54 protein-coding genes and 5 pseudogenes are annotated in these 53,893 nt (G+C 42.4%); 29 read left to right on the top strand and 30 right to left on the bottom strand.

From position 1 onward, the window contains the following. Positions 1 to 90: 90 nt before the first annotated feature. Positions 91 to 2,940, bottom strand: a pseudogene (locus OCV99_RS11600) (SrtB-anchored collagen-binding adhesin); the annotation flags it as partial. A gap of 288 nt (positions 2,941 to 3,228) precedes the next feature. Between OCV99_RS11600 and OCV99_RS11595 the strand changes: the two are divergent. The 11 genes and pseudogenes from OCV99_RS11595 to OCV99_RS11545 all read left to right on the top strand — a co-directional run. Next, positions 3,229 to 3,600: pseudogene (locus tag OCV99_RS11595) on the top strand (peroxiredoxin); the annotation flags it as partial. Then, positions 3,600 to 4,349: a peroxide stress protein YaaA gene (yaaA, locus tag OCV99_RS11590; protein WP_055650115.1), complete on the top strand. Its 750-nt coding sequence runs from the start codon at positions 3,600 to 3,602 to the stop codon at positions 4,347 to 4,349. The pseudogene OCV99_RS11595 and the gene yaaA, both read left to right, overlap by 1 nt. 90 nt (positions 4,350 to 4,439) lie before the next feature. Next, complete coding sequence (locus tag OCV99_RS11585) at positions 4,440 to 4,847, top strand: Fur family transcriptional regulator (protein ID WP_055151682.1); 408 nt, start codon at positions 4,440 to 4,442, stop codon at positions 4,845 to 4,847. Next, positions 4,840 to 5,460: pseudogene (locus tag OCV99_RS18250) on the top strand (flavin reductase family protein); the annotation flags it as partial. The gene OCV99_RS11585 and the pseudogene OCV99_RS18250, both read left to right, overlap by 8 nt. 18 nt (positions 5,461 to 5,478) lie before the next feature. Then, the gene (gene rbr, locus OCV99_RS18245; protein WP_242866130.1) at positions 5,479 to 6,021 is read left to right on the top strand and encodes a rubrerythrin; all 543 of its coding nucleotides are present in this window, start codon (positions 5,479 to 5,481) and stop codon (positions 6,019 to 6,021) included. Positions 6,022 to 6,067: 46 nt separating this feature from the next. Further along, entirely contained in the window at positions 6,068 to 6,442 is a 375-nt protein-coding gene (locus OCV99_RS11570; RefSeq protein ID WP_055222151.1) for a desulfoferrodoxin family protein, read from the top strand. Between the two features lie 91 nt (positions 6,443 to 6,533). Beyond that, positions 6,534 to 6,692: a rubredoxin gene (locus tag OCV99_RS11565; RefSeq protein WP_005339874.1), complete on the top strand. Its 159-nt coding sequence runs from the start codon at positions 6,534 to 6,536 to the stop codon at positions 6,690 to 6,692. Between the two features lie 153 nt (positions 6,693 to 6,845). After that, positions 6,846 to 7,592, top strand: a complete 747-nt coding sequence (locus OCV99_RS11560) for an SDR family NAD(P)-dependent oxidoreductase (protein WP_005421611.1) — start codon at positions 6,846 to 6,848, stop codon at positions 7,590 to 7,592. Positions 7,593 to 7,684: 92 nt separating this feature from the next. Next, positions 7,685 to 7,990 (top strand): thioredoxin, encoded by a 306-nt coding sequence (gene trxA, locus OCV99_RS11555; protein ID WP_005421612.1) that lies wholly within the window; start codon positions 7,685 to 7,687, stop codon positions 7,988 to 7,990. A 12-nt stretch (positions 7,991 to 8,002) separates the two neighbouring features. Then, positions 8,003 to 8,323 carry a rhodanese-like domain-containing protein gene (locus tag OCV99_RS11550; RefSeq protein ID WP_015524982.1) on the top strand — a complete coding sequence of 107 codons (321 nt, stop codon included), beginning with the start codon at positions 8,003 to 8,005 and terminating at the stop codon, positions 8,321 to 8,323. Position 8,324: 1 nt separating this feature from the next. Next, positions 8,325 to 10,016: an FAD-dependent oxidoreductase gene (locus tag OCV99_RS11545; protein ID WP_055222121.1), complete on the top strand. Its 1,692-nt coding sequence runs from the start codon at positions 8,325 to 8,327 to the stop codon at positions 10,014 to 10,016. Positions 10,017 to 10,127: 111 nt separating this feature from the next. Here OCV99_RS11545 and OCV99_RS11540 read toward each other — a convergent pair whose 3' ends face one another. Then, positions 10,128 to 10,787: a Crp/Fnr family transcriptional regulator gene (locus tag OCV99_RS11540; RefSeq protein ID WP_242856479.1), complete on the bottom strand. Its 660-nt coding sequence runs from the start codon at positions 10,785 to 10,787 to the stop codon at positions 10,128 to 10,130. 205 nt (positions 10,788 to 10,992) lie between these two features. Here OCV99_RS11540 and OCV99_RS18385 point away from each other — a divergent pair. Further along, positions 10,993 to 11,139 (top strand): annotated as a pseudogene (locus OCV99_RS18385) (IS1380 family transposase); the annotation flags it as partial. A 2-nt stretch (positions 11,140 to 11,141) separates the two neighbouring features. Here OCV99_RS18385 and OCV99_RS11535 read toward each other — a convergent pair. After that, complete coding sequence (locus OCV99_RS11535; RefSeq protein ID WP_055222125.1) at positions 11,142 to 12,026, bottom strand: LysR family transcriptional regulator; 885 nt, start codon at positions 12,024 to 12,026, stop codon at positions 11,142 to 11,144. Positions 12,027 to 12,158: 132 nt separating this feature from the next. On the opposite strand from OCV99_RS11535, the gene OCV99_RS11530 reads away from it, so the two are divergent. Further along, positions 12,159 to 12,317, top strand: coding sequence for a rubredoxin (locus tag OCV99_RS11530; RefSeq protein WP_005339874.1), 159 nt, complete (start codon positions 12,159 to 12,161; stop codon positions 12,315 to 12,317). Between the two features lie 193 nt (positions 12,318 to 12,510). On the opposite strand, the gene OCV99_RS11525 is transcribed toward OCV99_RS11530, so the two are convergent. Further along, positions 12,511 to 13,434 carry a helix-turn-helix domain-containing protein gene (locus OCV99_RS11525; RefSeq protein WP_055222127.1) on the bottom strand — a complete coding sequence of 308 codons (924 nt, stop codon included), beginning with the start codon at positions 13,432 to 13,434 and terminating at the stop codon, positions 12,511 to 12,513. A 158-nt stretch (positions 13,435 to 13,592) separates the two neighbouring features. Between OCV99_RS11525 and OCV99_RS11520 the strand changes: the two genes are divergently transcribed. The 14 genes and pseudogenes from OCV99_RS11520 to OCV99_RS11455 form a co-directional block, all read left to right on the top strand. Continuing rightward, positions 13,593 to 15,335: an ABC transporter ATP-binding protein gene (locus tag OCV99_RS11520; RefSeq protein WP_055222153.1), complete on the top strand. Its 1,743-nt coding sequence runs from the start codon at positions 13,593 to 13,595 to the stop codon at positions 15,333 to 15,335. Beyond that, positions 15,335 to 17,056 carry an ABC transporter ATP-binding protein gene (locus OCV99_RS11515; RefSeq protein ID WP_055222129.1) on the top strand — a complete coding sequence of 574 codons (1,722 nt, stop codon included), beginning with the start codon at positions 15,335 to 15,337 and terminating at the stop codon, positions 17,054 to 17,056. Before OCV99_RS11520 ends, OCV99_RS11515 begins: the two co-directional genes overlap by 1 nt. A gap of 97 nt (positions 17,057 to 17,153) precedes the next feature. Then, positions 17,154 to 18,095, top strand: a complete 942-nt coding sequence (locus OCV99_RS11510) for an ABC transporter permease (protein WP_055222131.1) — start codon at positions 17,154 to 17,156, stop codon at positions 18,093 to 18,095. After that, entirely contained in the window at positions 18,085 to 18,909 is an 825-nt protein-coding gene (locus OCV99_RS11505) for an ABC transporter permease (RefSeq protein ID WP_055222133.1), read from the top strand. The genes OCV99_RS11510 and OCV99_RS11505 overlap by 11 nt, the downstream gene beginning before the upstream one ends. Beyond that, a complete protein-coding gene (locus tag OCV99_RS11500) occupies positions 18,906 to 19,709 on the top strand; it encodes an ABC transporter ATP-binding protein (protein ID WP_055222134.1) in 804 nt (267 codons plus the stop codon). The genes OCV99_RS11505 and OCV99_RS11500 overlap by 4 nt, the downstream gene beginning before the upstream one ends. Next, a complete protein-coding gene (locus OCV99_RS11495; RefSeq protein ID WP_055222136.1) occupies positions 19,706 to 20,485 on the top strand; it encodes an ABC transporter ATP-binding protein in 780 nt (259 codons plus the stop codon). Before OCV99_RS11500 ends, OCV99_RS11495 begins: the two co-directional genes overlap by 4 nt. 56 nt (positions 20,486 to 20,541) lie before the next feature. Beyond that, on the top strand, positions 20,542 to 22,188 hold the full coding sequence (locus OCV99_RS11490) for an ABC transporter substrate-binding protein (RefSeq protein WP_055222139.1): 1,647 nt from the start codon (positions 20,542 to 20,544) through the stop codon (positions 22,186 to 22,188). Positions 22,189 to 22,604: 416 nt separating this feature from the next. Then, on the top strand, positions 22,605 to 23,078 hold the full coding sequence (locus OCV99_RS11485) for a sigma factor-like helix-turn-helix DNA-binding protein (RefSeq protein WP_172682255.1): 474 nt from the start codon (positions 22,605 to 22,607) through the stop codon (positions 23,076 to 23,078). A gap of 578 nt (positions 23,079 to 23,656) precedes the next feature. Beyond that, a complete protein-coding gene (locus OCV99_RS11480; RefSeq protein WP_055222143.1) occupies positions 23,657 to 24,037 on the top strand; it encodes a type II toxin-antitoxin system PemK/MazF family toxin in 381 nt (126 codons plus the stop codon). Further along, positions 24,018 to 24,266 carry a DUF6870 family protein gene (locus OCV99_RS11475; protein ID WP_005344286.1) on the top strand — a complete coding sequence of 83 codons (249 nt, stop codon included), beginning with the start codon at positions 24,018 to 24,020 and terminating at the stop codon, positions 24,264 to 24,266. The genes OCV99_RS11480 and OCV99_RS11475 overlap by 20 nt, the downstream gene beginning before the upstream one ends. 139 nt (positions 24,267 to 24,405) lie before the next feature. Beyond that, positions 24,406 to 26,103, top strand: coding sequence for a recombinase family protein (locus OCV99_RS11470; protein ID WP_055222145.1), 1,698 nt, complete (start codon positions 24,406 to 24,408; stop codon positions 26,101 to 26,103). Next, positions 26,104 to 27,804, top strand: coding sequence for a recombinase family protein (locus OCV99_RS11465; protein WP_055222147.1), 1,701 nt, complete (start codon positions 26,104 to 26,106; stop codon positions 27,802 to 27,804). After that, the gene (locus OCV99_RS11460) at positions 27,795 to 29,369 is read left to right on the top strand and encodes a recombinase family protein (RefSeq protein WP_055222149.1); all 1,575 of its coding nucleotides are present in this window, start codon (positions 27,795 to 27,797) and stop codon (positions 29,367 to 29,369) included. Before OCV99_RS11465 ends, OCV99_RS11460 begins: the two co-directional genes overlap by 10 nt. An 88-nt stretch (positions 29,370 to 29,457) precedes the next feature. After that, positions 29,458 to 29,838 (top strand): annotated as a pseudogene (locus OCV99_RS11455) (site-specific integrase); the annotation flags it as partial. A 33-nt stretch (positions 29,839 to 29,871) separates the two neighbouring features. Here the strand turns inward: OCV99_RS11455 and OCV99_RS11450 are convergent. The 17 genes from OCV99_RS11450 to OCV99_RS11370 all read right to left on the bottom strand — a co-directional run bounded on the left by OCV99_RS11450 (position 29,872) and on the right by OCV99_RS11370 (position 44,959). Continuing rightward, a complete protein-coding gene (locus OCV99_RS11450) occupies positions 29,872 to 31,410 on the bottom strand; it encodes a recombinase family protein (protein WP_055221045.1) in 1,539 nt (512 codons plus the stop codon). Beyond that, positions 31,395 to 33,044: a recombinase family protein gene (locus OCV99_RS11445; protein ID WP_055221047.1), complete on the bottom strand. Its 1,650-nt coding sequence runs from the start codon at positions 33,042 to 33,044 to the stop codon at positions 31,395 to 31,397. Before OCV99_RS11445 ends, OCV99_RS11450 begins: the two co-directional genes overlap by 16 nt. Next, positions 33,045 to 34,673 (bottom strand): recombinase family protein, encoded by a 1,629-nt coding sequence (locus OCV99_RS11440; protein ID WP_033143713.1) that lies wholly within the window; start codon positions 34,671 to 34,673, stop codon positions 33,045 to 33,047. Between the two features lie 135 nt (positions 34,674 to 34,808). Next, positions 34,809 to 35,024 (bottom strand): DUF6870 family protein, encoded by a 216-nt coding sequence (locus OCV99_RS11435; protein WP_033143712.1) that lies wholly within the window; start codon positions 35,022 to 35,024, stop codon positions 34,809 to 34,811. A 600-nt stretch (positions 35,025 to 35,624) separates the two neighbouring features. After that, positions 35,625 to 36,047, bottom strand: a complete 423-nt coding sequence (locus OCV99_RS11430) for a hypothetical protein (protein ID WP_015542925.1) — start codon at positions 36,045 to 36,047, stop codon at positions 35,625 to 35,627. A gap of 504 nt (positions 36,048 to 36,551) precedes the next feature. Further along, positions 36,552 to 36,944: a winged helix-turn-helix domain-containing protein gene (locus OCV99_RS11425; RefSeq protein ID WP_055221049.1), complete on the bottom strand. Its 393-nt coding sequence runs from the start codon at positions 36,942 to 36,944 to the stop codon at positions 36,552 to 36,554. A gap of 99 nt (positions 36,945 to 37,043) precedes the next feature. After that, positions 37,044 to 37,817: an ABC transporter permease gene (locus OCV99_RS11420; RefSeq protein WP_055221051.1), complete on the bottom strand. Its 774-nt coding sequence runs from the start codon at positions 37,815 to 37,817 to the stop codon at positions 37,044 to 37,046. 5 nt (positions 37,818 to 37,822) lie between these two features. Further along, on the bottom strand, positions 37,823 to 38,632 hold the full coding sequence (locus OCV99_RS11415) for an ABC transporter permease (protein WP_055221053.1): 810 nt from the start codon (positions 38,630 to 38,632) through the stop codon (positions 37,823 to 37,825). After that, positions 38,625 to 39,551: an ABC transporter ATP-binding protein gene (locus OCV99_RS11410; protein ID WP_002594743.1), complete on the bottom strand. Its 927-nt coding sequence runs from the start codon at positions 39,549 to 39,551 to the stop codon at positions 38,625 to 38,627. The genes OCV99_RS11415 and OCV99_RS11410 overlap by 8 nt, the downstream gene beginning before the upstream one ends. 134 nt (positions 39,552 to 39,685) lie before the next feature. Beyond that, positions 39,686 to 40,603 (bottom strand): sensor histidine kinase, encoded by a 918-nt coding sequence (locus OCV99_RS11405; protein WP_055221055.1) that lies wholly within the window; start codon positions 40,601 to 40,603, stop codon positions 39,686 to 39,688. A 5-nt stretch (positions 40,604 to 40,608) separates the two neighbouring features. Then, the gene (locus OCV99_RS11400) at positions 40,609 to 41,301 is read right to left on the bottom strand and encodes a response regulator transcription factor (protein ID WP_055221057.1); all 693 of its coding nucleotides are present in this window, start codon (positions 41,299 to 41,301) and stop codon (positions 40,609 to 40,611) included. Next, a complete protein-coding gene (locus tag OCV99_RS11395; protein WP_055221059.1) occupies positions 41,294 to 41,482 on the bottom strand; it encodes a helix-turn-helix domain-containing protein in 189 nt (62 codons plus the stop codon). Before OCV99_RS11395 ends, OCV99_RS11400 begins: the two co-directional genes overlap by 8 nt. A 115-nt stretch (positions 41,483 to 41,597) precedes the next feature. Next, a complete protein-coding gene (locus tag OCV99_RS11390) occupies positions 41,598 to 41,990 on the bottom strand; it encodes a winged helix-turn-helix domain-containing protein (RefSeq protein WP_055221060.1) in 393 nt (130 codons plus the stop codon). Between the two features lie 244 nt (positions 41,991 to 42,234). Then, on the bottom strand, positions 42,235 to 42,516 hold the full coding sequence (locus tag OCV99_RS11385; protein WP_055221062.1) for a hypothetical protein: 282 nt from the start codon (positions 42,514 to 42,516) through the stop codon (positions 42,235 to 42,237). 10 nt (positions 42,517 to 42,526) lie between these two features. Further along, on the bottom strand, positions 42,527 to 43,270 hold the full coding sequence (locus OCV99_RS11380; RefSeq protein WP_055221064.1) for an ABC transporter permease: 744 nt from the start codon (positions 43,268 to 43,270) through the stop codon (positions 42,527 to 42,529). A 13-nt stretch (positions 43,271 to 43,283) separates the two neighbouring features. Next, the gene (locus OCV99_RS11375; RefSeq protein WP_055221066.1) at positions 43,284 to 44,057 is read right to left on the bottom strand and encodes an ABC transporter permease; all 774 of its coding nucleotides are present in this window, start codon (positions 44,055 to 44,057) and stop codon (positions 43,284 to 43,286) included. Beyond that, positions 44,057 to 44,959: an ATP-binding cassette domain-containing protein gene (locus tag OCV99_RS11370; protein ID WP_055221068.1), complete on the bottom strand. Its 903-nt coding sequence runs from the start codon at positions 44,957 to 44,959 to the stop codon at positions 44,057 to 44,059. The genes OCV99_RS11375 and OCV99_RS11370 overlap by 1 nt, the downstream gene beginning before the upstream one ends. 149 nt (positions 44,960 to 45,108) lie before the next feature. On the opposite strand from OCV99_RS11370, the gene OCV99_RS11365 reads away from it, so the two are divergent. Beyond that, positions 45,109 to 45,816 carry a response regulator transcription factor gene (locus OCV99_RS11365; RefSeq protein WP_055221070.1) on the top strand — a complete coding sequence of 236 codons (708 nt, stop codon included), beginning with the start codon at positions 45,109 to 45,111 and terminating at the stop codon, positions 45,814 to 45,816. A gap of 97 nt (positions 45,817 to 45,913) precedes the next feature. Continuing rightward, on the top strand, positions 45,914 to 47,179 hold the full coding sequence (locus tag OCV99_RS11360) for a sensor histidine kinase (RefSeq protein WP_262575486.1): 1,266 nt from the start codon (positions 45,914 to 45,916) through the stop codon (positions 47,177 to 47,179). A 352-nt stretch (positions 47,180 to 47,531) separates the two neighbouring features. On the opposite strand, the gene OCV99_RS11355 is transcribed toward OCV99_RS11360, so the two are convergent. The 9 genes from OCV99_RS11355 to OCV99_RS11315 all read right to left on the bottom strand — a co-directional run. Continuing rightward, the gene (locus OCV99_RS11355) at positions 47,532 to 48,941 is read right to left on the bottom strand and encodes a relaxase/mobilization nuclease domain-containing protein (protein ID WP_055221073.1); all 1,410 of its coding nucleotides are present in this window, start codon (positions 48,939 to 48,941) and stop codon (positions 47,532 to 47,534) included. 32 nt (positions 48,942 to 48,973) lie between these two features. Continuing rightward, positions 48,974 to 49,741 carry a DUF3849 domain-containing protein gene (locus tag OCV99_RS11350; protein WP_082424713.1) on the bottom strand — a complete coding sequence of 256 codons (768 nt, stop codon included), beginning with the start codon at positions 49,739 to 49,741 and terminating at the stop codon, positions 48,974 to 48,976. Positions 49,742 to 49,830: 89 nt separating this feature from the next. After that, positions 49,831 to 50,121, bottom strand: a complete 291-nt coding sequence (locus OCV99_RS11345) for a CD1845 family protein (protein ID WP_055221075.1) — start codon at positions 50,119 to 50,121, stop codon at positions 49,831 to 49,833. Positions 50,122 to 50,264: 143 nt separating this feature from the next. After that, the gene (locus OCV99_RS11340; RefSeq protein WP_055221077.1) at positions 50,265 to 50,609 is read right to left on the bottom strand and encodes a plasmid mobilization protein; all 345 of its coding nucleotides are present in this window, start codon (positions 50,607 to 50,609) and stop codon (positions 50,265 to 50,267) included. Next, positions 50,606 to 51,307, bottom strand: coding sequence for a hypothetical protein (locus OCV99_RS11335; RefSeq protein ID WP_055221079.1), 702 nt, complete (start codon positions 51,305 to 51,307; stop codon positions 50,606 to 50,608). Before OCV99_RS11335 ends, OCV99_RS11340 begins: the two co-directional genes overlap by 4 nt. Then, positions 51,307 to 52,245, bottom strand: coding sequence for a DUF4316 domain-containing protein (locus OCV99_RS11330; protein WP_055221081.1), 939 nt, complete (start codon positions 52,243 to 52,245; stop codon positions 51,307 to 51,309). Before OCV99_RS11330 ends, OCV99_RS11335 begins: the two co-directional genes overlap by 1 nt. Positions 52,246 to 52,256: 11 nt before the next feature. Beyond that, a complete protein-coding gene (locus OCV99_RS11325) occupies positions 52,257 to 52,856 on the bottom strand; it encodes a hypothetical protein (RefSeq protein WP_438938740.1) in 600 nt (199 codons plus the stop codon). 50 nt (positions 52,857 to 52,906) lie between these two features. Further along, positions 52,907 to 53,431 carry a hypothetical protein gene (locus OCV99_RS11320; RefSeq protein ID WP_055221085.1) on the bottom strand — a complete coding sequence of 175 codons (525 nt, stop codon included), beginning with the start codon at positions 53,429 to 53,431 and terminating at the stop codon, positions 52,907 to 52,909. A gap of 139 nt (positions 53,432 to 53,570) precedes the next feature. After that, positions 53,571 to 53,893, bottom strand: a 323-nt coding sequence (locus tag OCV99_RS11315) for a cysteine-rich VLP domain-containing protein (RefSeq protein WP_262575484.1), incomplete at its 5' end; no start/stop codon positions are given.

The raw sequence follows: 53,893 nt of genomic DNA, 5'->3' as shown, positions 1-53,893 counted from the left end.
CTGTTTTCTGCCATTTTGTTCACTCCTTATTCTCTAGATTATATCTCAAATCCTTGAGAATGGGGTGTCAACTTTTTTTATACCACATCAAATCGTCTGTCCCTTATCCTCAATATCCTTATGCTCGGTAACTTTCTTCGGCTCGTCTGGATTGCTTAAATCGTACAATTCTTCAAAAGTTACAAGCTGTTTTCCGTTAAAAGAAGTAGCGTCAAAAGTAAAGGCAACTTCTACTTTCATGTTTTCGCTGTCAGCGGTAAAAGTGTAATCACTTTCCACACGCTTTCCATTGATAAGAAGTTCTGCATTTTCTTTTTTCAACATCTGCCAGCCCTTTAACTGATATTTTGTGCCGACTTCTAAGCCCTCTAAAGTAACCGTATCAATGATTGTAACGTCTTTTCCAGCTTCAAGCTCTTTGTTGCCGTCCTTATCGGTAGCAGTCGTATGAATTTTGATGATACGCTCTGTGATAAGTACCGTCTGCCCGTCGTCCTCAATGTCTTTGTGTTCCGCAACTTTTACGGGTTCGTCTGGATTGCTGAAATTATACAATTCTTCAAAGGTAACAAGGTTCTTGCCACCTAAAGCAGACGCATTGAATGTATAGGAAATTTCCACTTTCATTTCCTCATCATCAGCGATAAAGGTATAGTTGTTTTCTACACGTTTCCCGTCAATGATAAGCTCGGTGTTTTCTTCCTTTAACATCTGCCAGCCTTTGAGCTGATATTTTGTGCCTTTTGTAAGTCCGTCCAATTTGACTGTATCAACGATTGTTACCTCTTTTCCTGCAAGGATAGTCTTTTCGCCGTCCTTGCTGGTCGCTGTGGTATGGATAGAGATTTCTTTTTCGTATTCATCAGTCAGCGTCCCTAAATCAACCACAAGGTTATTTCTTGATACCACGATTTCAAAAGGTGGGATAAGTTCAAAGCCTTTGTTACTGTCACAACGCATTTCTTCAATGATATAGGTATCATAAGGTAATGCACCCTTGCTGTCGTCTGGTTCAGAAATCCCAAACCACACACCGTCCTCGCTGGTCTTGCCTGCGTTTGTATTGTGCTTATGAGAAGCCCAGTCAGCAGAAGTGGAGAATTGCCCGTTATCATCAGTTACCACGACATGATTTTCGCCCGTCGTCTTGCTTGTGATCCTAAAAGGAACATCAGCAAGACGCTTGTGTGTGCCTGCACCGATTTTCACGCCCTCAATATCCCCACGCTTAATCTGATTGTAGATAGAATGGGCTTTGTCGGTTAAGTCCACAATTTTTCCATTTTCTGTGATTGTAAAATCAATCGGTTTTGCACCGTCAGTCAAATATCCGTTTGGAGCTTCACTTTCAACGATACGAAACTTTCCATAAGGTAAAAGGTCGGCAGAAGTAGAAGCGACACCCTCAATATCGGTACGAATTGTCTTTACCACTTCATTTTTTTTGTATAGCTTGCCCTCAACCAATACTGCATTATCTTTTAAGGAAATGATGTCAAAGGCAGTATCTTTCAAAGTGGCACTTCCTTGTGGCTTTGTATCGCCCGTTTCTAAATCTCGTTTCTGAATTTTGACACCGCCACGGATAACCTTGTCAGAAACGGAAAACTGGTTACTTCCAGATAATACGGCAAGGTCGCCGTCCTCGGTAATCTGTGTTACATATAAGCCCTTAATCTGTTCGGACTTATCGCCAGCCTGCATATATGCACCGTCAAGTAAGTAGCCATTTGGAGCTTTCGTTTCTTCAACGGTTAGTGTTCCAAGTGGAAAAACGGCTTTACCGTCTTGCATATAGAAGCTGTCGCCAGACACCTTGTATGCGTCCGCTAATTTTGTGATGTAGTGGGTTGTCCCATCGCTGTCTGTTTCAGCGATTGTCTTTGTAACCCATGTACGAGTAGCTTCGGCAGGGAGATTGTCTTTAGTATAGAAGCCTGCATAATACTTCCATGTAAATTCCGCACCTGCTAGAGAAGCGTTTCCTTGCGGATTGTCTTTCTGTGTTTCCATGTCAATCTTGAAAAGCTCAATCAAAGTGTCCGTTACTTTTGGCGTATCAGATACGTTCAATGTCGCTGTCTTTCCAGCTTCAATCTTTAAGGAATATACAGTTTTATCTACTTTATATCCTGCTGGTGCGGATAATTCCTTGATATAGACTGTGCCTGCTTTTACCTCTACAACATCTGTATTTCCGTTTTCATCAGTCGTAAGGGTGGCAAGCTGTTTCGTGCAGTCCTTATCAGAAAAGACACCGTAGATTGCACCAGCGACAGAGTAATTCCCGTTACTGTCTGTAATGCTGGTATTACTGGAAGTCTTTTGTAGTTTCGCATTTCCGACATTCAGTTTCGCCCAGAATTGTCCTAATTCCTGCCCCTCGCCAGAGTAGATATAACCGCCACATTCATAGCGTCCTTTATTCTCTTTGACAAAGGCTTTTGCACCAGAGAAAACTTCGTCCTGTGTTGCCTTTGGAATTTCATCATAAGAAGCTCGCACGTTATCACATTGCCAGCCAAGATGTACGCTCAATCTCTGCCAGACAACACATTGTTCCAACAGATAGACTTGCTTGTAATTCAGTTCCTTGTGAGCTTCGCCATACTGTTTGACATACTCTAAGGATAACGCCACATCTGAAATCTGGTCGGCACTCATGCGTGAGCTTGCGTCAGCTCTGGTCTTGTAACCATTTTTGAAATCTGTATTGATGTCAATACAATAGGCAGTTTCGCCCTCAACTTTCATCATGCCCTCATTGAATGTAGAACCGATAGAACCGTCATTCATTACTTTTTCAATGATACCGACACGCTCTGCACTTTCCGTCCAGTATTGCTTACTTTCTGCATGAACGGGTGTACTCGGTAAAGCAGTAACGACAGTTGCAAGAGCTAAGAAGCCCGTACACAATCGCTTTAATATCTTTTTCATAAGTCTAATGCTCCTTTCGTTTTGAGTAATAAAATAGCCGTCCAATAAGAACGGCTGGAAATAGAAAAGGAACGTCATGTTAGGCGTTCCATAGTCTATGAAATATTAAATTTTTCTTGTTTCAATACTGATGTGCTGTACCATATCTTTGCATATCTAAGAAAACTAGCGTATCAAGGCTCATTCGTTAGTAGTAAATAAGTAGTAAATTGATGTGTTTGTTTCCTTGAAAATGCTGATAGATACTGTGTTTTAGCGGATAATCAGATTTTTATTGTGTTTTTACGTGAAAAAATAATTTTATATTTTTATCCAAAGGATAATACACCAGGATGTACGAAGCAGGCATGTGGCTTTTCTGAGCGTTATCCACAGTTTACTGAGAAGGGAGCTGTTATTCTCGGAGTAAGCAAGGACTCTGTAGCGTCTCACAAGAGATTTGAAGAAAAATACGGACTGGCATTTACGCTATTAGCAGATCCGGAGCGTAAAGTTATTGAAGCATATGATGTCTGGAAAGAAAAGAAAAATTATGGAAAAGTATCTATGGGTGTAGTAAGAACTACATATCTTATTGATGAGCAGGGAATCATTATAAAGGCAAATGATAAAGTCAAGGCGGCAGATGATCCTGAAAATATGCTTAAGGAATTGGCATAATGAAGATTATTTTATCACCTGCAAAAAAGATGATTGTAGATACCGATAACTTAGCACCGGTTGAACTGCCTGTCTATATTGATAAGACAGCAGAAGTATTAAACTGGATGAAAAGCAAATCAAAAGAAGAATTGAAAGCTATATGGAAATGTAATGACAAGATTGCAGAGCAGAACTTTAACAGATTGGAAAATATGGATCTTTATAACAGGCTTACTCCGGCTGTTTTAGCATATGAAGGGATTGCATTTCAATATATGGCACCATCTGTGTTTGAAATCCAGCAGTTTGAGTATTTGCAAAATCATTTAAGAATCTTGTCTGCGTTTTATGGCATTTTAAAACCAATGGATGGTGTGACTCCTTATCGTCTTGAAATGCAGACAAAGGTTGGAATTGGAGATGCAAAAAATCTGTATGAGTACTGGGGAGAATTGTTATACCGCTCAGTAATCGATGACAGTAGGATTATCATTAATCTTGCATCAAAAGAATACTCAAAATGTATAGAAAAGTATCTGACACCACAGGACAGATATATTACGATTGTATTTTGTGAGTTATCCGGAGATAAATTTGTAACAAAAGGTACCTATGCCAAGATGGCTCGTGGTGAAATGGTCAGATTCATAGCGGAAAATAATATTGAAAATCCGGTGGAAATTCAGAAATTTGACAGACTCGGATATTCGTTTAGGCCGGATTTATCTTCAGATTCAGAATATGTATTTGAACGCAAAATAAAATAATAATAATGAGAACTATTACTATTTTTATTGACAACAGGATAATAGTGGTATATAATCCTTATTAAGAACTAATCCTAATAAGGAGGACGAATGACAAGTAGAAGAAATACCATTCAAAAAGATCTTGTAAGAAATACCGTATACGAAATGAGAAGACACGTTACGGCAAATGAAGTGTATGAATTTATAAAAGAAGCATATCCAACAATTGGGAAAGGAACTGTATATAGAAATCTTGATATATTGGTAGAGGAAGGTGCATTAAGAAAGGTTGAAGTTCCGGATGGACCGAACCGATTTGATTTTATATTGAAAAATCATTACCATGTAAGATGTATAAAGTGCGGTGAAATTTTTGATGTGGATATGGATCAAATACCGGATTTGCTGGAAAGAATTCATAACACTCATGGAATTGAATTTGTGGATTATGATATTTCATTTAAAGGCATTTGCCCGAAATGCAGGGAGAAGGTAAAGGAGGAACAGCATGGATAGGAAAGCAATGTATAAGTTGAGTTATGGACTGTTTATATTGACCGCTAAAGAAGCAGAAAAAGATAACGGATGTATCATTAATACAGCTATTCAGGCAGCTTCGGAACCAAACCAGTTAAGTATCTGTGTAAATAAGGCAAATTATACGCATGATATGATTCAAAGAACCGGAAAATTTACTGTATCAGTCTTAAGTCAGAAGGCACAATTTGAATTGTTCAAACATTTTGGCTTCCAATCAGGAAGAGATACTAATAAGTTTGAAGCCTTTGAGCAGTGTGCCAGGGGCACAAATGGTATTTATTATATTACAGAAGGTACAAATGCATACATTTCTGTGACAGTTACTAAAACAGAGGACTTGGGTTCACATACGATGTTTATCGGTGAGATAACCGATATGGAAGTTTTAAGCAATGTTCCTTCAGTAACATATGATTATTATCAGAATAATATTAAGCCTAAGCCACAGGAGGTTGGAAAAACAGAGGACAGTCAGACAATATGGCGTTGCAGAATTTGCGGATATGAATATGTAGGCGAGGAATTACCAGATGACTTTATATGTCCTTTGTGCAAGCACCCGGCATCAGATTTTGAAAAAGTAGTAAAGAAAACGGAGGTAAAAGAGATGGCAGCAAACAAATATGCAGGAACACAGACAGAGAAGAATTTACAGGAGGCATTTGCAGGGGAATCACAGGCAAGAAATAAGTATACATATTTTGCTTCTGTAGCGAAAAAGGAAGGTTACGAGCAGATGTCAGCATTGTTTTTAAAGACTGCAGATAATGAGAAAGAACATGCAAAGATGTGGTTCAAGGAATTAGCAGGAATTGGTGATACAAAGGCAAACCTGGTGGCAGCGGCAGAAGGCGAAAATTATGAGTGGACAGATATGTATGATGGCTTTGCTAAAACGGCTGAGGAAGAAGGATTCCCTGAGCTTGCAGCAAAATTCAGGGCAGTAGGTGAGATTGAGAAGCACCATGAGGAAAGATATCGTGCACTTCTTAAGAATATTGAAACTTCACAGGTATTTGAAAAGAGCGAAGTTAAGGTATGGGAATGCCGTAACTGTGGACATATTGTGGTAGGAACTAAGGCGCCTGAAGTATGTCCGGTATGTAATCATCCACAGAGCTATTTTGAAGTACATGAAGAGAATTATTAAGGAGACAATTGAATTATAAATTTTACACATGGAAGGAGAAAAAGGCATGGAAGTAAGGTATTATATTTGTAAGCATTGTGGAAACATTGTTGAAAAGGTAAAGGATAAGGGTGTACCTGTAATTTGTTGCGGAGAACCTATGCAGGAATTAAAAGCCGGAGTGACAGATGCTGCTGTCGAGAAGCATGTACCTGTATATACGATAGAAGGCAGTCATGTTCATGTCGTGGTCGGAGAGACAAAACATCCAATGCTTGAAGAGCATTTCATTGAGTGGATTACATTAAATACAAACCAGGGAATATACAGAAAACAGTTAAATCCAGGGCAGGAGCCGGTAGCAGATCTTTGTCTTTGCGATGGTGAACAGGTAGAAGAGGTATATGCATATTGTAACCTGCATGGATTATGGAAATGCTAAAAGCATTTATACATATTAAGGTTACAGAACAACACAAATACAACAGTAATATATGCTGTGTATTAATATATTTATAAGGAGGAACAAACTAATGAAATATGTATGTGACGTTTGCGGATGGGAATATGATGAAGAGGAAGGTTATCCTGAAGGTGGTATTGCACCAGGAACAAAGTGGGAGGACGTTCCAGAAGATTTTGAATGCCCATTATGTAATGTTGGAAAAGATCAGTTTTCAGAAGTTGAATAAAATTCTGATTATTTAAATACGGATAGATAAACAAAAACCCTGGTGCGTGTGAGCAACAGGGTTTTTTATTGCGATAGTTTGTGATGATATCACAGAAAATGGTTTACCTTTTGCTTATAATGTAACTACAAACAAAGTAAGGAGGTAGTCTAAATGAGATTAAAAGATAAAGTTGCAATCATTACTGGTGGAAGCCGTGGTATAGGATTTGCTACAGCTGATAAATTCTTGAAGGAAGGTGCTTCAGTTGTGTTGGCAGCAAGTTCACAGGAATCGGCAGATGTTGCTGTAGATAAATTAAAAGAAAAATATCCCAATGCAATAGTTGCTGGAATTAGTCCAAATCTAGCAAGCATGGAGTCTGTCAGAAAGGCTTTTAAAGAGGCAACTGAAAAATATGGATGTGTCGACATACTGGTAAATAATGCAGGGATTTCAGAAAACACCTCATTTATGGATTATACAGAGGAGACTTTTGATAAAGTCATGGATCTAAATGTAAAAGGAGTATTTAATACTACTCGTGTAGCAGCAGAATGTATGGTGGCAAGAGGCAAGGGGGTCATTCTCTCAACTTCTTCCATGGTGAGTATTTCGGGACAGCCAAGTGGGTTTGCTTATCCGGCATCGAAGTTTGCAGTAAACGGATTGACTGTATCATTAGCAAGAGAACTAGGACCTAAAGGTATTCGTGTTAATGCTGTTGCACCTGGAATTACAGAAACTGATATGATGAAGGCCGTGCCAAAGGAAGTTATCGAACCTATGATTGAAAGAATTCCATTGCGTCGTCTTGGACAGCCAGAAGATATTGCCAATGCGTTTGTGTTTCTTGCTTCAGATGAGGCGAGTTACATTACAGGTGTTATATTAAGTGTAGATGGTATGGCAAGAAGTTAAGTTAATGAGGTATGGTGATGTAATCACGGAAAATAAATGAAATTAAGACTATAATAAATCTACAAAAAGAAAAAGATAAGGAGGACTGTAAAATGTCTGCTATTAATATCAATAAAAATAATTTTCAGAACGAAGTACTGAATTCCGATAAACCCGTTCTTTTAGATTTTTGGGCATCTTGGTGTGCGCCTTGCCGTATGGTAGTACCTATTGTAGAGGAGATTGCAAGTGAGCGTAGAGATATTAAAGTTGGAAAGATTAATGTAGATGAAGAGCCTGAACTGGCAAATAAGTTCAGTATTATGAGCATTCCAACTTTAGTGGTTATGAAGAATGGGAAGATTGTACAGCAGGTTTCAGGTGCGAGACCTAAGAATGCGATTTTAGAAATGCTTTAGGGGGGTGTGCTAATGGGATTTTTCGATCTCTTTAAACAGTCGAATATTAATCAAGGCATAGAAGAATATAAAAGGACTGATGATGCAGTTCTGCTGGATGTACGTACACCGCAGGAATATCAGGAAGGACATATACCAGAAAGTAAAAATGTGCCGTTGCAGCAACTTGACAATATTGCTTCTGTAGCGAAGAATAAGGATATTCCACTGTTTGTATACTGTTATTCCGGTTCACGAAGCCGCCAGGCAACTGGGATACTGCAACGAATGGGATATTCTAAAGTAAATAATATCGGTGGCATTGTAGCTTACTCAGGAAAGGTGGAAAAATAAGATGAAGGTAATAATTGTAGGAGGTGTAGCCGGAGGAGCTACAGCTGCAGCAAGAATACGCAGACTGAATGAACATGCTGAAATTACTGTGTTTGAAAGATCCGGATACATATCCTATGCAAATTGTGGACTTCCATATTATATTGGAGACGTGATCACAGACCCGGAAGAACTTACACTACAGACACCAGAGAGTTTTTTTAAACGCTTCCGTATTAACATGAAAATTCATCATGAAGTTATCTCCATACATCCGGAACGTAAAACGGTTTCAGTGAAAAATTTAGAGAATGGTGAGATATTTGAAGAAAACTATGATAAGCTGATCCTCTCTCCAGGTGCAAAGCCAACACAGCCGAGACTTCCCGGAGTAGGTATTGATAAACTTTTTACACTTCGTACTGTAGAAGACACTTTTCGGATAAAGGAATATATAAATAAGAATCATCCAAAATCGGCTGTATTGGCAGGGGGCGGTTTTATTGGTCTGGAACTGGCTGAAAATTTGAGGGGGCTTGGCATGGATGTTACGATTGTCCAGAGGCCTAAGCAGCTGATGAACCCTTTTGACCTGGATATGGCATCCATGATCCATAATGAAATGAGAAAGCATGGGATAAAACTGGTACTGGGCTATACAGTAGAAGGATTTAAAGAAAAAGACAACGGAGTGGAGGTCCTGTTGAAAGATAATCCATCCCTTCAGGCTGATATGGTAGTTCTGGCAATCGGAGTCACACCAGACACAGTATTAGCAAAAGAAGCCGGCCTGGAACTTGGCATCAAGGAAAGTATTGTAGTGAATGACAGAATGGAAACCTCTGTACCGGATATTTATGCTGCAGGTGATGCAGTTCAGGTAAAACATTATGTTACGGGTAATGATGCGCTGATTTCTTTGGCAGGACCAGCCAATAAACAGGGCAGAATCATCGCTGATAATATTTGTGGCGGTGATAGTCGTTACCTGGGCAGTCAGGGAAGCTCCGTTATCAAAGTATTTGATATGACAGCAGCTACTACAGGTATCAATGAAACCAATGCCAAAAAGTCAGGATTAGAGGTAGATACAGTAATTCTTTCTCCTATGAGTCATGCCGGTTACTATCCTGGTGGAAAAGTGATGACCATGAAGGTGGTTTTTGAAAAAGAGACCTATCGTTTGCTTGGCGCTCAGATTATTGGATATGAAGGAGTTGATAAACGTATTGATGTGCTGGCAACAGCAATTCATGCAGGGCTGAAGGCAACCCAGCTGAAGGATTTGGATCTCGCATATGCACCGCCTTATTCCTCTGCCAAAGATCCTGTAAATATGGCAGGATTCATGATAGACAATATAGCAAAAGGTACCTTAAAACAATGGCATCTGGAAGATATGGATAAGATTTCTAGAGATAAAAGTGTTGTGTTGCTGGATGTGAGAACTGTAGGTGAATTTAACAGGGGGCATATGGATGGATTCAAAAACATTCCTGTAGATGAACTAAGGGAACGTATCAATGAAATTGAGAAGGGAAAGCCTGTTTACCTGATATGCCAGAGTGGGCTACGCAGTTATATTGCAAGCCGTATTTTGGAAGGAAATGGATATGAAACATACAACTTTTCAGGTGGATTCCGCTTTTATGATGCAGTGGCTAATGACCATGCACTGATTGAAAGATCATATGCATGTGGTATGGATTATTAGAAATAAATAAAATATTTTTATAGTTTGATTGTAGTATAAAAAGATCCCCCATTTATTAGAATGACTTTCATAATTCTGATAAATGGAGGATTCTTTAGAGAAAAAAACGTTTTATGATCTTTGTAGTGTTTCCAGTCTTTTCGAATCAAGGATTGTTATTTTGCCGCGAGAGAGTCTGACGAGTCCTTCGCCTTGAAAGTATCGAAGCATTCGAGTGATAACTTCCCTGTGGGAACCAAGATGGTTTGCGATAGTTTCGTGAGTGATTTTCAGTTCATTTGTTCCTTCAATGGATGTTTCTTCTAAAAGAAATGAAGCAACACGCTTATCCAAACTCTTCCACATAATCTGTTCAATCAGCCACATGACATCAGAAAAACGGGTAGCCATTAACTCATTGGTATAGTTTGCGACAGGAGCGGATTCTTTCATGATGCCCTTATAGATTTCAGCAGGGATGATCCAAAGGTCAGTATCTTTTTCTGCTTCAATGGTTACTTCAAATTGAATGGATCGTATGATACATGAGGCGGATAAAAGACACATATCCATATCGAACAGACGGTAAAGTGTAATCTCTCGTCCTTCATTTGAAAGTATGTAGGTCCGAAGCTGCCCGGATTTAACCAGTAATAACCCAGTACAGTCCAGGTTTCCATTGTGAATGATCGTTCCTTTTTTTACATTCTGTGTGATTAAATTGTCTGAAATTAGTTTTTTCTGTGCTATGTTTAAGTCATTCCATAGTGGAAAATAATTTTCGAAGTTCATAACAGTTATCTCCTTTACGAACATAGTATATAAACCTGAATTATTCATCCAATAATTGTTGACGGTGCTTCACGCCGTATAGTTACTATGTTTTTGGTACTTTTTGCTTTCATCTAACAAGTGAAGAAAAATCACATAGAAAAAGGACTTCAAATTTGTTAAAATTAAGGTGTCTAATCAAAATAAAAACAAAGGAGAAATCCTTATGTATAGTTTAAACGACACCGCGTTAGAAAGCAACAAGTACTTGAAAATAAATTTTGATGGAGGCAATTTATCCTTCGATGCAGGACTTCTCCTGTTTAAGGAATTCCTGTTCAAGATTGGAGCTGTGAAACTCATCAATCGCATTGTTTATTGGAGTTCTTTAATCTTTATCATAAACTGTTCAGCCGGCTTTGAGAAAACCTGATATTTTTTCCAGATGATTGATAGTTCAGCTTCAACGACTGGCGCCAGAGGGCGAAAACACAGATTGCTGTTTTCGCCCATATTGATTATTTTATCAAGCCCAATCGCATACCCCAGTCCCTCATCTACGAGAAGTGAAGCGTTAAACAATAAATTATAGGTAGCTACGATATTTAGCTGGTCTATGTTACAATTTAGCCAGGAACTAAATTCTCCACTCTGGTTTTTCTGATGGGAGATAATGAGGGGCTTATTCCGCAAATCTTCCGGAGTAATGGTATTCTGATGGGCAAGCTCTGAATCTTTGCGCATTAACACTCCCCAGGTATCTTTGACAGGAATTTTGATGGCATTATATTTGTCAAAATCCACATGCCCAAATACTAATCCGAAATCTATCAGCCCTTTGTCTAATTGTTCTAAAATAAATTCTACATTTCCGCTGGAAATGTGATAATGAATGCCGGGATATCTGCTTTGAATTTCTTTGGCAGCCTTTGCGAGAAGTCTGACGGCATCTGTTTCACCGGCTCCGATATATACATCTCCTGCAATCACGTGATCAGAGAGCGTGATTTCCTTTTCTGTTTTATCAACAAGATTCAAAATTTCTTCTGCACGTTTTTTGAGAATCATGTCCTCTTCTGTTAAGGTGACTTTTCGTGAGCCTTTCGTACCACGAATTAAAAGCTGCTTCCCAAGTTCTTTTTCCATGTTACGAATCTGTGTAGAAAGTATCGGCTGAGATAAGTGCAGAGATTTCGCTGCACGAATGATACTTTGTTCTCTTGCAACTGCAAGAAAATAGTTTAGAACCCGTATTTCCATGTGATGTCCTCCCTTTTGCCAATGTTTTTGAATGAATTTGAAATAAGAATAACAAATGGATTCGTGTTCAGGAACACAAATATAACAGCAATATAGGCTGTGTATTAATATATTTACAAGGAGGAACAACGAATGAAATACGTATGTGATGTTTGCGGATGGGAATATGATGAAGAGGAAGGTTATCCTGAAGGTGGTATTGCACCAGGAACAAAGTGGGAGGATGTTCCGGAAGATTTTGAATGCCCATTATGTAATGTTGGAAAAGATCAGTTTTCAGAAGTTGAATAGAAGCTTAATCATGTGTTAAATATGGATGGATAAATCAAAACCCTGGTGCGTGAGCAACAGGGGTTTTTTATTGGGATATTTTGTGATGATTGGTGGTGCCGATAATCAAGACAAATGCCTATGTGCGCAAGCAGTGTATATAGGCGCTTGTGGTTTGCAGAGTGTTAAGAAAATCGAAATTAGTATAACACTTTTATCCTCTGTATTTTGATGGGGTAAATCCATAATACCTTTTGAATATTTCAATCAATCTACTGGGGTTGGAGTATCCAACAATTTTTGAAATTTCCGCAATGGTGAGGTCAGTTTGAATAAGCATGTGCTCGGCTACAGAGATCCTTTTCCGCTGAATGTATTCAGTAATGGACATATTATAAACTGACTTAAATAGCTTTTTCATCTTGCTTTCACTCATACATGCAATGGTGGAAAGCGTTTGTAACGTAATATTAAAACTGTAATGTTCGTCCATGTAATGCGTTAGTTCATCTAATGCCTGCAAATCTGTTTTGCTAATGGATTGGCCATTCTCTTCATTTAGTCTGTTTTCTTTCAAATAAGAAGCAAGAAAAGAGATGATTTCATATATTTTTGCTTCTACTGTAATTCTGGACGCTTTCATGGAAAGCAGATACTCATATAGGCTTTGCATAGCACGATTGACATTTGGTAAATAGAATTTTCCTTTTTCTTTGAAAAAATCAGAAAAGTTCACCTCAAGATCACCGGAAATTTCCTGGAGATACTGATCAATAAATTCCTGGTCAAACTGCACAGTAATACATCTTAATGGAATCTGAGGATGATAAATAGCTTTGTACTTTTCAGATGGTTCATAGCAGCGTAATGTATTCGGAGAAACAATTTGATACGGATAGAATTCATCTCCTGCGCCACTAATATAGAGAGCAAGTACATATCCAGACCCAATATGTTCTCCGACCATGGTTTCCTGGTTAAATCGAATATCTGTCACTGTGATGATGAAATCGTAGTGAACCTCATTCGTCCATTGAAATCCGGTTCCATATTTTGGGTTGATCTTATAATATGTTCCGTACTCTATTGGATTCTTTATTGATTCAATAAAGAAATCATCTCGTTTAACTTCTATCATTGGCTCCTCCAAAAGATACCTCGGTTAGATTTATTAGTACCTTGATTAGACTTTATATCTGTTTTGTTCTTTACAGTTAGCTAGAACTAATTATAATGAAAGATGTGATGCATGTCAAACCGTTTTTTAAGCAAAAAGGAGATGTAGATTTGAAGTCAATGCGCAGTTTATATAAAAAACTATTTCAATATGTCCCAGATAAAAAAAATTGGGCATATTCTTCTATGGCGCTATCTGCCGCTGCCGTCTGCTCCTATATGGGAGCATATTGGTTTCTTTGGCAAGCCATTGTGTCTATTCTGGTTATTCCTACATATGAGAAGGCCATGTATGATGCAATTATTGTAGTCGTACTTATGATTTTACGAGGCGTTCTCAACATTGCATCGGCAACGTGTTCCCACTATTTAGGCTTCCGTCTTGAAACAAACTTAAGAAAAAATGGGCTTCATAAATTGTTGGATGCATCTTCTTCCTTTTTTGACCATAACAGCTCTGGAGAGATTCGAAAAATTATTGATGATAACGCTGCAGAAACACACAAAACAGTGGCCCATTTGATTCCAGACAATATCACTGCTGTTATGACACCAGTGTTAATGTTTGTGTTGATGTTTGCAATTGACTACCGCCTTGGTATTCTCTTGACCCTTACAACTGTGATTGGTGTTCTTCAGTATCGTAAAATGTCCGATGGTACTGAATTTCTGTCTGGCTATTCAGCGGCACTTCAAAAGATGAGTGCAGCAACAGTAGAATATGTCAGAGGAATGCAGATCATAAAAATCTTCGGTGTAACTGTACAGTATTACAAAACTCTGATTGACTCGATCAAGGAGTACAAACAGTACGTTTATCAGTATAGCCTCAGTTGTAAGAATCCCTATGTTGGATTCCAGGTTCTGTTCAACGTGTTTTATGCTTTTGCCGTACCAGCCGCAGTTATACTCATCAGCTATGGAGAACCTGCCATGCTGATCCTGGCAAAGATTGTTTTTTTTGCTGTATTCTCCGGAGCTGTATTTACTTCTTTCACATCGATTATGTTTACGGGGCAGGATAACTTTGGCGCACAAAATACGCTGAATCAGCTTGATGAGCTGACTGCTTCAATGGATCAGGCAAAGATTCCGCATGGAAGCGAAGAGAACTTCCCAAATTTCGATATCGAATTTCGTCATGTTGACTTTAAATATGATGACACCTTCGTGCTGAAGAATTTTAACCTGACACTGCATCAGAATAGAACTTATGCGCTTATCGGGTCTTCCGGCGGAGGCAAATCTACCATTGCAAAGCTGATTTCAGGATTTTATCCTGTTGATGGCGGCGAGATTCTGATTGGTGGAAAGAACATTCAGAGTTATTCTGAAAAAGCTCTCATTCAAAACATAGCATTTGTCTTCCAGCACAGTCAATTACTGAAGACCTCAATTTACGAAAATGTCCGAATCGGAAATCCTCAGGCAACACGGCAGCAGATTATGGATGCACTTAACGCAGCGAACTGCACATCTATCCTTGACAAATTTCCCCAAAGGGAGATGACTGTCATAGGGGCAAAGGGCGTATACCTTTCCGGTGGTGAGGTGCAGAGGATTGCTATTGCAAGGGCTATTTTAAAGAATGCGAATATCGTCATTATGGATGAGGCTTCTGCAGCTGCAGATCCGGAAAATGAATACGAGTTGCAGCAGGCTTTCCAAAAACTGATGAGGGGCAAAACAGTTATCATGATTGCACACAGGCTGTCCTCTATTCAGAATGTAGACCAGATCCTGTTTGTCCAGAATGGAAAAGTTGTGGAACAAGGAACCCACAATGAGCTGATGGCCTACAATGGGCGTTATAAGGATTTTCAGGATGTATACTACAAGGCAAATCAGTGGAGGTTGGCGTGATGAAGACATATCTAAAAAAATTTTTCCAGCTTAGTGATTCGGGTGTGAAAGGCCTTGCAAAATCAATCTGGTCATTCTTTCTCTATTATGTTTCTTTTGTACCGCCGATGATCTGTGTTTTTGTGTTTGCAGACAGGCTGCTGAATGGAAACACCGGGAAACCGGTGGCATATCTCCTGTTTATGATGGTAGCGACCCTGCTGATGTACTTAGTTATTAACTATAACTATAAAACGACCTATGATGAAACCTACCAAGAATCTGCGAATTTAAGAATTGATCTGGCGGAACAGCTTTCCAAGCTGCCCCTATCCTATTTTTCAAAGCACAATTTGTCTGACCTTGCTCAGACAATCATGGCAGATGTGGCTTCGATTGAGCATGCTTTTGCGAACGCAGTGGCTAATTTCATTGGGTTTTCAATTTACTTTTTGGTTATCAGCGCAGCACTTCTAATCATGAATTGGAAATTAGGGCTCTGTGTATTGCTTCCCGTTCTTGCTTCTGCTTCGGTTCTTTTCCTGACAAAGAAACTGCAGGTCAGAGATGTAAATAAACATTATGATAAATTGAGAGATATTTCCGAAAGCTTTCAAAATGCAATTGAACTAAATCAGGAAATTAAAAGCTATGGCTTGAAAGAAAAGGTAGAAGCTCAAATGGACCAGCAGTTGGATGAGTCAGAAAATCTTCAGTGGAAAGCTCAGATCACCCAGACGATTCCTGTTACAATCGGCCAGACTTTATCTATTCTTCCTATTGGAATCACGGCGACTGTTGGCCTTTCGATGCTTGCCTCCGGTCAGGTAAGTGTCCTGATTCTTCTGGGCTATATTATTATGGCAGCAAAACTCAGCGGGGCCATGGGTGGTGTTTTGCTCTATCTGACTGAAATCTTTTATTTGGATGCAAGGATCGCACGGATTGGTGAAATCAAGAATCATGAACTTCAGGGTGGAGAAAAAGAAGTCCTTTCAGATTTCAATGTAGAAATAAAGGACGTTTGTTTTTCCTACCAGAAAGACACCCAGGTGATTCGCCATGCATCCTTTACAGCGGAGCAAGGACAGGTAACCGCATTGGTCGGTCCCAGTGGTTGCGGAAAAACAACAATGCTTAAGCTCATCAGCAGACTATATGATGCAGATTCCGGTACCGTTCAAATTGGAGGAACTGACATACGAGAAATTCACACTGACAGCTTGTTCAAGTATGTTTCCATTGTTTTTCAGGAAGTCATTCTATTCAATACTTCTATTATGGAAAATATTCGCCTCGGACGGCTGGATGCTTCTGACGAAGAAGTGATACGAGCTTCAAAACTGGCCGGATGTAATGAGTTTGTCAACCGTCTGCCAGACACTTACCAGACAATAATCGGGGAAAATGGAGCCAAACTCTCCGGAGGAGAACGTCAGCGGCTGTCTATTGCCAGGGCAATCCTGAAGGATGCCCCGATTATCATTTTGGATGAGATTGCCGCATCGTTAGATGTGGAAACAGAAGTCCAGATACAGACTGGATTAAATCATTTGATTCAAGGCAAGACCGTGATTGTTATTTCACACAGACTAAAGTCTATTGAAAATGCAGATAAGATCGTCGTTATGAAAGCAGGTACGGTAGAAGCCTGCGGAAAGCATGCTCATCTGCTGAAACAGTCGCCCACATATAGAAAGATGATTGAAAAGTCCAATCTGGCAGAGAAATTTAACTACTAAGCAGGTTACCTTTCAGATGCAGGCCGCACTGAAGGGTAACTTAAAGACATTTGGTTAACTATGTATAACTGATTGCCAGCGTGAGGAGGTGCATTATTTGAAGAAATATATTGGAAAAAGGATCATTAGCTTCCTCATTGTGCTGGTAGGAGTCAGCGTCCTGAGTTTTTTGTTGATTGCTTGGTCCGGAAAAGATCCTGCAGAAATTATTGCACACCGAGGCGTATCCAATCCTACGCCGGAACAGATTGAGATGATTCGGGTGGAAATGGGATTGGATCAACCTCTCCCTGTGCGATATATTCAGTGGCTTTCCGGAATGTTTACAGGAGAACTTGGGACTTCTTTGACCACTCATCAACCGATTGTAAAGGATCTGCACAAGTATCTGGCTACGACCACATCTCTTGTAGGGATGGCCATTCTATGGATTATCGTACTCACCGTTCCTATCAGTTTGCTCTGCGCCAGAAAGCGGAACCGCCTTTTCGATCAGGTTACCAGAGGCATTACTATCTGCGGTATTTGTGTGCCAACTTTCTGGCTGGGATTCCTTCTTCTCCTGTTCTTTGCGGTTCATCTGAAATGGTTCAGTGTATTACCAAGTCCAGGTTGGAAAGGCTTTTTGCTACCTTCATTTGCTCTGGCAGTTCCTAGTTCGTGTTCGCTCATCCGAATTATGCGTTCCTCTCTTCTGGCTGAATTATCTTCTGATTATGTTCGGTTTGCAAAAGCCCGTGGATTATCTGCCAACAGGATTCTGGTATGCCACATTCTACGAAATGCCCTACCGCCTGTTGTTACAATTTTCTTTCAGCAATTCGGCTTTCTAATTGCCGGAGGGGCTGTAGTCGAAAGTGTTTTTTCAATCAAGGGAATCGGAACTTATCTGGTGGACAGTGTGGTTGCAGCAGATACGATTTCAGTTTCTACCTGTATAGTCGTCATTGCAGCAATTTTTGTTGTCGCAAATTTCATGGCAGACATAATCAACCGTCTGCTTTGTCCATGGATGGGGAGGGAAGAAAATGATACATAAGCTACTCAAAAGGCCGCAGGCAATCATCGGTCTGTGCCTGATTGCTATTGTGATTGTGATTGCGATTGCAGCACCTGCTTTTTCGCCTCACGACCCTGAATTGGTGAATTTATCGCAAAAGTATGCACAGCCTGACGCAGAATACCCTCTTGGAACAGATCAACTGGGCAGGTGTACCTTATCAAGGCTGCTGTATGGAGCCAGATACTCCATCGGGATCAGTTTACCTGTGCTGTTGATTTTGTCTGTGATTGGTCTGATTGTCGGTACTTTTAGTGCCTGCGCTGGAGAAAAAGCAGACCATTTCATTACTATACTCTGTGATGTGTTTATTGCTTTTCCTTCTCTTATCATCGCCATTGCCGTCATAGGTGTTCTGGGAAATGGACTCCAGAATATTGCTGTTTCTGTTGTGATAGCGACCTGGGCTTGGTTTGTTCGTGTTGTCAGATCTTATTCCGTTCAAGAAATGGGAAAAGATTATATCTTGGCAGCTCGGATTTCTGGGTGCAATACAGGAAAGCTGGTCTTCAGACATCTGATCCCTAACATTCTGCCACAGTTTCTTGTGTATGTTTCCACTGGTGTCGCTTCTTCCATCATTATGGTTTCCAGCTTTGCTTTTCTCGGACTTGGCCTTCCCTCCGGCACACCGGAATGGGGTGCCATGTTAAATGATGCCAGGACAGCGCTTTACTCTCATCCGGAATTGCTGATCTATCCAGGCTTGTGCATCTTCGTAACGGCAGCAGGCTTCAATTTGTTTGGAGAAGCACTCCGTGATATTCTGACGCCAGAGGAGGACAACATATGATGTCATCACTTATAATCGATTATTTAAGCATTAAACTTCGGTCAGGCACCGATAACTTTGTTTCTGAAATATCCTTTGCAATAAAAGAAGGAGAGTCTTTAATCTTGTTAGGTCAATCAGGCAGCGGCAAAACAATGACCTGTAGTGCGGTGCTAAACTTATTGGACCCTAAAAAATTTGAGGTGTCGGGTTCCGTTTTCTTCGGCGAAACGGATCTTTTGAATTCATCAGAAAAGCAGAGACGAGGAATATACGGAAACCAGATTGTTTATATCCCGCAAAATCCAATGACTGCATTAGACCCTTCTATGCGTATTGGTAGACAGATGGATGAAACTCTGCGGCTTCATTCGGACAAATCCCGCCAGCAGCGTTACAACTATATTCTGCAGTTTCTGCATGATGTAGGGTTAGATGACCCTGACAGGGTATACAGAGCATACCCCCATATGCTTTCCGGGGGAATGTTGCAGCGTGTCATTATCGCAATGGCTATGATGCTTGATGCAAAATTTGTGCTTGCCGATGAGCCGACGACTGCTTTGGATGTGATTCACAGAAATGGAATCATAGATTTATTTTCGCAGATGAAAGCAAATGGAGTTGGGATTCTTATGGTAACTCATGATTTCGCAACAGCTCTTCAATTAGGTGGAAGCATGTTGGTGATGAAAGAGGGAAAAATTATAGAATCCGGTGAAGTTCAATCTGTCTTCGACCACACCACAGAACCTTATACAAGGTCACTGATTGAAGCTTACTCCCTTTCCTGCGTTTTCACGAAAGGGGCGGAATCATGATTAAAGTCAACAACCTATCAAAAGAATTTCACGAACAAGGCACAAGAAACGAGCTTCTGGCCGTTGATCATGTAGATTTTACTATTCAGGATGGTTCATTTTGCGCTTTGGTAGGAGAAAGCGGATCTGGGAAAAGCACTTTGGCTCAGCTTATGTGCGGTCTGCTGGCCCCATCTTCTGGAGAGGTACTGTTTGAGGGAAAAAACATTGCCCTCTGCCGGGGCAAACAAAAGCAGGTACTGCGATCTAAAATACAGCTGATTCTTCAGGATGGCAAGGGAGCAATGGACCCTCGCTTTACGGTATACCAAATCATTGCAGAGCCAATTCGCAATTTCAGAAAACTCACCAAAAAGAAAGAAGAACGAGAAATCAATGATCTTCTTACCATGATGGAGCTTCCCGAAGAGATCAAGCTGCGAAAAGCTCATGAGCTGTCCGGCGGACAACAAAAACGTGTATGTATTGCAAGAGCGTTGGCTGCTCAACCGGATGTATTGATTTTTGATGAAGCAGTCAGTGGGCTGGATGTCCTGGTTCGTAAACATATTCTTGATTTGCTGAAGCGACTCCATCAGGAGCGAAAAATGACTTGCTTTTTCATTACCCATGACCTGGATATTGCGCTATATCTTGCAGACCGTGTGATGGTGATGCGTTGCGGTAAGATTATCGAAGATCGTACATTTCACGGTTCAACAGACTGCTTTACACATCCGTATACAAAGCTTCTGCTGCATTCTATTGCTCCATATCTGGGCCAAACCATTCAATAAATATGTATACCCTGCTGAAAAGCATGATATAAAAACAAATAAAGGAGATTTTGCACATGAAACTGAAAAAACTTTTAGCTTTCGGACTCGCACTTGTGATGTGCCTTGCTATGGCAGCTTGCGGCACAAACCCTGACGAGAATCCGGAGCAATCCACCACAAAGACCGATGCAGAGCCGGTATCAATCACTGTCACCGAGAATTGGGACTTTTCCGTAGGCTTCTATCCTGTTATCACGCCTATGGTATCCAGCACTTATGGTGCCGGATTCTGGAGTCGTAATTTTTACAACACTCTGGTAAGCTATGATGATAACGGGAAGATCCAGGGCGAGTTGGCTGAAACCTGGGAAATCAGTGATGACGGCAAGACTTACACCTTCCATCTGCGTGATGGTGTCAAATTTTCTGACGGTACTCCTCTGACTTCCGAGGCAGTAAAGATGACCCTTGAAGCAGTAGTAACCCATCTGGGTCCCCAGAATGGTGCCTTCGGTAAGCTTACTACTTTGTTTGACAAGCTGGAAACCCCGGATGAAAAAACCTTTGTAATGACTTTGAAGACCCCTTATTACGCTGCTCTTGACAATCTGACCATGGCGCTGCCTCTTGGTATTGTGAATCCCGCAGCCTTTGAAGGTGGCGTAGAAAAGGCTTACGAGAATTGCGTGAGTGCAACTATGGGTACTGGTCCCTATATGTTTGACCGGGTTGAGGGGGACACTTATACCTTTATCCGCAATCCCTACTACTGGGACGAAGCTCCTGAAGTGGATGAGTTCAAGGTTAAAGTGATTCCTGATAATGCTGCAAAAATTCTTGCTCTGCGCAACGGTGAAATCGATGCAATTCTCGGCTCCAGCAGACTTAGCGCAGAAGGATACACGGAGATTTCCCAGGATACCGCTTTCGGTCATGCCATGGATGACAGCACCAACCAAACCCGTTATCTGGGTATGAACCTGAATAAGGCTCCCTTTAATGATCCTCTTGTAAGGGAAGCAGTATCCTACGCTGTTAATCAGCAGGAGTTGGAAACCTCTGTTTTCGATGGCCTGGAGACCGCTGCCGAAACCCTCTTTACGAATGAAAAGCCCAACTGCGGTGTGGAGGTTAAGACCTATCCTACTGACATGGAAAAGGCAAAGCAGCTCATGAAGGAAGCCGGCTATGAGGATACCAATGATGATGGTATCCTGGAGAAGGACGGAACTTCTCTCGCCATTCATTTCAACTATTCTCAGAGCCTTGCAAGTGTTGACAATGCAGTTCTTTCTATTGCAGCTTCTCTTAAAGAACTCGGCTTCGATGTTACTATTGATGCAGTAGACATGAACACCTGGTATGGAGCCTTGATGGCTGGCGAATATGATCTGACCTTCTACAATACTGCTGGCGGTTCCTTTGACCCTGCAACGGATATGAGTAATATGGCTCCTGGCGCTATGGGTGATCCGATCCTCTGCCAGTTCTCTGCTTTCTTTGAGAATCCTGAAATTTTCGCAGAATTGGACTCCACTTCTGATTCTCAGCGTGTGCAGGAAATCTATGGAATGATTCTGAATGGTATTGCAGATCAGAATCTTCTGGTGCCTGTAATCGGCACTCACGATCTGGCTCTGTGGAATACTGATAAGATAACTGGTTATGACTTCTACACAGATGCCAGCTATGTAGACATTGCATCTGTTCATGTGAAATAATGTCCAGCGGTGTGGCTGAGGCGGCTGCAAAAGAAAGACTTCATTCTTCCGGAGAATACTATCTAAAAGCCATATTTATTCTTGAAGCTGAATACTGAACTTTTTACACTGAAATATGTACGATTCTAATAATGACATGAACTTATGGGAACGTATTGCGGATACTTTGTGAACTTTATCCTGATACAATGATTATGCTGATGAAAGAAGGCATAGATAACTGAATACAAGAAAGAGACGAAAGCCTCAGTAGTTAAGAAAAAACTACTGGGGCTTTTTTTCGTGCCTGAATTTCTCAGCCAATAACTGCGGGTATGTCCCGGCAGGATAAAGGCGGAGCAGGCATGATTATAAACAGAGGTCCGCCTTCTGGATTTGAAACGAGCAACAAGATTTCAAATTCAGGAGGAACGGACATGTATATTGAACATCCATATTTTTATGAAGGAAAGTATTACGCAAATATTGATGGAGAAATGATCGAGGTTACAAAAGAAGTTGCGTATGCGATGAACAATTTTTACAGAAGCAGTAAGGCAAAAAAAGTTGAGATTAAGAACGAACTGGGTGAGGTCGTGGATAAGATGCTGCGGGAGGTACCTTACAGCAGTCAGTCCATTGATGGAGAAGGCTTCATGATTGAGGATTTTCCAGATCTGAACTGTGATGTGGAGCACTGTGTACTGACAAAAATGGAACAGCAGGATATTCACAAAGTGATCAATCAGCTGAACTCAGAGGAACGCATGATTATTTATGGCATTTTTTTTGAAAACAAGACACAGACACAGATGGCGGAGATTATGGGGATTTCCAGACAGATGCTGTCATACAAGCTGAAATCCACTCTTAATAAGATGCGTGAAATGTATATGAATAAATTTTTTTAAAAATTTTTCAAAATCTTTTGCATCTGCCAAAGTCATTTGACTTTAGTAATTAGAGGAAGTTAAAGGACTTCCTAAAATGAACCATGATAACTGAATATTCAATAATAACTGATGTGACATTTCATACAGTGAGCACGAGGAAGATGCCGCTATAGGATTATAAGACAAAACAAAGATTTTAGTTCAGTCCGTAATGCTGCGAAAAAGCACTGACCGAAGCCAGCTGGCAGGCTGGTGATGCGATGACATGTATGAGATGCGATACACTTGCAGACCCTGAGAAGTCTGTAACTGGTAAACCTATGAACTGCTGGAGCCTAGAAACGAGAGTTTCCGGGTTGTGGTCCGGAGCGTGCATCCGGGCAGGTTATTATTCCCTTCCTGCATATGCGGGAGTAATGATTCGGGGTATCGAGGATAAATAGAATCGAGCGAGCACTGTTTAATAATCAAATTGGCTATAGAGGTTATGCGGCAGAGCTTTCCTTATAGGAAAGAAACTCTGCCGTATTCCTGTGGAGCCAATATAGCGCTATGGATGCTTTACAAATAAAAATAATAGATTGGAGAGAGGACAAATGACAATCCGCAGAGGAGATATTTTATGGGCAGATCTCGGTATGTTTCCTACAACATCTGTTCAGAGTGGTGTAAGACCGGTGATCGTAGTGAGCAATAATAAAGCCAATACATACAGTTCAGTCATAACGGTAGTTCCGCTGACATCAAGAATATATAAGAAACGGTATTTGCCAACACATGTATTTATCAGTAAATATGATATGACGGGAATCCGAAAAGGAAGTTTGGCACTGGCTGAACAGGTTATGAGCATTTCTACGAAATGTATTATTGAGAAATGCGGAAGAGTGAACAAGTGGAGCCTGGATCGGGTACTGAAAGCAGTACGGATTCAGATGGGAATGGAAGGAGAAGGGCATGACTGCGGAAGAATATAGAAACTATCTGGAAACGGATTTTGATGATGTGGATCTGAAGGAATTGAAGGATATCCGAAAAATAAGGATTGACCGGAATCAGACGAAGGAAAAAAGAATAGCTCAATATCTCAGACAGGTGGGAAATCCCTATCTTGTCTGTATAGGAAATGTAAAAGTGAAAATAAGGTTTGCAAACAATGGAGTATCTTTTGAAGATGCATTTGAGGAACTTTTGCTTTCTGTATAAAAAGTGATGGTAAAATCTGAAGAGTTATGTTAATATGGAGACGAGGAATTCAGGACTCCTCATTCATATCAGGACAAAATAGACTCACCCTCTGGGTTTTACCAATGTTGATGGAAAGGTAAAACTAAGGAGGATGAAGATGAATCAAATTAACAATTCAAAGAAAATCTATCATGCAGCCATTTATGTTCGTTTATCGAAAGAAGATGGCGATGTTGCTACTGCTGGAAAGCGTGAAAGCAACAGTATCTCAAATCAGAAAGATCTGATAAAAAATTTCCTAAAAGATAAAAAGGATATAGTTGTTGTATCAGAACGGGTGGATGACGGTTACAGCGGTTCTAATTTTGAACGTCCTGCATTTCAGATGATGCTGGAAGATATCAAAAAAGGAATTGTGGATTGTGTCGTTGTAAAAGACCTTTCCCGTTTTGGACGTGAGTATATTGATGCCGGAAAATATATCGAAAGATTATTTCCGGCACTTGGCGTGCGGTTTATTGCGGTCAATGATTATTATGACAGCCTGGAAGGGAAAAGTCAGGCAGACGAAATCGTAATTCCCTTCAAGAATCTCATTAACGATGCATATTGCCGTGACATTTCTATCAAAATAAGAAGCCACCTGGAAGTAAAGAGAAAAAATGGGGAATATATTGGAGCGTTTACACCGTATGGATACCAGAAAGATTCAGATAATAAAAACAAACTGGTGATAGATGTATATGCGGCAGGTATCGTCAAAGAAATTTACCGCATGAAATTATCAGGTATGAGTCAGACAGCAATTGCCAATGCATTGAACAAACAGGGTGTTCTTTCACCAATGGAATACAAGCACAGTCTTGGAATAAGGATTCAGGATAATTTTAAAACACACGAACAGGCAGAATGGAGCGCCATGTCGGTAAAAAGAATCCTTGAAAATGAAGTATACACTGGAACTCTGGTGCAGGGAAAAAGAACAACACCAAACCATAAAGTAAAAAAATTGATGAAAAAGCCGGAGACAGATTGGGTTAGAATTGAAAAAAACCATGAGGCTATCGTATCAGAACGAGAATTTGCACTGGTGCAGAGATTATTAGGGATAGATACAAGGACTTCTCCGAACGAGGAAAAGGTATATCCATTATCTGGACTTGTGGTTTGTGGAGACTGTGGGGCAATGATGATCAAACGGGATGTTCCGGCAGGAGGAAAGGTATACGCTTACTATATCTGTTCCAGACATGCGGCTACGAAAGCGTGTGCAGCACACAGAATACCAATGGGTAAACTAGAAGAAACAGTATTGGAACTGGTAAAAATCCATATTGAAAATATCCTTGATATGAAAAAAATCATGGATTTTATCCATGAAGTACCATTTCAAGAATTGGATATAAAAGAACTGGAAATTAGAAAAGAAGCAAAAGAAAAAGAAGCCGTGCGATGCCGGGAGTTAAGAGATTATCTATATGAGGATTTCCGTGAAGGAATCATTTCAAAAGAAGATTATAAAGAGCTTCATGACGGGTACACAGAAAAACGGAAAAAAGCCGAGGAAGCAGTCCGAAGTATTGATCAACAGATCAGTGAAGTCCTGGAATCAAAAAGTGATAAATATCATTGGCTGGATTATTTTGCCGAGCATCAGAATATACAGGAACTTACAAGAACTGTTGCTGTTGAACTGATTGACCAGATATTAGTATATGACAAAAAACATATTGAAGTCAGATTTAATTTTGATGATTGTTATCAATCTCTGTTACGGCAGATACAGTCGGTGGGCTGCGATGTCAGCACAGGTATGGACGGAAGAATAGAAATTCAAAAGAGGGAGGTCGTATAAATGGCTCGAAAATCAAGAAAAGTAGATTATGTGAATGTTGGAAATAAAGAAAATTTGGTTACAGAAGCTGAAAACCAGTGTGAAAAAGTTTCACATGCAGCCCTTTATGCAAGGCTTTCCTATGAGAGTGAAAAGAACAGAGAAAGAAATACGATAGAAACGCAGATGGTTCTGCTTCATAATTTCGTAAAAGAACAGAAAGATATCGTGGTTGCAAAGGAATATTATGATATATCTAAAACCGGAACTAATTTTGAGAGAGATGGTTTTAATGAGATGATGCAGGACATCAAAGAGGGAAATATTGACTGTGTTATTGTTAAAGATCTTTCTAGACTTGGAAGAAATTATGTAGAGGCAGGAAGCTATATTGAAAGAGTGTTCCCATTCTTTAATGTGCGTTTTATTTCGGTGAATGATCATTATGATTCGTTCAGAGATGACATAAGCCTGCTGATCAGCATGTCAAACGTGTATAATGAGTTTTATTCCAGAGATTTGGCAAAGAAAATAAGAAGTTCATACCGGACGAGCTGGGCAAATGGCGAATTTCCTTCCGGTCAGATGGCTTATGGTTATGAAAAAGACAAGGATAATCCTCATCAGCTGATTCCAGATCCGGTAGCAGCACCAGTGGTGAAAAAGATATTTCAGTATTTTATTGATGGAATGACTTATGCAGAGATTGCCCGGAAATTAAATGCGGATGGGTATCTCTGCCCGAAAGCCTACAAGCTGGATAAAGCAGGAAAAGCAAATGAAAAGTCAGTGACATGGACATGGAGTGGAGGAACAGTCCATAAAATCCTTGAGAATCAATATTATGCCGGTGATAGTGTGCATAATCAGTTTACCAATGATTCCTGGGCAGCACAGAGACAGAAAATGAATCAGAAAGAAGAATGGATCATTATCAAAAATACCCATGAGGCACTTGTGAGCAGAAAGGATTTTGATGAGGTACAGGAAAAGATTGGTCATATCGTAAAACGGGTTAATGAAGCTCGTAAATCAAATGGCAATAATGTAAGAGACTTCAACTTTTTCAAGCAGAAAATTGTATGTGCAGACTGTGGAAAAACCATGTATTTATATGGGAAAACAAAAGGCAATCATCGTAGGTTTTACTGTGGAAATAATAAGCTCCACGGGAAGTGTACGCCACATTCTATCACTGATTTGGAAGTGAATGATTATGTACTGCGTGTGATACGTGCACATATCAATGTATATGTTGAAAATGTAGATTTGATTCGGCGGTTGAATCAAAGACAGGAAAGCATTAAAAAATATGATGTGTTTAACAGGGAAATCAAGAAATGCCGGAAAGAACTGGAAAAAGTGGCAGTACACCGGGAAAGATTGTTTGAGGATTATGTGTGCCGTATTATTGATGCAGAGCAGTATGAAACATTTTCAAAGCAGGATGCGGAAACAGAAAAAGAGATCCAGAATAACATGGAGATTTTATTAAAGCATCAGGTTGGATATGAAAAAAATTTTCAAACAGAGGAAGAATGGGAAACATTGATCAATAAATACCGCAATACGAGAACGCTGACAAAGGAAATGGTCAATGCTTTTGTAGAAAAAATCGAAATACATGAAAGCGGTTCTATTACGGTACGTTTGGTGTATGATGATATGTTGGAAGAATTAAGAAAATATGCAAAAGAACGGGAGGCTGAGTTATGCCAGTAACAGAATGTATCGCTGTTTATATCAGACTTTCGTCGGAGGATAATGATGTAGATGGCAGTATAAAAGCCGAAAGTAACAGTGTCAGCGCACAGAGAATGCTGATAAACGAATTTATCAAAAAACAGGACGAATTTACTAACTGTCCAGTAGTTGAATATGTAGACGATGGGTACAGTGGTACAAACTTTAACCGTCCTGGCTTTCAGAGGATGATGGAAGATGCAAAAGCAGGACGTATAAAAAGTATTGTTATAAAGGACTTTTCAAGATTTGGAAGAGATTATCTGGAAGTGGGGAATTATCTGGAAAAAATCCTGCCAGTCCTTGGTATTCGAATTATCTCAATTAACGATGGCTTTGACAGTATCAATTCCTCTGGCTTTACTGGAGGAATGAGTGTAGCGTTAAAAAATATGCTGAATGCAATGTACAGCAGAGATTTGTCCAGAAAAGTTCGTTCTGCTATGAAAACACATGCTAAAAACGGTGAATATATGCCGGCTTTTCCCAAATATGGATATATTAAAGATCCAGAAGATAAGCATCATCTGGTTATAGACCCAGAAGCGGCTGAAATAGTAAAACTGATATTCACAATGGCGGCAGATGGGAAAACAAAAGGACAGATAGCAAAATATCTGAACGAAACCCATGTGCTTACATGCCGGGAGTATATGTGCAGAAAAGGTATGAAAATGCACAGAGAAAACGAAAAAGAAAAGAAACTCTGGTCAGTTACAACAATCTCAGATATGCTCAAAAATGAAGTGTATCTTGGAAAAATTATTTGGAATAAAAAGAGAGTGGCAAGAACAGGAAGCAATAAATTGGTTTCCAATGATAAAGAGGAGTGGATTGTTGTAGAAAATGCACATGAACCAATTATATCCGATGAATTATTCCGGAAAGCAAATGAGAAAGCGTTTACTAACCAGAAAAGAGTTCTTACAAAAAGAGGAGTAGCCTGCCCTATTTTCTTTTGTCCGACCTGTGGAAGAAGACTTGGTTTTACCAGCAGAGAGACTGGGTATCGCTGTATGCAGGCACATATCAGCGGTCTTAGTGGGTGTGCGGAAAGTAAAATGGACAGGAAAGAAGCGGAAGAAACAGTACTGGATGCAGCCAAAAATATGGCACAATTTATTTCGGAAATTCTTGAGAAAAAGAAAAGTGAATGGCATAAAACAATTTTGAAAGAAGAAAATATCGCAACACTGGAAAGTGAAAAAAAGCGACTCTCGTCAAGAAAGATGAAACTGTATTCTGATTATCGTTCAGAAGTGTTGGACAAGGAAGGGTATATGAAAGAACTGGAAAAAACGACTTCCCGTATTTCAGAAATCACTTTGCAGATAACAGAATTGGAGAATGAGATTGCTATAGCGAAGAAAAAATGTGATGAAGCAACAGAAAAAGAAATGGAAGTAAATGAGATTGCAGCATTGCAGGATTTTGACAAAATACAGCTGTCAAAGATTATTGAGAAAGTCTTTATTTATGAACCAGGACGTATGGAGATAAACTGGAAGGTGGATGACATTTTCTACAAAGAAGAAAAAGCATAAACTGAATAAGATTGTTCGCATGGAGCATCACTGGATGAAAACAGTGGTGCTTTTTGCGAATTAAAAGCAAATTTTTTTTAGACTTATATTGACAAAAGCAGAACTTTTGGCTATAACTCCTGCGGACTTCAATTTCCAGAAGAGAACGCTGCGGATTAACAAATCTTATCAGCGTTTAAAAGGAGAAGATGTGATCAGCACGCCAAAGACAAAGAACAGTATCCGTACTGTGACGATGCCGAAGTTTCTATGTGACGAAATGCAGGATTGTCTGAAGTTATATTACAGCCTGCAGCCGGATGACCGTATTTTCCCGGTAACAAAGTATTATCTGAACCATGAAATGGAAAGAGGATGTAAAGCAAGCGGTGTGAAAAAAATCCGTGTGCATGATCTTCGGCACCCGTATGTCAAGCCCACGACAAAAAAAATTATAACTTTTTTTGAAGTTTTTCGGGCAGCTTCATAGCTGCCCATAGCTGTTTCAAATGGGTGTTCACGGTTATACCTTTTCGGATTCCTTAGTTTCTAAGAAATCCTGTGTTGCATATTCAATCTCAATCCGATCTCCTGGAAAGACGTAAACTTTGTTGATAAGCCGGTCAATCAGAGCTTTTGTCAGCATGTTGGCGTTTCCGACTTCCTGCACAATTTCCTGTTGTTTCAGCTTAATCTCATAATCACTTTTTATCTGCTTTGTCTGTGCAGTGATGACAGCATGAACATTTTTGGCTTGTACCAGTTCCGTATCATAAACCGCTTTTCGTGTTCGATAGGTTTCCAAATCAATCTCTCCGAGTGCATACTGCTCATAAAGATGCCGCTTGCTGTCTTGAATAGAACGGAGTTTTTCTTCATGTTCGGCCTGCTGGACTGTCTGCAAATCCAATTTATCCTTATTGCTGTCAATTCCCAATGCCGGACACATTTGAGCCCGAATTATTTCAAATACAACCTGCTCCAGATCTGCCATCTTTATGCGCACACCATGACAAGGAAGCGTTTCAGCCACCTCGGAATGACGGCAATAAAACCACGCACCATTTCGTAGAGACATTGCATGATCGCAGCATCCACAGAATACCTTACCGCGGAGCAGATAATCACGCGGCTTTTTATTTGACAGAGAGAAACGCTTAATTGAAGCATTGGCTTTCTCAAATAGATCCACACTTATAATAGCCGGATGATGGTTCGGTATTTTGAACCACTCACTTTCATCCTTTAACTGTGTATGTCGGCTGCCAATCTCTTTTACCTTTCTCTTGCCAATTACATAGGTACCGATATATCTTTGATCTTCTAAAATACGCAGGACCGTTGATGTACTCCAAACGCCGTTTGTTCGGGAAACATTGTAATAGTCCTTGCCTTTAAGTTTGCGATATTCCCCAGGGGTGGGGATATTCATAGCATACAATCTTCTTGTGATCTCGGCTGCGGTGTTGCCTTCAGACGCCCATTGAAATATCATCTGCACATTCGGGGCAACATCCTCGTCCGGTTCCATACGTCCGTCTGCACTCTTGCGATAGCCGTAAGGACAGATGACACTCTGATATTCTCCACGACGCATCTTTGCGTATTTTGCACTTTTGGTTTTCATGGACATATCCCGGCTATAACACTCGCTAATAAGATACTTGAAAGCAATATCAATCCCTCCGGTATCACCTTTGAAATTAGCCGTGTCAAAATCATCACTGACGGAAATAAAACGGGTGTGGTAAAGAGGAAATACCCGCTCAATAAAATAGCCGGTTTCAATGCTGTTACGTCCAAATCGGGAAAGGTCTTTTACAATAATACAGTTGATCTTTCCAGCCTGAACCATTGTTAAAAGTTCCTGCACCGCCGGACGCTCAAAGTTTGTCCCTGTATGACCATTGTCAATAAATTCCAAAATCTCACTGTTATCCCATTCCGGCAGAGACATAGCTTTTTCACGAAGAATCAGTTTTTGATTTGGTATACTCAAACTTTCGGTTTTGAAATCTTCCACAGAAAGACGGATATAAAGGGCAATCACATAGTTGCGCACGGTTCCACCGCCTTTCCCTGAAATTCATTTTTGAAACGGAAGGTTACATGAATATTCCGCTCGTGGTCGATCTCAATTCGTTCAATGAGCCGTTCAATCAGTTCTGCAGTCAGTACATGATCCTGTGCCAGTGTTTTTGCATCCTTTTCCATTGCACGGTATCTGGCAAGCTGGTTGTCCAGGGAGTCCATAGATTTTTCAAATACTTCAATCTCACCAGACAGAGCATTGATAGCATGTTCATAATCCGCTTTCAATTCAAAGTATTCGTCATTTGTCAAAATACCCTGTACAAAATTTTCATATAGGCCACGGATCAGCCGGCGTGTTTTTTCAATTTCCTGTCGTTTGGCCGACATCTGAATTTTCAGCTTATCTTTTTCCTGTTTTTGTCTTGCCTCCAACTGAAAGAGTGGCAGCGACATTCCCAGCGCAACTGTCAGCTCTTTTTCAAGAATAGCCGTAACAGTAGAAATCAGTTCTTTCTCCTGTATCATCGCACCTTTGCAGCTATCTTTTTCTACCCGGCTGTTTGTAAGGCAGTGGAACCAGTAAGTGTCGGGTCCTTTCCGGCGCTCGGCGCGTTGCCTGTGAAGGCTTCTGCCACAATCAGTACAGAACACTTTACCTTTGAAAATGTTTGGTGTGTAGGGACGTTTTGGAGTTGCTTTGCTTTCTTCACAGATCTGTTTTCTGTATTCCTGAACTGCATGAAACAACTCATGGCTGATGATCGGTTCATGGGTGCATTTTACAATAATCAGATTATCTTCTCCAGCCTTGACCTGCTGATGATCTACAATCTTTGTTTTCCCTTGCACCAGATCGCCTGTATAAACTTCGCTTTCTAAGATTTTCATCACTGTACGGGTCTGCCATTTGCCGCTTCCGATCAGTCCCGGACTGGTAATCTCGCCAGTGGTCTTTTTATAATGGCTCGGTGCCGGAATCCCCATCTCATTTAGGTTGCGGACAATCCGGTTCAGTGCCACATGTTCATGTGCCCATTCAAAAATCTGTTTTACTACAGGGGCAGTATTTTCATCAATCAGAAGTTTATGGCAATCATCCGGGTCTTTCCTGTAACCGTAAGGTGCCCGTGCACCAATATAGTCGCCATCTTTCATAGCCTGCCGCGCCTGTGCTTTGATTTTTCGCCCAATGTCCAGAGCATAGGCTTCATTGATCATATTTTTCAAAGGCAGCATGATACCGCCATGAAGATTTCCGGAATCCGCTGTGTCAAACTGATCCGTAACAGCAATGAACCGAACATTATGCGCATGAAAATATTGTTCGATATAATAACCTGTGTCAATAGAATTTCGCCCTAATCGGGAAAGATCCTTAACAATCACACAGTTAATGTGGCCTGCTTCAATATCAGATAGCATTTGCTGAAATCCAGGGCGGTGAAAATTTGTCCCTGTTGCTCCGTTGTCGATATAAGTATCATACACAACGAAGTCCGGTTTATCTGAAAGAAAGTCATTCAGTACCAACTTTTGGTTTTCTACTGAGCAGCCCCGCTTTTTGTTATCCTCCACAGAAAGACGGATATACAGAGCCACATGTACATACAAAGATGGTGCCGGCATGGGAGCTGCCGTCTGTTTTCTGCTTTTTCTTGCCATTTAGCCCACCATCCTTTCTTCGTTTTTTGTAGCAATCTGTTCCGCCAAAGAGATTGCTTTCTGATACTCATCCTGGTAATTAAATTCAATATGCAGTTCATCTTTACCCATTACCCGTATGCTTCGGATAAGCTGCATGACTGCCCGACGGTCAATACCCTCCATAGTAGAAAATTTCATAAAATGGTTGATCCAACGGTTTCGTTCGCTTCGGTTTTCTAATACATCTGTAAGTTTTTCGTTCCATTCAGCGATTGCTTTTTGGAACAGTTCAATATCTGCATTGTATTTTCGCTTGTAAGAGAGAAATTCTTCCTTTGTCAGAATTCCACTCACCAGATTTTCATAGAGTTTTGCCTTAAAGCCCTCGGTCTGTGCCACACGCTTTTCATTTACTCTGATCTGTGCGGCATATTCCTGCGCCAATTCCCGGTTAATCCGTTCTTGACTGATACTGGACAGCAGGGCATCCAGAGAAGCAACATTTTCAATATGTCCTTTCAAACTGTCCTGTACACATTCAATCAGATCCGACTCTTTCAGCATGACCGACGATGTGCAGCCATTCTTTTTACCGGTCGGGCAGTAATAATAGTGATACTCTTTATCTTTATAGCGGTTCGTCTTGCGGGTCATACGGCAGCCACAGCAGCCGCAGATCAAAATGCCGGAAAACAGGTAAACCTTATCCGATTTAGGAGAAGTCCTTGTGTCAATCCTGCGGAGCCTTTGCACCAGATCAAAATCGTGCTTTTGTATGATTGCCTCATGGGTTCCCTCCACACGAATCCATTCCGAAGAAGGTTTGTCCTCACGCTCTTTTAATTTGAAATGGGGCGTTGTCTGCTTGCCCTGGACCAGTGTTCCGGTGTAAGTTTCATCCTGTAAAATGCGGATGATTGTAGTTGCAGACCATTTGCAATCCTTTCGGTCTGTATAGCCACCTTTTGCATGAGGCATTCCGTGATTGCGCTTATACGCCAACGGTGAAAGAATTCCTAATCGGTTCAGTTCATCCGCTATATGGGAAGCGCTGAATCCTTCCAGCCGTTTTCTGAAAATATCCCGCACAACATTGGCAGCATATTCGTCTACTTCCAGGCTCTTGTGTTTATCGCCGACTTTCACATAACCATAGATGGTAAAAGCACCTACAAAATCCCCGCTGCGCCGTTTTACTTCCAGGGCACTCCGTGTCTTAACGGAAATATCCCGACAGTAAGCCTCATTCATAATGTTTTTGACAGAAACCGTGAGATCATCGGCAGCGTCATTTTCCGTATCCACATTATCGTTAATTGCGATAAAACGCACTCCATAGGCTGGAAACACCCTGCGCATATAGCGGCCTGTTTCTATGTACTCACGACCTAAGCGGGAGAGGTCTTTGACAATCACGCAATTAGCTTCGCCTTGTTCGATCATCTGCATCATTTCCTGAAATGCCGGGCGATCAAACAAAACGCCACTATAACCATCGTCAATTTTTTCTGCCACAACCTCAATTTCCGGGTGTCGGGCTATGTAATCATCGATCAGGCGCCGCTGATTGGCAACGCTGTCACTTTCTACTGTTTTATCATCCGTATAAGAAAGACGGATGTACTTAATCGCTTTGTAAACCTGCATAAAAAAACACTCCTTTCGTTGCACAGAAAAATCCCCGCAATTCAAGAAGTGTGGTTAGTCCATATTCAATTCCTTTTCCGATTCTTATTCTACCATGCTTTTACGGAAAAGTCAGCCCCTTTCTTAAAATTGCGCCTATCGTAAAATACCCTTGATACATTCTTCCAGGGTAGCACCTTCAGCAGAAAAGCTGGCCTGTACAGTAAAACGGCCACACTTAAAATGGTATGGATTTTTTATCTGCTGAACAAATTCTGCAATCCGTTCATCACGGGAAAGTTCTTTGTTGACAGAAACATCCCGAATGTCTACCAGCGTACCCACTTCACTGACAATGGTGTTCATTTCCATAGTATCAACTCCCTTCTGAAAACTGTGTTATCAAAACCACATGAATAGGTCGGATCTACGGTTGTTACACACATAAATCCGGCCCATTATATCTGATTTCGATTTTACTGCCGTATTTGCCACGCACCCCGGCAAGTCCTTCTGTTATAAGGACGGGGCTATTACAGGCTGCGGATAGCGTCACCGCATCATAGTCCCACATACGCCGCCGCTTTGCCAGAGCAAGCAAACGCCGCAGGAACTCTCCCCAAGTCTTTAGGAAGCTGTGAAGAAGTACCATTATGATCTGCGTCGTTATCGCGTCCGGCCTGCCACAGCCGGTTTCGTAGGTTGCGTTTATCGCTCGGACAGCCTGGATTCATCACCTCCTTAGGCCGCCTGTCACCGCGCCGCCCCATCTGCCGCTCGGAACACAGAATGAAGTACCTGTAACAGCGTATATTCGGTTGTCAAGGAACAAGCAAGGGGCATGGCAGACAAATTGATATTGCAGTTGGGGTGGGAGGAGATATATGCTTCCTTACCACACCCGTCCAGCTTGTCCCGCCGAATATGTCCCTCTACTATTCAGTACATTTTTAGGGGCAAAGTTGCCGTCTGTTATAAAATTTCTTTGAAATATTTTTCCAGACTACGCAATCCGGCTTCGATAGAACGGGTGATCCGGCTTTTGTGTGTTCCTTCCGCTTTGGCAATATCTGCTTTGCTCATGCCAAGAAAAAAGTGTGCATAGATCCGTTGGCGCTGCTTTACCGGAAGTTTGGAAAGACCTTTATAAATCAACTCCGTCATTTGACGCTGTTCCCAAATTTCTGCCGGGTTAAGAGGCTTTTGCAATATCTCACGCTCAATACCTTCGTCTCGATCCAGGGAGTAAAATGCTTTATAGCGGTATGTACGAATCCGATAGGCTTCTTCCAGCAACATATACTCCCGAAGCAACAAAGCAACTTCATCCGGCACCTCAACGATCATGTCCTGTGTATAATACGGGTAATAATCCCGAAGATTGATTTTCTTCATAGTAATTTCCTCCAATTTCGATGTTTGAGTTGATGGCAAAAATCGAAATCAGAGGGTGGGCTGCGGCAGCGATAAGGTCTAAGTCTCTTTCTGATTAAAAAAAGGGTACAAAAAAGCGCGCCCGTACAAAGAACAGGCGCGCCAAAGCAGCAGTATGAAATTTTTCCGGGAGGTTGACAGCGAAAATGCTCAAACTTTGTCGAAACCAAAAACGCCGCAATCCATACGAGCTGGACTACGACGTATAGGTGACTGAATGTAAAGCAGTTTATCTGCGGATCTGTGTTGCATAGACGCATAGGCATTTCCTCCCATCAAGGAGGAACCTGAATCGGCTGCTTGATACCTCCTTGGGAGAAAATTATATCGTTTATGTTTCCTGTATCAGTCCGCAGACATTCGCTTTTTACTCTTTATATTCGCAATTTTCTACATATTCTGCTCTTAGAATATATGCTACAAAAAGCAAGCCCACAAGGGAAAACAACACCTTGTGGGCTCATGTTATAGATGTTCAAATTTATAGCCGATCCCGGCGACACTCTCAATATAGTTTGGAAGATCCGGTTCAAAGCGCAATTTCTTACGCAACTTACTTATATGATTATGAATCGCTTTTCTCGAATAGAAATCACAATCCTCTTTCCAAACCAAATCGGTAATCAGTTCGTAAGTAAAAACACGTTTGGGATTGGCAATGAGTAATGCCAGTATATCAAACTCCTTACTTGTCAGGTTGATAATCCGTTCACGAACCCTGACAGTACGGTGTTCCAGGCATAGATAAAGCTCGCCTTCTTGTATTTCTGTCAGAGGATTTTTCTCTGCTGCGGAAGAAGTGTGACAGGAATTGAATACTGTTCCATGACAGACTCCTTGCTCCAAAATATATTGCATTAGAGCATTCTTTTGTTCCTCGTTAAGAAGCAGAAATAACTTTTCGCCAATCTGTTTGCCGGATTCTTCTATATCAAAAACAGCTAATGTCCCATCACGTCACCATCCCTTTTTTCTAACTACTTTTTTCTTTTTAGTGACAGTCAATGTACCGGGTGCTTTCTTTTTGTTTGCAAGAATAATGATAGAAATTAAAAAAGTCAAAGCTATTGTGATCAGGGCAGGAAAAATGTGATAAGTATAACCATATTCCGCACCACAAGTAGGGTCTACTAAAATCATGCTTGCTTTAATCGGATAATAATTTAACAGTGTTCCTTCAAAAGTTCCGAAATATCCATACACAAAAGCTAGTGCAACCCCACCCAAAAAATTATTTGCCGAACAACAAAATAGCAAAATAATCGGCAAGACTGAAATATAGATCCCTATATTCGCCCCAGTAACACGAATAAACATATTAAACAGATTGCCAAAATGCGCTCCCGGAAATCCGGCAATAATGTTAATTACTAATGCTATCACACAACCTATAAGGCTAAAGATGATTGTCAACAACAATAGAACAAGTAGTTTTCCAGAAAGCAACTGTTTATATGGGATAGGAATTGTTGATATATTCTTCATCGTATCGTCTGTATATTCCCTTGTTATAATATAACCTGCTATCAGTGCAATGATAATCGGAAAAAACAAGGTACAGTTACTAATCATAACTTGCTGCATAAAATAGTCAAATGTCCATGTCTGTCCACTGTTGGCTGTGGAATAAAACAGTGACAGCAGCGGCGAAAGCACTGTCATAATAATTCCGGCTTTTATTACGGAATAGCGTTTTAGTTTTAAAAATTCAGTTTTTATTATATTTCCCATATCTTTTACCTCGTCCATTTTTTATAAAAGCGAATGATCAACCACAATGAAAGTGTAACAGTAATTGCCAGAATAAAAATTGTATGGCAAGTGGTTGGTACAATCGCATAGGCTTCCGGCAAAAGATTGTCTTTTTGCAAATGATCCATCATTAAGCCGCTTGTCCAGTTCATAACACATATAACTGGGAAAGAATTTAAGAAAGCAATTTTTGCAGCACTTATAGATGTTCCAACTGTCCCTAGTATGCCCCAGTTAAAAATAGAATAAAAAAACGCAAGCAGGATAGAAAGCAAAAAACTTTTGTTAAAACAAATAATTAAAAATACAATCGGCAAAGAAGCTGCTACGATAAGAACTCCAAAAATAAGGCTCATAAATATCTTATAAGTCATACCATAAACCATTCCTACATGAAACAGTTTACAAAACAACGCAACAGATAATGTGCTTGTCAGACAAAACGCAATGCTAAAAATAAAGAGCATAGAAATTTTTGCCATAATGAGTTGTGTATTTGTAACAGGAATTGTTCTAAGGTTTTTGGAAGTATCGCAATCTCTTTCTATAAAAAACAAAATAGCGGCAATGATACCAATTAGACATGGAAGCAAAAAAACCAATCCATATCCCAACATCATTGTATAAACATAATCAAATCGGGTTTGAAGATAATGTTCCGTTGTATCTGCACCTGTTCCCGCCTTTGCCATATATGCCAAAATCAACGGAAAAAATAACGATAATGACATCAGTGCGTATAATAATCTTTTCCGCTTTAATTTCCAAAATTCGCATTTAATCAGTTTAAGCAATTCCCTCGCCTCCCGTCACACGCTTGAAGTAATCTTCAAGACTTTCTTCACAGGTATGCGCCTCCGATACCTCCAATCCGTTTTCTACAAAGGCAGTTACAATTTTCCCCACAGGCAGATCAAGGTTGTGCAGACGCAGATTGTGGTCGTCCTGTATAGAGAAATGATTTTCATGGAAATTGCGTTCCAAAATTCTTGCCGCCTGTGCAGTATCAGAGAGTGTAAATCGGATATGCTTACTGCTTTTTTGCTCCAGCTCAGCAAGGCTTTCTTCTTCCAGCAATGCTCCGTGGTCGATAATTCCAATATCGTCAGCCAGCAAGGAAATCTCCGAAAGAATGTGACTGGAAATCAAAATGGTTTTTCCTCTTGCGTCGCAAAGCTCCCGAATAAAGGAGCGTACTTCTGCAATGCCGATGGGATCAAGCCCGTTGATCGGCTCATCCAAAATCAAAAGCTCTGGGTCGTGCATAACGGCAAGGGCGATGGCAAGCCGCTGCTTCATACCAAGAGAATACTGTGAAAAGAGCTTTTTATCTTTGTAGGGCAGTCCTACCAAATCCAGAGCGTCTTTGATGGCATGATTGTTTGGTACGCCCCGCAGAGTAGCAAAGATACGCAAGTTCTCTGTGCCGGTCAGATTTGGATAAAAACCGGGGGATTCAATCAGGCTTCCGATACGGGGCAGCAATTTCTTTTCATTCCCCTGCAAGGGCTTTCCCCAGATTTTGACCTCCCCGGAAGTCGGCTTCGTTAAGCCCAACAGCATCTTCATGGTAGTAGTTTTTCCGGCTCCGTTTCTGCCCAGCAGACCATAAATTCTCCCACGCTTCACATGGATATTTAAGTCAGCCACACTCTTTTGTGAACCGTATTGCTTCGTCAGATTTTTCGTTTCAATGATGTAATTTGTGTCCATATTCAAAACCTCCTGTTCTGTAAGGTATTCTATCATGCCAACCTTGCATTAACCTTGCCGCAACCTTGCATTAACCTTGCAATTTGAAATCTGGCAAAATGACAAAGGTTCCCGCCATAAAGACGGGAACCCGCTTAAATCTCCAAAGGAAAAAGCAACATAAATTCCGTTCCTTTTCCCAGCAAACTTTCAACTGTTATGTTTCCACCCATCTTTTCTACAAGCTGATGGACAATAGAAAGACCAAGACCGCTTCCTTTTTCAGACCGACCTTTATCACACTTATAAAGCCGTTCAAAAATGTGTTTCAAATCTTCTTTCTCAATTCCTACACCATTATCTGCCAACAGCAGCCTCAAGTTATTTCCCTGCTTTGACAGGGAAATTTTAATTTTGTCCGCATGGCTGTGAGCGATTACATTTTGAATGAGATTATTGATAATCCTCATATAGCTGTCCGTATCCAATCTTACCCGGACAGGCTGTTCGGGAATATCAATGTCATAATCGACTTGCTTATCTTCAAAAATCGGTATCCAGTCGATCAGGATATTTCTTGTCAACTCTGCGGCTTCAACGCTCTGGATTTCCAAAGCAAACTCGTCGGAATTTAACTTGAACCAGTCAAAGAGTACATCAATATATTCTTTCAAATCATGAGCTTTCCGGCGGGCAATTTCGATATAATCATCCCGGTCTTTCCCTGTAACAAGCCCTTTATATGCAGCGTCAAGATACCCGATGAGGGTTGTAAGGGGTGTCCGAACATCGTGGGAAAGGCTCGTCATAAGCTGGCGGTTGATTTCCTCTGTCTGCCGGACAATCGAAAGTCTGCTTTCATAGGACACAACAATCTCATTGATTTCATAGGCAAGAGGGGATACCAGTTCATTTGTTGCAGACAAAATACGCCGATTGCCATTTCCATTTTTCACATCAACCAGAGCGTCGGTCATTTCTGCTATTTGCTTTTTTACGCGCCGAACGAGAACAATGGATGTCAGTACAGCCACAACAGCAATCACAATGGACAAGAAAACGATAATCTCCATACCGGCTACACCTCCTTATTAAAGCGGTAGCCAATCCCTTTAACCGTTTGGATATACTTTGGACTGGAAGGATTGACTTCTAATTTTTTACGAAGCCGACTGATAATCGCCATAATGTTACTGTCATCGTAGAAATATTCTTCGCCCCATACTTCCTCATAAATTTGCTGTTTTGTCAAAATTTTCCCTTGATGTTTTGCACAGTACAAGAGCAGATCAAATTCCTTTGGAGGAAGCTCAAAAGTGCCGTTTCCCGTAGTAATGGAACGATTTTCAAGGTCAATCTGCAATCCGTCAAAATCCAGCTTTTGCATAGTTCCAGCTTGCTGATTAAAGCGAGTGTAGCGGCGAATGAGGGACGCAATACGGGCAATCAGTTCGTCCATGTCAAACGGCTTTGTCAGATAATCGTCCGCTCCGGCCCGTAACCCCCGCACTTTAGAAGCACTGTCATTTTTGGATGTGAACATCAAAATCGGCAGGCTGTTCTCTTTGCGGATTTCTTCCAGCGTTTCAAAGCCATCCATACCAGGCATCATTACATCCAGCACTACAAGCTGGTATTCCTGTTCTTTTAATTTCTGCAATCCCTCTTTTCCGGTATTACAAAAATCGGCTTCTATATGTTCCGATTGTACGCTGCGTTTAATCAAAGCGCATAGTTCTCTGTCATCATCTATAATCAAAATTTTATTCATGGCGCAATTCTCTCCCTTGTTTTGTCCGACCATCAATCGGCTTTTCTGCAGTTTTGGGAATCAGCCAAATACCGGCCATCTTTACTGCTCCAGAGATACGTTCACCAGCACAATAATAATTTACCCTACGAGGCGTCACACCCCATTTTTCGGCGGCCTCTTTTAGTGTCATATATTCCATATCGCACCTCCATAGAATCTATTATAGTTCTTTAGCTCGAACAATACAACCTTCAATATTAAGCGTTTGGAAGTGGATGTTAATTAAAGCCACAAGAAAATCTCGTGGCTTTAGCTTACAAATGTTCAAATTTATAGCCGATTCCGGCGACACTCTCAATATAGTTTGGAAGATCTGGTTCAAAGCGCAATTTCTTACGCAACTTACTTATATGATTATGAATGGCTTTTCTCGAATAGAAATCACAATCCTCTTTCCAAACCAAATCGGTAATCAGTTCGTAAGTAAAAACACGTTTGGGATTGGCAATGAGTAATGCCAGTATATCAAACTCCTTACTTGTCAGGTTGATAATCCGTTCGCGAACCCTGACAGTGCGGTGCTCCAGGCATAGATAAAGCTCGCCTTCCTGTATTTCTGTTAGAGGATTCTTCTTTGCAGCAAAGGAAGTGTGACAGGAATTGAATACCGTTCCATGACAGACTCCTTGTTCCAAAATATATTGCATTAGAGCATTCTTTTGTTCCTCGTTAAGAAGCAGAAATAACTTTTCGCCAATCTGTTTTCCGGATTCTTCTATATCAAAAACAGCTAATGTCCCATCACATCATCACCTCCATTTTTTATTCAAAATTTCTGTCCCATAAGTGATTTGAATGTGTTTGTTATGCAACGGCTTTTTCCTTTTGCCGTCATCTGGCAGGTTTTCGCTATCTGAAATAAGTTTGCTGCTATAATCAGCTTCCATTAGGTCAAATTCTGGCTGCTACTGTTAGGTAAATAAAGAAGCTGAAAAACGCAACATACAGAGAACTAAGCGTTAATGCCGCTTTAGATGTGGCCGTCCGTGTCCTTTTGTTTTTCACCAGCCAGATTGCGAATACAAAGCCCGCAATAATCAAAAGCGCGTACACTGCAAAGATGATATAAACCCACGGCGCTTCCATGCCGATTTTCAAGTGCCGGATGATAAACAGGGTCAATGGGAGTACGCTTACCAACAAAGATAATCTTCCTAAATTTTCTGCTTTCATTTTTTCTCCTTTATCCGGCTACAACATCTGCCTTTTTCAGATGATTAGTAGCCAAAATCACAAATAATACCGTGTAAACAAGAACCATTGGAACCAAAGTCATTATGCTGTCAATGGGCAACACTTCGTCCTGTGACGATAGACCGAGAATAATTTGCGAATAAGGGAACATCTCACTTAAACCAGCAATATGGAAAGCCAGACCGCCGATACTAAGGCAAACCGCCAAACCTACCGGCACCGCAAAGCTCCTGATCCGCATGGACAAGTAAAGCTGAACAGCACCAACGCTTAAAGCTGAAAACCAGCCCATAAACAGCCACCATAGCATATTGATAGGGATGGGCTGTTCAAACCGAAACACAACCTTTCCTACGATAATGATAAACACCATCAAAAGAACCTGTGCGGTCAGAATAGATTTTGTCAGCACAACCAGCTTCGCAATGAAAATGGTTGGCCGGGAAACCGGCGTTGTCATAAGGCTGTTCCAGTTGTGATTTGTGTGTTCCAGCCGCCACAAATAGGACGCACAAATGGCAATCAGGATTGGAAAGAAAAAATACCCATAGAACAGCCCTGTTTGAAGCCAAAGCTGCTGCCATACTGCGCCGTCGTACAAATTGGCCGAAGCATTGATGCCATAAATGATTGCACCAATGGCGGCGGTCAAAAGTGGCAGAATGAGAACTGCTACCCACATATTAGAATGGCGGCTTTTCAGATTTTCCGCCCGAATTGCATTGATAAGCATTACAATCCCTCCTTTAATACTCGTATTTTTGAAACTTCTTCTCAAACAGGACAAAGGCAATCAATCCAACAATAAAGAGGATCGTAAGCGGAAGAAAGTCAATATTCCGAACGACAAGTTCACTGGATTGCAAATTGCCGGAAGAAGTGTCCTGCCCCAGCACCATCATTTCTGCGTAATTTCCCCAAATGAGGATATTGCGGATGCCTGTGGGGAGCAAAGTAGAAATAAAGCCAATCAACGCGCCAATCATACCAATAGACATCGGGACAAGCTGGTTCGCAAAAACAAGAGAGAAAAACACCTGAATAGTTACAACCACAAATGTAACCATTACTGTCCCCAAAACAAATTCCCACAGCGTTTTTACCGGCAGCGGCTCAACAATCCCCACAGCATTACCGTAGGCGACAATCACAAGAGCCTGAATGAGAATTGCCGCCAGCATGAGAACGGCTACTACGGTAAACTTGCAGAACCAAATTGCCTTGCGGTTTTCATTGTTGCACTCCAACAGCTTCCATGTATTTCCCCGGTGTTCCATATCGCAAATGCGGCTGGCAATAACCGCTGCCAGAATGGGAAGAAAAAGCCCATTCATAGTAGCTGGCCCAACGATCAAATCCTCCCATGCCGGTGCATTGGGGTCGGAAATCATACCGAGGAAATTTTCATTGTTTCCATAGTTGGAAAATACAAAGAGCAATTCCACACCGAGGATCAGCACAAAGGTCAGAAAAACCTTTCTGCGTTTCAGTTTGTATAATTCAAGGCACAGGTATTTCATCACAGTGTCAGCTCCTTTCCTGTCAGGTTGAGGAAAATATCTTCCAGACTTTCCCGGTGTTCCTCAACACGATAAACAGAGATACCATTGGAACACAGGCATTGCACAACAGCGCCGGTCTGTTCGTCAGTCAGCGCACCGATCTGCAAACCATCCGTTGTACGCTGCGGGTTGGCCTTTTTAAGAAGCTGGAAAGCGTGGTTATTATCGCTGGTTCTCAATATAATCTGTGGCTCCCGCTGCATATCCAGAACTGACATCCTTTCCTGAAAAATCAGGCAGCCCTGATTGATAATGCCGACAACAGTAGCCATCTGATCGATCTCACTTAAAATGTGGCTGGAAATCATCACTGTCATGCCATACTGTTTCGGCAGCATCTTAATGAGTTCCCGCATTTCTTCGATGCCTGCGGGGTCAAGCCCGTTGGTCGGTTCATCCAAAATCAGAAGTTTCGGGAACCGGGCCAGTGCCATTGCAATGCCGAGCCGCTGCTTCATACCGAGAGAATAGTTTTTGACTTTCTTCTCCATCTGGTTTTCCATACGGACAATATGCACCGCTTCTTCAATGTTCTTTTTGGGCAAGTCAAGCAGCCTGCGAATGATCTCCATATTCTCGCGGCCAGTCAAATGTCCATAGTAGGACGGGGATTCAATCAGGGAACCAACGGACGCGAGAATATCACGGCGGTTCTTTTCGTTGAACGGTTTTCCCATAATTTCAATGGTTCCGCTGGTGGGTTTGACAAGTCCGAGCAGCATTTTCATGGTGGTGGACTTGCCTGCCCCATTCGGGCCGAGAAAGCCGTAAATGTCGCCCTCTTTAATCCGAATATCTAATTCCTGAACACGGTAAACACCGTCATATTCTTTTGACAAATTATCTGTTGCTACAATCATTTTTTCTTGCTCCTTTCCTAAGCTGCTTATATCATATAGCCCCCACCTTGCATTGCATTGGAGAGAACCTTGATTTTACCTTGATTTTCACGATCAAAGCTGCAAATATGAAAAGATATGGTATAATACATAAGGAAAGGAGTGAGCCGATGGGTACAATCAAGGACAAAATTATTTTGCTGGTTGATGATGAACCGGCAATTTTACAGATGTGCCAATCCATTCTGAAAGAGAATGGTTTTGAAAATATAGTAACCGCCAATACCGCCCTGAGCGCATTGGAAAGAATGAGTGCAAAGCCGGATATGGCTGTTTTGGATGTTATGCTACCGGATATGGACGGCTTTATGTTGGCAAAGACAATCCGAGAACAGAACCCGATCCCTATTCTTTTTTTGACGGCAAAAGGAGAAATCGACGATAAATCAAAAGGTTTTGAGGCCGGTGCGGATGATTACATGGTAAAACCATTTATCGCGCAGGAATTTGTATGGCGCATTACGGCCATTCTGCGGCGAACCTATAAAGAAAGTGAGGAAAGCAGCTTCTTACTGGATGCCTGCAAAGTGGACTTAGAACAGGCAGAAGTCTATCGTGAGGGACAGGAACCAGTTTCCCTGACCGCAAAAGAAGTGGAGATATTGAAAAAACTGTATGCAAATGCGGGCCGCATTGTAACTTTGGGTGCGCTTTGCCAAACGGTTTGCGGGGATATTTATATAGGCTATGAGAAAACACTTATGTCGCACATTCGCCATATCCGGGAAAAGATTGAGGAAAAACCATCTTCGCCGGTTTCGCTGGTAACGGTAAAAGGCATTGGATATAAGTTGATCTTAAAGGACAAGTCAAGGTGAGCCTATGAATAATATTCAACGATTTTTTAAGCGGTATGTTCATTCCAGTGTGAAGCTGTTCTGCTTCTTTATCCTGATAAACATTGTCCTTTTTGTTGTGCTGGCTGTGGTGTCAAGCAGTCGGGGCAGCCATAGCCCAACGCAACTATTAGAGCAGGTTTCCGCAGACTTGCAGCAAAGTGAAGAAAGCTACCGTCTTTCAGAAAATACGGCTATCCAAATGACAAATGAAAACGCATGGTGTATGCTGATAAGCAATGACACCGGCGATGTGGTCTGGAATTACAAAATACCGTCCGAATTACCTCTGCACTATACACCGGGCGATATTGCAGAAATGACAAGGTGGTACTTAGAGGATTATCCAGTATTCGTGTCAAATCAATCTTATGGTCTGCTGGTTGTCGGCTACCCGCAGGATAGTTTTTGGAAACTGTCTGCTTACAAAACTTCTGACAGCATTAAAATAGACATATTTGGATTGGTTACTTTATTTTTGTTCAATATCATCATTGTGCTGATCCTGTTCATTCACAATAACCGCAAGATTGAAAAATCCATTAAGCCGATCCTCACCGGCATAGAAGAAATTTCATCTGGGAAGAAAACACAGTTAGTTGAACGGGGGGAATTGGCGGAAATCAACGCAAAGCTGAATAAGGTCGCCAAAACCCTGCAACGCAGGGACAGGGCAAGGGCAAACTGGATCAGCGGTATTTCACATGACATCCGCACACCTCTATCAATGGTGCTTGGCTATTCCAGCAGCTTAGAGGAAAGCCGGGATTTGAACACAGAACAGAAAGAAAAGATTGTGGCAATCCGCCAGCAGGCTACCAAAATTAAGCAGCTCATTGAGGATTTGAATTTGACTTCAAAACTGGAATATGATATGCAGCCATTACGAACTGAGAAAATTTCCCCAGTAGAATTGGCCCGGCAAGTGGTATGTGATTTTCTGGATAGTGGGCTTGATGAAAGCTTCTCTATTGATTTTCAATCGGATGAAGAAAGCGAGCTGCACTATATGCTGGGTGATGAAGCGCTCTTAAAGCGGGCGATTACAAATCTTCTTCAAAATAGCATCGGCCACAATCCAAACGGCTGTGCAATAACAATCTCGGTTGACTGTACGGATGGACATACAGAAATTATTGTTGCGGATAATGGCGTGGGGGTATCTGCTGATAAGTTGCAAGAATTGAATGCCAAAACGCACTATCTTGAAAGCACAGATGAAAAACTAAACCTCCGTCATGGACTTGGTGTATTGTTGGTACGGCAAATTGTAGAAGCACATAGTGGTACAATGAAAATTGAAAGTGCGCTGAACTGCGGCTATAAAACAACTCTTATTTTTTGACATTGGTATAAAAAGAGGCTTCAGGATACAACCCCCTTTTTTTGTTTATGAATTTAGGGCTATAAAAGTTCACCTATCCTGAGCTGTAAATGCGAGAAGCTAAGGAAAAAGAACGCCGGACATGATGACTGGATCTGTCCGGCGTTTCTTATATTACGGATTCAAATTTATACCCACTGTCGCTGGCAAGCAATGCAATCTTCCGTAAGATTGCGTATTTTGGCAGGAATCCGTTTCCGGTATTCCTGCCAAAATGCTTGTTGGTGACATATCCCCAAACCCCTGAGATCATCACCTGCGGTGATGGCTGCGCGTTCCGTTGGAACGCTGAAAACCGAAAGCAGAAGGAAAACTATTGCCGCGACTTCTGCGATTCCTTCTGCGGTTCCCGTCCGGTAGGAATGTCCAGCAAATGCTCCACATTTGCCCGGATATTATAAAGCTCCTTCATATCGGCTCTGGCCTGTTTGTAAGAAGAATAGGCTTTCCGTTTCTGTTCCAGAAGTCCGGCATATTCCTCACGCAGAGATTTGACGGAGGGCAGCTTTGTAATCCCAACCTCGTCAAAGTGTTTCTTCGCCGCCTGGTGCAGAAGGATTTCCGTCTCATGCGCCGCACGGAATTTTTTGCTGTACCCGGCTTTCCGGTACTCCACATAGGCCGCCCGCGTCTTGGCATAATTTACGATCTGTTTCTGCAGCTCCCCGTTGGCGGCCATCTGTGATTCCAGTTCCTTGATCTGTACCGACAGCGCATTGAAGCTGGCGGTAGCGGCATCTGATTTTTTCTGCAAATCCTCATAGCTCATATCGCCATGCTCTTTGAGATAGATTACCGCCTGGGAAAGCTGCTTTAAGTTGAACACCTTCGCCCAGCGTTCATACCCCGGCCCTTTGCCGGAACGGACCGCCGCCTCAATGTCCACCAGCAGTCCGACTTTGGAAACCGGCTTTGGGGGAGAGGTACGGCGCGGCTTCACCGTCCGGGTGCCGGCGATCCGTTCTTTGATGGCCTGCTCGGTATAGTCGCCCTTTAACGTGTCACACCGGGTATATCTATCCTCCGGTGACAAGCGAAAACGGAGGTACTTTCGCTCCCGGTTGACTTCAATCCCAGCCGCCTCCAGCTTCTTCAAAAGTTCTTCAAAGTCCTTCGGCTTTTCTTCCAGGGCTGCGTCGATGGCCCATCGTAGCTGCTCCTGGTGGGAAGGCTGTTTCTGACTTCCCATCCATGTGCCGTAATGGTCTCGGCTGGGTTTCGGATTCTCTACAATAGAAAGCCCATGCTCCAAGCAGAGCTTGTCATTCATACGCCGGATTGCCCAGGTGGAACCCCAGAAGTTGCGGAATTTTTTCTGACAATCCAGTGTGGTAGAATTTATGATGATGTGATTATGAACATGGTGTTTATCCACATGGGTGCAGACAACAAAAGCATGGTTTCCCTTCGTCAGCTTCAATGCCAGCTCCCGCCCGATCTGGTTCGCTTCTTCCGGCGTGACCTCGCCAGGCTTGAACGCCTGTCGGAGATGGTAGGCAATCACATCGTCCGCGCCCCGGTTACGTCCGGTCAGGTTCGCATACTGGCGCTTGGATAGAAGAAACTCCGCATCGGCGATCCGGGTGTCACACTCATAGCCATAAATGAATTTTCCAAAATCGGTTTTCTGCGGATTTTCCACATAGTCAATAATATCCGCTATGGCCGTGGAAACATCCCGGCCTTTCCCAACGTGCAGCGGCATGAGCCGTGTGGTCGCCATCCCATCACCCCCTTACTGTAAAACCGGCTCTGTTATCGTGTCTGTTCTTTTTTCATTTTCGGTTTGTCGCTGTGAGCCGCCTGCTGACCGGCATGTTTGCCCAGACTGTCATGTATGGAAGGCTTTTCACCTTGTTCCTGAGTAAGCTCCTGTTGGGTCAGTTTCCGATATGTGTCCATACCGGGAATCAGTGAAAGGCTGCGTCCATTGTCCCAGGCAACCCCAATCTGGCCTATATCATCCACATACTTGACAGTTCCACGGGTGCCAGCGGGCACCGGGGCATAGGGATCGTCCATGTGCTGCAACAAAATCCGGGTATCCGGTGGGTAGGTCTGACGTATAAACTCCACTTGGTTACGGCTCATAAACTCTTGATTCATCTTGAAATCCTCCTTTGCAATGTCTCTGGCTTGGGTAAGAAATAAATCCATTAGTCCTGGATGGCTACGGTCTACCACAAAGGAAACATTCCTGTCATATCCGAAACCGTCCTTATCTTCACAGACCGGGATTGTCTGCGCCCAGGCTTTGTTATCACGGGAAATTCGCCCGTCATGTTCTTTCTGCCGGACCGTGTTGGCAAGGACATAGAAAATCCGGCCAGGATCAAATTGTTGTAAGACCTGCTGCACACATGCGGGGCCTAAACGGTTATCCCGGTAGTTGTCCGCAATGGCCTGTTCGATTGCCTCTTTACACGCAATGTTTGCCTTGTGGGAAGCACGGTACTGATCCAGCTCCCCATGCTCATGCGCATAGGTGGCAGAATGAAAATAAATTGGCGTTGTATCTTTCAATCAAATCCCTCCAATCAAAAAGCTGCCATAGCAGACAGCCATAATTATAGAAAAAGGGCGGGGCTGCCAATGAGTCCCGCCGAAACTGTTTAACCAAATACGAAATCCTTTAACGCGCTGTTTGCGCCGCCGATGATCCCCACCAGCCAGGCCGCCGCCATTGGCAGACCGTAGGGGCTGATCAGGAACGCGATCACCAGCCATGAAAGCCCCGGCCAGAACCCGGCTGCAAAGAACAGCACCAACGCCGCCAGAAATACGATCCCGGATAAAATTCCCAGAACAGCGCCGGAAATCACCACAAGAAATTTGCATACAAGATAAAGAATTCCTGTAACCAGTACAAAGGGAAGTGCCAATAGTTTGCCAATCAGACGCATACGCCCGCCTCCTTTCCTTTTCCATGTCCGTTTTTTCAGGACATTCAGGTATGCCCGAAGGGTGTTTCAAAGAGAAACATATTTCTCCCTCTATCAAAATTCTACCGTGCCGGTTTCTGGAAAGCAACGGCGTTTTTTCCCGTTTACGAAATGTTCGCAAATCCCCGCAGCAGCTTATCCATGCCATCCCACAAACTGTCCAGGCGTGTGCGCAGATCATCCATGTCGGCAGCGTAAATACTGCCGGTCTCATTGGCGCGTCTGGTATATTGGTTTAAGTTATTGGAACAGATACGAAGAAGCCGTATCATTTCCTGAATGTCTCTCATATCCAGATGGATGATATAACCGTCTACCGCCATCTTGCGCAGATATGCGGAGAGGTTGGTAATGCCGAGCTCCGCCATGCGCCCCTTTATCAGCTCCGCCTCCTGTTCGGACATGACGAATTCCACCCGGACGGATTTTTTGTTATGCCCGGCCTTCATCGTTCAGGCTCCTTTTTATGGGAAGGCGGTTTCCGGGTGAAAGCGGCTGCCGCCTGCACCTCTTTCAGTTTCCCCCGCAGTGTGCTCTTTTTCAGGCTATCCATATATTCCTGAATATCACCGGGCTTTGCATGGTAATCTCGCTTAACATGCTCCCGCCGCAGGATTGTTTGTAATTCCCGCTCACTTTCCGGCAGCCAGGTCACGCATTTGGAAGTTCCATGCTCGGCCTTAAACATGTTAATCTGCTGCATATAGGAATCATAGGGGAATACCGCCTGTGTGCCATCCTGGAACAATACTGATACTTTTTCAATCGCACAGGAAAGCAGCTTGACCCGTTCTACATGGGCGTGATAATCGAGAGGCCAGATACAGCCGGTGACTTTCCCGTCTTGTATGCCGTCCAGCCGGATTGCATACGCCAGGATAGAATCTTTCGTCTGCTCATGGTAAAACCGCCACACCTTATTTTCGTGGCTGTCCTGCAGGTAAACATCCCTTTCCCATAAACAGTACGTGCCGCAGGTTCTGGACATCCATAAGAGCTGTTCATTCTCCTCATTTCTGCAAGCCGCAAGATTTTGTATCAGCTCTTTGTCAATATCAAAATCGTCCTTATAATGCTGCGTGTGCAGCTCTACAACCTTCCCTAAAAAGTCCAGCACATCCACGCCCTCAAATTTTACCGCGCCCATCAGCGTTCCCTTTCCGGCACAGGCGGCGCTGCCTGTTTCGCCTCATGCTCCGGGCGTTCCGCTTTCAGCCGCTCCATCAGGGAAGGTTTTTCCTCCGGCAAAGTCTCCGGTGCAAGCTCCCGGATTTCCTCATAGGTCTGGCCGTCCGTTAAGTCAGGGCGTTCCGGCGGCTCATTATTCAGCCGGCCATCCAGCATATTATAGTTTCCGGTCTGTCCTTCCTCGTAGAGTTCCGCATTACGCAGATAGCTCTCCGGCGGCTGGAAGGGCTGCCCGGCGAACAGGATTTCACGGCTTGGTGTGAACTGTGAGAGCACGCCGTCCCGAAGCCTTGCAAATTCCTCATACTGGCGCAGGGAAAGGCCGCGCTCCAGCATTTCCGCCTGGGTATGCGCCCAGCCCTCACCATAGAGAAAATAGTACATATCCGGCTGGTCGCAGACAAAGCACAGGGAGCCGTCCTGATTGTCATAATAAGATGCCTGCATATCCTGATAGTGGCAGCGTTCCTCACGCCCCAGGTACACCCGGTTGTCCGCACCCAGCATGGCAACCATGCCCACATAGTTACTGTGGACCGCAGAGCGGATTTCCACCAGCGGGTCCGCCTCCGGCATGACCTGTCTGCCGGGAATCTCATTCTGCTTTTCTGCCGCGTCATTTCTCGGCATCACTTCGTCATGGGCGCGGGCATCCAAATCCGGCTGTGCCTGCGCGGAAGTCTTTTTGACGGCGCCCGGCTCCGGTTCTTTCTCCTGTGCGTAATAATGGACATTGGTGGAGGTTTTGCTGTTCATTTCCCTGGCGTAAGCCTCCGCAGCCTCGCGGGAGTCAAATTCCAAAGGCTTTCCATCTTCCTTGCACCACGCCTCAGCATGGCCGAAGATGGAAGCGCCGCTGCGCACCGCCCATACGCCGTAGGTTGTTTCTTTTCCCATTCTGATCCTCCTTATCGTTCCTGCTGTTTTGATGGTTTCTGCTTTTGGGGCGTCTCCGTCTGCTTTGCGTCTTTTATCTGCTGCCGGAGAGAAGGCCTGTACTCCGGCTCCGCTTCGGAATCCGTGATATTGACATACTCCCCAATGATACAAAGCGCCTCCCCGTAACTGCCGCAAGCAAACACCCGGTCCTTCATTTCCTTTGCCTGGTCCTTCAGGTCATGCTCCCGCAGGGTACGAGCCGCAATGCCTACCAGATTGAAGATATTGCCATCCTGGCCGATCAGCGCACAATCCGGTTTTTCCGGCTCCGGCGAAGGCTCCCCGATAAAACCGCCCAGACGGTTCGGTACAAAATCGGACAGCCATGTGCCGCCGAAAGTATCATGGGTCTGCAATCGCCACATGGCAAGTTTCCCAATGTCCAGCTTTACATCCTCGAAAGGGTAGAGCAGACAGGTAAGCTCTCCATACTGGAAAGTGGAAACATTCTCAAATTTACTGCCGTCCTTCAAAATTCCTGCCTCGGTGAACATCTCATTGATCCCGTCCACCCATTCCTTCAAATCCCCGCCGCAGCCCTGCAGGATCAGGCCGTCTTTGCCTTCCATGCGCCGCAGGTCATCGGTTGTGATCGTATTGATATTCAAAAAATCGCCTCCTATCGTTCCTGTTGATGATTGGTTTTCTGCCGGGTGGCTTTTGCCTCCGGCTGTTTCTTTAGCTGCCTGCGGACAGAGGGTTTCTGCTCCGGTTCTCGCATATCCGTAAAAATATCGGATAACGGCTGCTCCCAGCTTTCCCCGAAGCCACGGACCACCGTGCCCGCCAGCGCACCGTTTTCCTGAAACATTTTCAGTGTGTCAAAAGCCCGGTCAAACAGTGTGATATTTCTCTTATCTACACAGGGCGCAAAGTGGATCACCCCTTTGGGGTAGCCCCCGCCGGTGCCGATCCAGCCCCGGACAAAATCGTCATAGCCTTTTGTGATCCCGGCGTCGGCCAGTTCGTTGGCATGGCTGGAAACCATTGTACTTGTAGCTGCATACTGATAACCTAAGACCAATATGCCTGTTTTCGGGTTATACATAAAGCGCCGGTTATCAATCTGCTGTATATCAATTATCTGCCTCCTGGTATCAATCCGCATAAGCTCTTTTGTAATCGCTGTCTTTTCTATCCACATCCCTCCCGTTTGTTTATTTGTCCGCAACTTATACCCGTTTTGGGGCGTCAGAGTATTCTTATACAGCCGCCCCTCAAACCGGGGCCCGAAAGCCCCTAAAATCAAGCCTCATTTTGGTTAAGTTGCGGACATATTACCTTTAATTTTTTCTGATCCGGCGCTTGCGTTCCCGCTCGGATTTCCGTCTGGCAAAGGCGCGGCAGGAATCCGAACAATAGGCCTGGCTGGTAGTAGGCAGATAGGCTTTCCCACAGACCGGGCATGTTTTCTGTTTCAGGGAAGTGTCCTCGCCGGTAATGGCAGATTCCAGCACCGGGTCCACCGGTAGCACCGCCTCCTGAAAATACCGGCAGAAAGAGCCGGTCCACCATTTATGCAGCATGTAACAGGGACAGTCTAAGGGGAGGCAGAGCCTATCCTGATTGTCATGGTTGGCGCAAAGGTCTGTTACCAGCTTTCGGA

This window comes from Dorea acetigenes, from assembly GCF_025567385.1.
Classification (GTDB): Bacteria; Bacillota; Clostridia; order Lachnospirales; family Lachnospiraceae; genus Claveliimonas; species Claveliimonas acetigenes.
This window is presented reverse-complemented; position numbering and strand designations above follow the sequence as displayed.

Excerpts from the sequence above, each read along its gene's own strand:
- yaaA (WP_055650115.1), top strand. The coding sequence starts at position 3,600 with ATGAAGATTATTTTATCACCTGCAAAAAAGATGATTGTAGATACCGAT.
- OCV99_RS11585 (WP_055151682.1), top strand. The coding sequence starts at position 4,440 with ATGACAAGTAGAAGAAATACCATTCAAAAAGATCTTGTAAGAAATACC.
- rbr (WP_242866130.1), top strand. The coding sequence starts at position 5,479 with ATGGCAGCAAACAAATATGCAGGAACACAGACAGAGAAGAATTTACAG.
- OCV99_RS11570 (WP_055222151.1), top strand. The coding sequence starts at position 6,068 with ATGGAAGTAAGGTATTATATTTGTAAGCATTGTGGAAACATTGTTGAA.
- OCV99_RS11565 (WP_005339874.1), top strand. The coding sequence starts at position 6,534 with ATGAAATATGTATGTGACGTTTGCGGATGGGAATATGATGAAGAGGAA.
- OCV99_RS11560 (WP_005421611.1), top strand. The coding sequence starts at position 6,846 with ATGAGATTAAAAGATAAAGTTGCAATCATTACTGGTGGAAGCCGTGGT.
- trxA (WP_005421612.1), top strand. The coding sequence starts at position 7,685 with ATGTCTGCTATTAATATCAATAAAAATAATTTTCAGAACGAAGTACTG.
- OCV99_RS11550 (WP_015524982.1), top strand. The coding sequence starts at position 8,003 with ATGGGATTTTTCGATCTCTTTAAACAGTCGAATATTAATCAAGGCATA.
- OCV99_RS11545 (WP_055222121.1), top strand. The coding sequence starts at position 8,325 with ATGAAGGTAATAATTGTAGGAGGTGTAGCCGGAGGAGCTACAGCTGCA.
- OCV99_RS11540 (WP_242856479.1), bottom strand. The coding sequence starts at position 10,787 with ATGAACTTCGAAAATTATTTTCCACTATGGAATGACTTAAACATAGCA.
- OCV99_RS11535 (WP_055222125.1), bottom strand. The coding sequence starts at position 12,026 with ATGGAAATACGGGTTCTAAACTATTTTCTTGCAGTTGCAAGAGAACAA.
- OCV99_RS11530 (WP_005339874.1), top strand. The coding sequence starts at position 12,159 with ATGAAATACGTATGTGATGTTTGCGGATGGGAATATGATGAAGAGGAA.
- OCV99_RS11525 (WP_055222127.1), bottom strand. The coding sequence starts at position 13,434 with ATGATAGAAGTTAAACGAGATGATTTCTTTATTGAATCAATAAAGAAT.
- OCV99_RS11520 (WP_055222153.1), top strand. The coding sequence starts at position 13,593 with ATGCGCAGTTTATATAAAAAACTATTTCAATATGTCCCAGATAAAAAA.
- OCV99_RS11515 (WP_055222129.1), top strand. The coding sequence starts at position 15,335 with ATGAAGACATATCTAAAAAAATTTTTCCAGCTTAGTGATTCGGGTGTG.
- OCV99_RS11505 (WP_055222133.1), top strand. The coding sequence starts at position 18,085 with ATGATACATAAGCTACTCAAAAGGCCGCAGGCAATCATCGGTCTGTGC.
- OCV99_RS11500 (WP_055222134.1), top strand. The coding sequence starts at position 18,906 with ATGATGTCATCACTTATAATCGATTATTTAAGCATTAAACTTCGGTCA.
- OCV99_RS11495 (WP_055222136.1), top strand. The coding sequence starts at position 19,706 with ATGATTAAAGTCAACAACCTATCAAAAGAATTTCACGAACAAGGCACA.
- OCV99_RS11490 (WP_055222139.1), top strand. The coding sequence starts at position 20,542 with ATGAAACTGAAAAAACTTTTAGCTTTCGGACTCGCACTTGTGATGTGC.
- OCV99_RS11485 (WP_172682255.1), top strand. The coding sequence starts at position 22,605 with ATGTATATTGAACATCCATATTTTTATGAAGGAAAGTATTACGCAAAT.
- OCV99_RS11480 (WP_055222143.1), top strand. The coding sequence starts at position 23,657 with ATGACAATCCGCAGAGGAGATATTTTATGGGCAGATCTCGGTATGTTT.
- OCV99_RS11475 (WP_005344286.1), top strand. The coding sequence starts at position 24,018 with ATGACTGCGGAAGAATATAGAAACTATCTGGAAACGGATTTTGATGAT.
- OCV99_RS11470 (WP_055222145.1), top strand. The coding sequence starts at position 24,406 with ATGAATCAAATTAACAATTCAAAGAAAATCTATCATGCAGCCATTTAT.
- OCV99_RS11465 (WP_055222147.1), top strand. The coding sequence starts at position 26,104 with ATGGCTCGAAAATCAAGAAAAGTAGATTATGTGAATGTTGGAAATAAA.
- OCV99_RS11460 (WP_055222149.1), top strand. The coding sequence starts at position 27,795 with ATGCCAGTAACAGAATGTATCGCTGTTTATATCAGACTTTCGTCGGAG.
- OCV99_RS11445 (WP_055221047.1), bottom strand. The coding sequence starts at position 33,044 with ATGGCAAGAAAAAGCAGAAAACAGACGGCAGCTCCCATGCCGGCACCA.
- OCV99_RS11440 (WP_033143713.1), bottom strand. The coding sequence starts at position 34,673 with ATGCAGGTTTACAAAGCGATTAAGTACATCCGTCTTTCTTATACGGAT.
- OCV99_RS11435 (WP_033143712.1), bottom strand. The coding sequence starts at position 35,024 with ATGGAAATGAACACCATTGTCAGTGAAGTGGGTACGCTGGTAGACATT.
- OCV99_RS11430 (WP_015542925.1), bottom strand. The coding sequence starts at position 36,047 with ATGAAGAAAATCAATCTTCGGGATTATTACCCGTATTATACACAGGAC.
- OCV99_RS11425 (WP_055221049.1), bottom strand. The coding sequence starts at position 36,944 with ATGCAATATATTTTGGAGCAAGGAGTCTGTCATGGAACAGTATTCAAT.
- OCV99_RS11420 (WP_055221051.1), bottom strand. The coding sequence starts at position 37,817 with ATGGGAAATATAATAAAAACTGAATTTTTAAAACTAAAACGCTATTCC.
- OCV99_RS11410 (WP_002594743.1), bottom strand. The coding sequence starts at position 39,551 with ATGGACACAAATTACATCATTGAAACGAAAAATCTGACGAAGCAATAC.
- OCV99_RS11405 (WP_055221055.1), bottom strand. The coding sequence starts at position 40,603 with ATGGAGATTATCGTTTTCTTGTCCATTGTGATTGCTGTTGTGGCTGTA.
- OCV99_RS11400 (WP_055221057.1), bottom strand. The coding sequence starts at position 41,301 with ATGAATAAAATTTTGATTATAGATGATGACAGAGAACTATGCGCTTTG.
- OCV99_RS11395 (WP_055221059.1), bottom strand. The coding sequence starts at position 41,482 with ATGGAATATATGACACTAAAAGAGGCCGCCGAAAAATGGGGTGTGACG.
- OCV99_RS11390 (WP_055221060.1), bottom strand. The coding sequence starts at position 41,990 with ATGCAATATATTTTGGAACAAGGAGTCTGTCATGGAACGGTATTCAAT.
- OCV99_RS11385 (WP_055221062.1), bottom strand. The coding sequence starts at position 42,516 with ATGAAAGCAGAAAATTTAGGAAGATTATCTTTGTTGGTAAGCGTACTC.
- OCV99_RS11380 (WP_055221064.1), bottom strand. The coding sequence starts at position 43,270 with ATGCTTATCAATGCAATTCGGGCGGAAAATCTGAAAAGCCGCCATTCT.
- OCV99_RS11375 (WP_055221066.1), bottom strand. The coding sequence starts at position 44,057 with ATGAAATACCTGTGCCTTGAATTATACAAACTGAAACGCAGAAAGGTT.
- OCV99_RS11370 (WP_055221068.1), bottom strand. The coding sequence starts at position 44,959 with ATGATTGTAGCAACAGATAATTTGTCAAAAGAATATGACGGTGTTTAC.
- OCV99_RS11365 (WP_055221070.1), top strand. The coding sequence starts at position 45,109 with ATGGGTACAATCAAGGACAAAATTATTTTGCTGGTTGATGATGAACCG.
- OCV99_RS11355 (WP_055221073.1), bottom strand. The coding sequence starts at position 48,941 with ATGGCGACCACACGGCTCATGCCGCTGCACGTTGGGAAAGGCCGGGAT.
- OCV99_RS11345 (WP_055221075.1), bottom strand. The coding sequence starts at position 50,121 with ATGCGTCTGATTGGCAAACTATTGGCACTTCCCTTTGTACTGGTTACA.
- OCV99_RS11340 (WP_055221077.1), bottom strand. The coding sequence starts at position 50,609 with ATGAAGGCCGGGCATAACAAAAAATCCGTCCGGGTGGAATTCGTCATG.
- OCV99_RS11335 (WP_055221079.1), bottom strand. The coding sequence starts at position 51,307 with ATGGGCGCGGTAAAATTTGAGGGCGTGGATGTGCTGGACTTTTTAGGG.
- OCV99_RS11330 (WP_055221081.1), bottom strand. The coding sequence starts at position 52,245 with ATGGGAAAAGAAACAACCTACGGCGTATGGGCGGTGCGCAGCGGCGCT.
- OCV99_RS11325 (WP_438938740.1), bottom strand. The coding sequence starts at position 52,856 with ATGGAAGGCAAAGACGGCCTGATCCTGCAGGGCTGCGGCGGGGATTTG.
- OCV99_RS11320 (WP_055221085.1), bottom strand. The coding sequence starts at position 53,431 with ATGTGGATAGAAAAGACAGCGATTACAAAAGAGCTTATGCGGATTGAT.